Source organism: Streptomyces sp. NPDC088732 (assembly GCF_044751205.1).
Taxonomy (GTDB): domain Bacteria; phylum Actinomycetota; class Actinomycetes; order Streptomycetales; family Streptomycetaceae; genus Actinacidiphila.
In genome coordinates this window covers 115,031-157,182 of record NZ_JBIVLI010000024.1, presented here as the reverse complement: position 1 = coordinate 157,182, position 42,152 = coordinate 115,031, and the positions used below count along the sequence as shown (strand labels likewise).

Below are 42,152 nucleotides of genomic sequence, written 5' to 3'. Positions count from 1 at the left end.
CGTCTGCCATGGCCCGTAGCGTTCGGGCAGGTCACGCCAGGAGACTCCGGTACGGATCTTGTAGACCATGCCGTTGACGACCTGCCGGTCCGCCACGCGAGGTCGTCCCGTGGCGGCCCGCGGTATCAACGGAGCGAGCAACTCCCACTCCCGGTCGGTGAGTTCATGGCGACGTATCACCCCACCATGATCCACCACCCGATGATCTTTGAAGACGGACCCTAGATCCGGGAGCGGACGGGGGCGGACGGCCTTTCGTGCCACATCGGCCTCACATCAGGACATCGGCGCCGCCGGCCGGAGTTCGGCGGTCGCGCATGCCGGCAGCCGGTGCGCCCGAGGGCGCACCGGCCGGGTGTCCGCGGAGCGGGCGTGGGCCGCCGTTCGCTCAGGCGCCGACCGCCGCGCGTCCGGCGACGTGGATGCGCGTCTGCTGGGTGACGCGGCGGCCGAGGTGCCCGGCGGTGGCGATGTCCGCCTTGTGGACCTCATCGGGGCCGTGGTCGGTGTGGGTCTGGGCGCCCGCACCGAGGTAGAAGCCGAGCCGGTTCAGGTCGTCCTCGGAGGCGGTGGAGCTGTTCCAGCCCGGGTGCAGGCCGAGGTTGACCCAGGTCATGCCGTGCTGGGCGGCGAGGACGGTGAAGTACTGGAGCGTGTGGAGCTTGTCACCGCTCTTCGCGCCGGAGTTGCTGAATCCGGCGGCGAGCTTGTCCTTCCAGGAGTGGACGAACCAGCGCTTGGACGTGGCCTCGGCGAACTGGTGGAAGGCGCCGGAGGCCGTGCCCATGTAGGTCGGTGAGCCGAAGACGATGGCGTCGGAGGCGTCGAGCAGTGCCCACTGCTCGTCGGTGATCTCGTCGACCTTGATCAGGTGGGCGACGCCTCCCGCCTCGACCACACCGTCGCGTACGGCCTCGGCCAGGACGGTGGTGTGGCCGTAGCCGGAGTGGTAGGCGATCGCTACGACGGGGCTGGTCATGGACTTCTCCTCCAGGCAGTGGGTCCGGCCGGCCCCCTGCGGGAGCCGGGAGGCCGACGACCGTCCGGCGTGGGGCCCGGGCAGTCGGCCTTGCACTTCCTCGACCAGGGAGCCTCCGATGTTGTGACACCGAGGGGGTGTCTATGACATAGGGCACCTCCGTTGCCACCGCCGCCGGCCGCCCCGACACCGTGGGTGTCATTGCTCCCCGCGCGCCCCAGGAGCGGCGTCCGCGACGGTGCGGGGTGCGCGCTCCCGTTGTCGCTGCCGGAGGCGGGGTCGCGCCGGCCCGTCGGCCCGACGTCAACCGGAGGACGCGCCTGGCCGGCCGCGAACGGATGGTTCACCGGGCCCGCGTACGCCCACGGGTGCCTCGCACAACTCGGCCCGCAATCCCGGGAATCCCGTGCACCGCGATGAACCGGCGGGGTGGCGCCACCGTAGAAACCGTCGTGTGCGGCAGGCACACGCAATGTGCCGACGGCGGGCACACCAAGGGCCCCATCCGCACACGTTCGGGGTCGCTGCGGTACAACACCCGCCATTTCGGCAAACGAATGGGTACCATCCGGCAACAACACCGGAATGAGGAGAGCGGGCTGACATGTCCAAAGAATCCAATGAGCCGGGCATCACCACGATCCAGGACCGGGCGGCGGCGCGCGCCGCGCGCATCGCGGCCGACCTGGACAGCAACGCCCGCGAACAGGAGAGCGTTCGCGCTCAGATCAGCGAGTTGCAGGAGCACCTGACCAAACTGGGCCGTGAGCACGAGCTGCTGACGCAGTTGCGGGGCACCGAGCCCACCGGGGGCGGCGCGGCATCCCGGCGGCAGGAGGTGGCCGCGCCGGTGGAGGAGGCACCCGCGTCACCCGCGGACGCCGTGACACCGAAGCCGGCGAAGGCCGCGAAATCGGCGAGGACCTCGAAGGCACCGAAGGCGCCGGCCACGGCGAAGGCGGCCGAAGCGACAGCGACCGCCGCCACGGGCGAGCCCGTCGCCGCGGTGGAACCGGTCGCCGCGCCCGCGGTCCCCGGCCCCCGCGGAGGCCGCAAGAAGGCACCCGTCCGGACCGCCACGCGTCAGCGCAGGAAGAACGCGGCCGGAACGCGCAAGCCGGAATCCGGGCCGACTTTGGTCAGCCTCCTCGAGGAGATCCTGTCCGCGAGCCAGGAGCCCCGCATGGTCAGCGAGATCGTCAATGTCCTGGCCGACCGGCACCCCGATCGCGCGGCCAAGACCCAGGTGGTCAGGAACACGCTGGAGGCGCTCGTGGCGAAGGGCGTCGCCGAACGCACCCGGCAGCAGGGCTCGGTGTTCTACACCCCCGTGCCCACGGCCGGGAGCGACGGCACGGCGGCGGCGAAGGCGGACCAGGCGGCCGAGCCCGCCACGGCGACCGCCTGAGAACGGCGTGGGGGCGGGGCAGGACCCCGGAGCGGCGACTCCGGGGTCCTCGGCCCGGCTGCCAGGCGATCAGGCGGTGGCGACGGGGGCACTGAAGTAGTGCCCCTTGTCGAGGTCTTCGAGGAGACCGGGGTGGACCGGCTGCCAGCCCACCAGTTCACGGGTCAGGGCGCTGGAGACCACGATGTCGTGGCCGAGGAACCCGCTCAGCCACGCGAAGTGCTCGGCAGCGTCCTCCGGGGCCACGGAGGCCACCGGGACGTCGAGGTGACGGCCGATCACCTCGGCGACGTCACGGATCGCGACGCCCTCCTCCGCGACACCGTGCAGTACCGAGCCGGCGGGGGCCTTCTCGACCGCCAGGCGGAACAGCCGGGCGGCGTCCAGGCGGTGGACGGCCGGCCACCGGCCGACACCGTCGCCGAGGTAGCCGGAGACGCCCTTGGCGCGGGCGATGGCGACCAGGGTCGCCATGAAGCCGTTGTCGCCGTCGCCGTGGCAGGTCGGGGACAGCCGCACCACGGACGAGCGCACCCCGCGCGAGGCGAGGGCGAGAGCGGCCCGGGCGGTGGTCCCCCGGATCGACACCGCTGAACCGTCGGTCACGGGCATGTCCCGCTCGGTCGCCGGCTGCCCGGGCTTGAGGCCGACCACGCCGGAGGCGAGGACGAACGGGCGGTCGGTGCCGGCCAGCGTGTCGCCGAAGGTGTCGACGGCGCGGCGATCGGCCTCGCCGGCGTCCTGGAAGCCGCCGCTGAAGGCGATGTCGTGCTTGAAGGCGAGGTGGATCACCCCGTCCGACGCGGCGGCCGCCGCGCGCAGGACGTCGAGGTCGTCGATGGTGCCGCGGACGACCTCCGCCCCGGCGGCGGTGAGGGCGGCGGCGGAGGAGTCGGAGCGGGCGAGCCCGACGACCTGGTGCCCCGCGCCGATGAGTTCGGGAACGACCGCGGAACCGATCCAGCCGGACGCGCCGGTCACGAAGATGCGCATGGGAGAACCCCAGACTGTTGATGTCAGTTTCTGTCATCAACGCTAGCATCTGATGTCAGGCACTGTCATCACGTAGAATCCCGGCATGGGCAGATGGGAGCCGGACGGACGCGGGCGCCTGGCGAGAGCGGCGCTGGAGCTCTACAGCGAGCGCGGCTACGAGCAGACCACCGTGGCGGAGATCGCCAAGCGGGCCGGGCTCACGGAGCGGACCTTCTTCCGGCACTACGCCGACAAGCGCGAGGTGCTGTTCGACGGCTCCGGCATGCTGCAGGAACTGTTCGTGAACGCGGTCGTCGACGCCCCGGAGCCGGCGGCGCCCATCGACGCGGTGGCGGCCGGCCTCGACGCGGTCTCCGAGATGTTCGACGGCCGCCGGGAGCACTCCCGGCTGCGGCAGGCCGTCATCGTCGCGAACCCCGAGCTCCAGGAGCGCGAGCTGATCAAGCTCGCCTCGCTGGCGGCCGCCCTGGCCGAGGCCCTGCACCGGCGCGGTGTCGCGCCCTCGACCGCGAGCCTGGCCGCCGAGGCGGGGATCGCGGTCTTCAAGGTCGGCTTCGAGCGCTGGATCGCGGCCTCCGAGGAGCACGGGATGCCGCAGCTGATGCGGGAGTCGCTGGACGACCTCAAGGCCGTGACCGAGGGCCGCCGGGACTGACCGTCCCCCCACCGGCGCACCGGACCCCGGCCGCCGTACGCCTGTGATCAGCCAAGCTTCGCTCCGCGCATGACAAAGGGCTGGTGCGGGTCCGCCGCGGGACGGAGGATGATCCCCATGCCTGATTCCACTCCCTTCCACGACCTGGCGGCGTTCATCGCGCTGCCCCGGGTCTCCTCGCTGGCCCTGTCACCGGACGGAACCCGTCTGGTGACGGCGGTTCAGGAACTGTCCACCGACCGCACCCGGTTCATCAACGCGCTCTGGGAGGTCGACCCGGCGGGCGAACGTCCGGCCCGGCGGCTCACCCGGTCCGGACGCGGCGAGTCCGCCCCCGCGTTCCTGCCCGACGGCACCCTGCTCTTCCTCTCCTCCCGTCCGGCCGCCGACCCCGGCGAGGGCGCGGACGACACGCAGGAGGCGGCGCTGTGGAGCCTGCCGGCCGGCGGCGGGGAGGCATCACAGCTGCTCACCAGGCCCGGCGGGATCGACGGGTACGCGACCGCCACCGCGGCGTCCCGGATCGCCCTGGCGGCCGGGCTGCTCCCCGGCGCGGCGGATGCCGAGCAGGACGAGCGCCTGCGCGAGGCCCGCCGGAAGGCCAAGGTCTCGGCGATCCTGCACGAGTCGGTGCCGGTCCGGTACTGGGACCACGACCTGGGCCCCGCCGTCCCGCACGTGTTCACCGTCCCGGACGCCGGAACCGCGCACCCCGTCGCGGTCGACTGCGGCGCCCGCCGGGTCACCGGCTCCGGGGACGTCGTGGTCTCCCCCGACGGCTCGCTCGTCGCCTACACCGCGGCCGTCGGCACGCTCCCCGACGAGGTCCGCGACGTCGTCGTGGTCGTGGACGCCGCCACCGGCAAGCAGCTGCGGGTGCTGGAGTCCCCCGACGCGGAGTTCAGCGCCCCGGCCTTCACGCCGGACAGCCGCCGTCTGGTCTGCGTCCGCGAGCGCCGGATCACCTGGGACAGCCCCGGTGACGCCACGCTGTGGCTCACCGACGCGACCGACGACCAGGACCCGGGCCGCGATCTGCTGCCCGATTTCGAGCAGTGGCCCGGTGCCCCGGTCGTCTCCCCCGTGCCCGGCGAGGACGGTTCCCCGGTGGTGTGGTTCACCGCCGACGAGGCCGGGCACGCACCCGTCTTCCGGCTCTCCACCGGCAGCGGCGACCTGGTCGCGCTGACCGCGTCCGGCGCCTACACCGACGTGGTGGCGAGCCCGGACGGCGGCACCCTCTACGCGCTGCGCTCGGCCGTGGACAGCCCGCCCGTGCCCGTACGCCTCGACGCCGCGACGCCCGGGCAGCAGCCGGTGACGCTGCCGTCCCCCGGGCAGGTGGCGGCACTGCCCGGCACCCTCACCGAGGTGCACACCACCGCAGAGGACGGGACGGCGCTGCGCGCCTGGCTGGTGCTGCCGCACGAGGCCCGCCCCGGCACCCCGGCGCCGCTGCTGCTGTGGGTGCACGGCGGCCCGCAGACCAGCTGGAACGCCTGGCACTGGCGCTGGAGCCCCTGGGTGGCGGCGGCCGCCGGCTACGCGGTGCTGCTGCCCGACCCGGCGCTGTCCACCGGCTACGGGCAGCACATGCACGAGCGCGGCTGGGCGCACTGGGGCGGTGCCTCGTACACCGACGTGCTGGCGCTCACCGACGCCGCGTTGCAGCGGGACGACCTGGACGCGGAGCGCACCGCGATGATGGGCGGCTCCTACGGCGGGTACATGGCCAACTGGATCGCCACGCAGACCGACCGCTTCAAGGCGATCGTCACCCACGCGAGCCTGTGGAACATGTACAGCTTCGCGCAGGTCACCGACTTCCCGGCGTACTGGATGCGCCGCCAGGGCGACCCGCTGGAGACCACGGAGCGGTACGAGCGGGAGTCCCCGCACCTGCGGGCCGCGCACATCACCACGCCGATGCTGGTGATCCACGGCGACAAGGACTACCGGGTGCCGATCGGCGAGGGCCTCGCCCTGTGGAACGACCTCTCGCGGTTCGACGTCCCGGCGAAGTTCCTGTACTTCCCCGACGAGGGGCACTGGATCACCAAGCCCAACAACATCCGGCTCTGGTACGCCACCGTGCTGGGCTTCCTGGCGCACCACGTGCTGGGCGAGGAGTGGCAGCGCCCCGACCTGGTCTGACACCCCGCACCGCAGGGGCCCGGTGTCACCGGACCCCTGCGGGCCGGCCGTGTCAGTACGAAGGGTCTCGGGGCGGCCGGGGGTTGACCGCGTCGCGCCGCTCCTCCAGCCGCCGCGTCCGTTCGGTGAACCGGATGTCACGCAGGAACGCCTCGCTCTGAAGGGTCATCAGCGAGTTGAGCGCGTGCCCCTCCCGCGCGGGGTTGGCCAGGCACCGTTCGTAGAAGTGGGCGGCGCGGCCGGGATCCGCGTACGCGGTGCGGTACAGGTCGGCCACGCGGTACTGCGCGTACGGGTGGCCTGCCTGCGCGGCCGGCAGGAAGCACTCCAGCGCGTGGTCCACCGGGGCGCGGTCGAGGCGCACCAGCCGCTCCAGGTACATCTCGCCGAGTGCGAGCATCGCCTCGGGTTCGCCGAGGGCGACCGCGCGCCGGTACCACTCGGCGGCCGCGTCGAAGGACTGGGCGATGCCGGCCTCGGGGCACCCGCGGTAGGCCAGCGTCCCCAGGTAGTACGCCGCCCTGGGTGACGCGGGGCTGCGCCGCAGCCAGGGCACGGCCTCGGCCCACTCGCCCTGCACGTAGCGGACATGCCCCAGCAACTCACCGGCGTCCGCGTGGCCTTGGGCGGCCGCGGGTTCCAGGAAGAAGGCAGCGGCGGCGCGGTACTGCCCGCTGTCCCAGCAGTAGCGGCCGATCTGGTGGAACTCCTCGGCCGTGGTCGGCTCACGCCCGTCCGCGGTGAAGTTGACGCCGTTCCAGAGCACCATGCGCCGGACCCCCTCCCTGCCTCAGCACGCTACCCCGCCGGAGCGATTCGGTGACGGGTCGCGCAGACGGGATCATGGACGTATGCCGTACCTGCGAAAGACCCTTCCGCTGCTCCTCCTTCCGGCGGCGGTGGCACTGACCGCCTGCGGGGCGGAGTCCGCGAGCCCGTCCGCACTCGATGCCAGGGCCCGTGCGCTGGGCGTCGAACGGGAGATGGTGTACGTGACCGACGTACCGGGCTACACCCTCGCCACCCAGTCCGTGGGGGTGGTCGGCGACCACGGTTTCGGCGCCTCCTGGTTCTCGCCCGGCGGCAGGAGGATCGAGATGCGGGTCGACGAACGCGAGGGCGGCGGCCCCGTCGCCTGCTCCGACCCGGACAACCGGCGCGCGGCCGAGCGGGGTTCGTGCGAGCGGGACGGCATGCGCTGGTACCGCGCGACGAGGACCGGCCACGAGTACGTCTTCCAGGACGGCGGACGGGTGGTACGGCTGTCCGCGGACCGGACCCTCGTCACCCGCGGCACCCTGCGACGGGCGGCGGAGAACGCCCATCAGGCGGACCCCGGCGAACTCGCCGACGTCCTGCCGCCCACCGGCGGTCCAGGGCCGGGGCCCGTCGAACGCGGCGACCTGCCGGAGGTGGGCGACGGCGCACCGATGGACCCGTTCGCGATCACCGAGGGAACCAGCGGCTGAGCGAAACGGGCGGAACCCGACGGACGGTAGGTGCGTCCCAGGGACATCGCGGGAATACCCGCACATTCTCTGGGGGCGTCATGAGACGGTTCATATGGCTGGGTGCGGTGTGCCTGCTCACCGTGGGGTCGGTGGGCTGCGGGACGGAACCGGCGGCCGACATCGTCGGAGCGGACAGGTCCACCCCGCGCATGCGTCACGTGGCCGAGGCATGGAAGGGCTCGGAGGCGGCCCGTGTGTGGCGCACCGGTTTCTACCTCCTGGACGACACCGAGCGGCTGCCGGAGGACGCCTTCCACAACGGGGCGGACAAACTGGCTTACTCCAACGGCAACTTCCGCGTGCGCGCCGGCGCGCTGCCCGGCGCCGCCGCCCGGCACGGACGGATCCGCTGGACGAACGGCGACTCCCTTCCCGCCACGGTCATGACGGCGCGGCAGGCGTACGAGACGCTGGACCACGGCGACCGGGGCGACGGCGCGGACCCGTTGACCGTGACAAAGGCCGCCCTCGGCGAGATGACGGTGAACACCAGCCGGGGCCCGGCCAGGGTGCCCGCCTGGCTGCTCACCCTCGACGGCTACGACACCCCGGTCCGGCTGATGGCGGTCGGCTCCCCGAAGCCCCCGCGCCCCCCGGTCCCGTCCCTGTCACCGAGGACGGTCCATGACGTGCAGCCGCTGGACGAGGTCCGGAAGGTGTCCGGCGACGGCCGGACCGTCACCGTGCGGGCGAGCCACGGCGCCTGCGACGACGGTCCGACCGTCGAGGTCCTGGAGACCGGCGACAGCGTGGTGCTCGCGGGCGGCATCCGCGGTGCCGAGGACGGTCCGTGCACGATGCAACTCCTGCACGCCTCGGTCACCGTGCATCTGGACCGCCCGCTCGGCGACCGGCTGGTCCTCGACGCGTTCACCGGCAAGCCGGTCACGATGCCGGCCTGACGCTCCGAGGGCGCGCCGCGGGGCTCCGGCGCCGCGGTGCCGCCGTCAGTTCCCGCCGGACAGCCGCGCGGTGACCGTCTTGGGGCGCTGGTACTCGTGCAGGGCGAGGGTGCTCAGGTCCGTGCCGTGGCCCGAGGCGCCGCGGCCGCCGTGCGGGAGCTCGGCGGTCTGCACGAGATGGCAGTTGAGCCAGACCTCGCCCGCGTTCAGCCGGCCGGCGAGGTCGAGGCCCGTCGCCAGGTCGCGGGTCCACACACTGGCCGCCAGTGCCTGGGGCACTCCGTGCGCGAGGGCCATGGCAGCGTCCAGGTCCTCGGCCCGCTGCACGGTGAGCAGCGGGCCGAAGACCTCCTCCACCACCGCCGGATCGTCGTCGGGGAGGTCGGCGAGGATCCGGGCGGGACGCCAGAAGCCGCTCTCCTCGCCGGGCCGCGGCGCGATGCCGGCCACGCATGTCCGCCCGGCGGCGGACGCCTTGACGATGCCGTCGTAACGGGCCAGCTGATCGGGGTTGTTGAGCGGCCCGAAGTCCCGTCCCGCCAGGCAGTCCCGTGCCGCGGCGGCCAGTTGGCCCACGGCCTCCTCGTAGTTCTCGCGCAGGGTGATGACACGGGCGGGGGCGGCGCAGCTCTGCCCGGCGTTGTAGGTGCAGGCACGTACGAGCTCGGCCCAGGTGTCGGCGGGCGCGTCGGGCAGGACGAGCGCCGGGGCGTTGCCGCCGAGTTCCAGGCTGACGCGGCGTCCCGCGGCGCGCGATGCCACATCGGCCCCGGCCGCCGCGCTGCCGGTGAAGGCGACCATGTCGACATCGGCCCCGACCAGCAGCCGCCCGGTCCGCCGGTCACCCGGGACGGCGGTGAGGACGCCGGGGCCCAGTGCCTCGGCGGCGTGCTCGGCGAGGAGTTCCAGGGTGTCGGGGGTGGTCTCGGCGGGTTTGGCGACCACGGTGTTGCCGGCGGCCAGGGCGGGCGCGCACCGCCAGGCGGCCATCATCAGCGGGTAGTTCCAGGGCACGACGACGCCCACGACGCCCAGCGGTTCCCAGCGCACCCAGCTCTCGTGGCCGTCGACGAGCCGTCCGGCGGCCGGCGCGGACCGGGCGCGGACGGCGGAGGCGTAGAACCGGAAGAGGTCCGCGACCTGTTCCACCTCCCCGGCGGTCTCGGAGTCCGGTTTGCCGGTGCCGGCGGCCTCGCGGACGACGTAGGAGTCCGCGTCCGCCTCCACCAGCGCGGCCAGCCGTTCCAGCCGGCGGGAGCGTTCCCTGGGGGTGAGGCCGCGCCAGCCGGGCAGGGCGGCGCGGGCGGTGTCGACCGCGGCCCCCACCTCGCGTTCGCGGGCCAGCGGGAAGGTACCCCGGGTCCGGCCGGTACGGGGGTCGACGAGAGTGGTGTTCACCGTGCGCGTGCCTCCATCGTTGATCCGTTCACAGCCCGTACGCCCGCAGCCACAGCTCCAGGGTGAGGACCAGCCACAACTTGCCGCCCTGCCGCGGCAGCAGCGTGCCCTCGCCGCGCATCCAGGTCCGCACGGTGTCGGGCCGGAACAGGCCGCGCTGCCGGGCGGCGCGGCCGAGCAGCAGGTCACCGCCCAGCTCGCGCAGCGGCCCGCTGAGCCACTGCTGCACCGGCACCCGCATCCCGCTCTTGGGCCGGTCGACGACGGTGGCGGGCAGCAGGTCCCGTACGGCTTCCTTCAGCACCCACTTCTCCGCCGTGCCGCGGAGTTTGAGCGCGGGCGGGGTGGCGAAGGCGTGGTCCACCACCCGGCGGTCGAAGAGCGGGGCACGGCCCTGGATCCCCTGCGAGGCGGTCAGCCGCTCGACCTTGGTGAGGATGTGGTGGGCGCCCTTGGTGCGCAGGTTGCAGTGGAGCAGCTGGTTGAGCAGGTGGGTCATCCGGTCCGGGCCCGTCAGATAGGGCGCGACGAAGCGTTGCGGGGCCGGTGCGGACCCCAGGGCGGACAGGGCGTCCGCGGTCAGCAGGTCGGGGAGGTCGGTCCAGCATTTGCGGTACGAGCGCAGATAGGCCGTCGCCCGGTCCTCGTACCACGGCGACTCGTGTGCGCCCGGGGCCCCGGCGTGCATCTCCTGGACGAGCATCGGGAGGTTCTTCGGCCCGCCGAACACCGGGTCCCCGCCCTCCCCGTTGAGCACGGTCCGCAGCCCGTCCCCCGCGACGGCCTCGGCGAGCATCAGGTTCGGCACCGTCAGGGGGTCGCCGACCGGGCTGTCGAGCAGGGCGGCCGTGTCGGCGAGCCGCGCGGCGACGGCCGTGCCGGAGACCGTCAGGACCCGGTGCCGGGTCTGGCAGTGGACGGCGACCAGGCCCGAGTAGCCGAGTTCGTTGGGGAGTGCGTCGCCGAAGCTGATGGAGTAGGTGTGGACGGGCCGGCCGTGCAGCTTGGCGGCGAGCGCGGTGACGAGCGAGCTGTCGATCCCGCCGGAGAGCAGCACGCCGACGGCCTCGTCCTCAGGCAGCCGCCGTGCGGTGGCGTCTTCGAGGAGGGTGCGCAGGGTGAGTACGTGGTCGTCGGCGTGCCGCTCTCCCGGGGGCTCGTCGAGCCGCTCCTCGGGCTCCCAGTGGACGGTCTCGGTCATCGTCCCGTCGGCGCTCAGCCGCAGCACCCGGCCGGGAAGGACCTCGTGCACGCCCTCCAGCAGCGTTTCGTCGCCGGGGAGATAGGCGAAGGTGAGGAAGGAGCGTACGGCGGACAGGTTCATCCGGGTGCCGAGTGCGGGCCAGCGGCGCAGGGACCGCAGGGACGTGGAGGCCGCCCAGGCGCCCGCGGCGCGGGCGTAGAACAGGGTGCGGGCGCCGACGTGGTCGCGGATCAGCACGAGCTCCGCGCCGTCGAGGACGGCGAGCGCGAACATGCCCTCGGCCAGGGCGACGCCCCGTTCGCCGAGCCGGGCCCAGCAGCGCAGCAGCAGCTCGCCGTCACCGGTGCCGGGCGGGGCGGGCGCGCCGTCGGCGGCGAGGGCGGCGAAGAGTTCGGCGCGGTTGTGCAGGGTGACCTCGCCGGCGGCCCGCATGCCGTACGCCTCGAACGGCCCCTCGGCATGGCCGGGTTCGTCCCGTACCAGGGCCAGCCCCGGCGCGATCGCCGGGGTGCCCATCGCCGCCAGGTGCGCGTCGGCCGCGCCGGGCCGGCCGGCCGGGCCGTTGGCGTGTTCGGCTCCCGACGCGAGACAGACGCTGAAGCGCGCCATCAGTGGGTCCTTTCCTGTTGCCGCGTACCCGTGCGGGCCGAAGGGGCGGGATCGGCCGCGGGCTCAGCCGAAGTCGTCGTCGCTCCAGCCGCCGCCGTCGTCACCGCAGTTCCCGTCGCCCCAGTCGCCGCCGTCCCCTCCGCCGTCGCCCCCGCCGCTGGAGGACGAGCTCTGCGCCTGGCGGCGCAACTCCTCTTCCTCCTCCAGTGAGAGGTGCAGCGGCGGGAGCTGGGAGGCCGTGACGGCGAGTCCGGTGACACCGAGGCCCACGAGGATCGCCCCCGTCCGGCCGCCGAAGGAGGTCCGGTTGATGGTGAGGGTGTCGCCGGTTCCCCACAAGGTGCGGCCGAAGCCGATGTCCCGTCCGTAGGTCACCGTGCCGCCGGGGAGGACACGCTTGACGATCTTGTGGCCCAGCAGCTCGTCGGTCCCCTGGTTCCCGTGCTCGTCGTGCCAGTGCACCACGCCGCCCGCGCCGCGGCGACGCCATTCGTGCCGGCCGTCCTCGTAGGTGCGGTGGACGCTTCGGTCGGCCAGCAGATCGTCCGTGTAGCCGATTTCGCGTGGGCGGATCATGCGCTGCGGTCCTTCGGTCTGCGGTGTCCGGGCATGCGGTCGTCCTCGGGGCGGGTGCGGGGTCGGGGTCGGGGTCGGTTCATGCGTCGGGCCAGGTCAGGAATCCGGCGGTGCGCAGCTCGCGCAGGTCGCCCCAGACGGAGTGACGGGGCGGACGGGGGCCGCGGGTGAGCCGGAGCACGGCGCGCAGGAGCCGGGCGGGCGGGACCGCGGCGACTTCGGCGAACCGGCCCGCGGCGAGCCACTCCGCCTCCCCGGGCCGCAGTCCCGGCGGCAGCGGTCCGAGCGGCGGCACCGGGCCGGGCCTGCGCCCGGACACCAGGTGCAGCGCCTGGGCGTGCCGGGGCACCAGCCCGAGCGAGGCGACCCGTACGGGCACCGCACCCAGCCCCTCACGCACCCGGGCGGGCAGCGCGATCCCGGCGGGGCTCGCGTCGTGCAGGACGTGCACGGTGGCGCCCTCGGCGCGCTCCAGCGCCTCCACCAGCAGGGAGTCGAGCGGCAGGTCGTCCTCGGCGGTCAGGACGGGGCAACCTGCCTCCAGGTGCACATGGTTGGCCAGCAGCATCGCGGCGATGGAGCGGTCCTGGCAGACCAGCAGCCGGGGCAGTCCGTAGGCGTACAGGTCGGGCTCGCGTCCCGGTCCGCCGGTCGACCTGCCGGCGGTCGGCGCGGGCAGCAGTCCGGCCGGCTCCGTACCGCGCAGGGCCTGGGTGAACCGGGGCAGCCGCAGCGGCGGTGCCGGGCTGTGCGGGATGCGTCGCACGGGCCCGGGTGCCGGGCGCAGGACGCGGCAGGTCTCGTAGTACAGCTGCCGCTCGGTGAAGCGCAGGTTCCCGGGGGCGGCCGCGCGCCGTGCGGCGACGGTGATCGCCCGCTCCAGCAAGGGGCGGCCGAACCGGCTCGTGGACCCCGGCACGTCAGTCTCCGTCCTTCATCGGCGGCACAGAGGGGCGCGGCCAGCTGAGGAAGCCGAAGGCCGCGGCCGCGCGCGCCTCGTCGTCGGGGATGGCGCGGGCCTCGCCCACGGCCCGCACGACGGCTGATTCGAGCACCGCGGGCGGCACCGCGGCGACGGGGCTGTACCAGCCCTGGAGCAGCCAGTCGGCTTCCTCGGGGACGCGCTCCGCCAGCTGCCGCAGCCATCCCGGCCGGTCCAGCAGCACCCTCGCGGGCGGCACCTCGTGGAGGGTGACGGCCTTCTCGTTGCCCATCACCGCCCGGACCGGCAGCCCCGCGTCCACGACCACCCGCCGGGGGGTGGTCGCCCGGGCGTCGGCGAGCAGTTGGAGGCCGCGCACGCTCGCGTCGTGGAGCACCACCACCGGCCCGGTGGCGGAGACCTCGCCGAGTTCGGCGGCGAGGTGGAGATTCAGGCGCCGCGGAATCGCGTTGGCCGTCAGGAAGCAGCGGACGGCGGGGTCGGGGCAGAGCAGTTCCACCGGCTCCGGGGCCGGGTCGGGTTCCCCACCGGCGGCCGGGTCCCCGTTCGTGGCCGGGTCGCCGGGCCCCTTCAGGAGTTCCCGGTCGTCCACGATCCCGGGCGGCAGGTTTCCGTACACGGCGGACCATCGCAGTCGCAGCAGCGACCGGAAGTCGCCCTCCGCGGGGACCACGGACGCGCCGGCGCCGCGCGGCGGACGGCGCGGTTCGCCCTTCGCGAGCACGTACAGGAGTCCGGACACGCACAGGCCCGCGAACCACAGGAGGCCGCCGAGGGGCACTCCGCGTACGGCCACGCCGAGTGCGATGAGCCCGCCGAGGAGGACGACCGCCGCCGCGCCGCCCACCCACGGCGAGCGTCCGCTCGCCGGTGCCGCCGGCCAGAAGCGGTTGGACGTGCGGGCGAGGTACCACAGCTGCGTGACGGTGACGTTGAGGCGCCCCCCGTCGGTGGCCTTCTCGACGACCCGCCGGATGCGGCTGTCGTGCATGCCGCGGCCGTGCACCTTGGGGTCGAGGGCGAACGCGCGGCCGCAGCGCGAGCACACGCCGCCCGTGCGTTCCTTGCCGAGCAGTGGGCTCCGGCAGTGGGGGCAGATCATCCGCCCTCCTCGGGCCAGGTCATGAAGCCGGCGGCGGACGCGCGCTCCCACTGCGGATCGGCTGTCGCGCCGGCCCGTTCGACGGCCCGGGAGACGGCGGCCAGCAGTTTGGCGGGCGGCACTCCGACGAGCGGGAACCCCCAGCCCCGACGCAGCCACTTCAGCTGGCGGGGGCTGAACCTCCCGCTCTTCTCGAGCGCCCGCACGATGTGCGGCGCGGGCGCTTTGCCCCGCACCGGCACCGCGCGCTTGACACCGTGCACGGCGTCGAGCGGCAGGCCGATGTCGATCACCAGGCGGTCCGGCAGCACGGTGCGGACGAGGTCGGGGAGCACGAGCCCGTGCGCGTCGGCGTCGTGGAGCACCAGCACAGGACGAGGGCCGGGTGAGCGCGGCAGTGTCTCCGGGTCGATGGCGAGGGTGAGCCCGTAACGGGAGGTCAGCCCCGTCGCGTCGAGGAAGACGGCGATGGCGCGGTCGGGGCAGACCAGAACGAGCCCGCGCGTCGGCGGATGGCTGGACGCGGGCGCGTGCGGCTCACGAGGGCCCGGGGCGAACGGATAGGCGGTGTCGTCGATCACACCGCGGGGCAGTGCTCCGTAGACGAACTCCCATTCCCGCAGCGGGCCGCCGCGGAAGTCCGCGCGGGCCAGCCGTGGGCGGCCCCGGCCGAAACCTCTGACGCGCAGGACCACGAAACCGGACGCCGCGAGCAGCGCCAGCACGCTGATGACGCGGTAGGAGGTCATGTTCGCCGCCGCCCCCAGGAGTCCGGCGCCGATGCCGCCGAGCGTGAGCACCACGGCGCAGCCCGTCCCGCTCTTGGTGCCCCGCAAGGCCTTGCGGGACGCGGCGTACCACAACTGCCCGGGCACGCACGGCACTGCGCCGTCCTCGGTGACCCGCTGGACGACCCGGACCACCCGGAGGTCGCTGAGCCGCATCTTGTTGGTCTTTGGGTCCAGGGCGAACCGCCGCCCGCACTTGCTGCAGATGTTGTCCGGCCGCTCCTTGCGCAGCAGCGACACGTTGCAGTGCGGGCAGATCACCGGCGGCCCTCCAGTCCCCGCGCGAGCCCGCGCAGGCGGGCGGCCAGCCGTTCTCTCCTGGTGGTGGCGCCCGGGCCGTGCGACCGCTGGGCCCGTTCGATGTCGCGCAGGGCACCGGCCAGGACCCGGTAGTCCGTGCGGGCGAGGGTGCCCGTGCGGGTGCCCGGTGGTAGCGTCGCGGTGCCGTGCGACGGGTCGGCCGCCCTGCGCTCCGCCTCGGCGGCGGTGATCGCGTAGTCCTCGTGGTCGATGCCGTAGCCGGTGTTGGCGGCGAGGATGGTCAGCGGGGTGGTGTCCCGGTTGCCGAAGGAGTGCGGCATCATCTCCGGGATCCGGATCAGCTCGCCGGGGGTGAGCAGGACTTCGCAGGTCGCGGCGCGTTCGCTGTCGTACAGGCCGCAGGCCGCGTACCCGAGGCTGAGGACGAAGTGCTCCCCGCCGTGGGCGTGCGGGGTGAAGGCGCTCCGCGGGCCGACGATGCCGAGTTTGACGGTGGCGTTGGAGGGGCGCTCGGGGGACGTGGCGGCGTCCCCGACGAGGTAGTGGGCGAACTGGCCGTCGTCGATGAACGGCAGGAGGTCCCGCCCCGGCCCGAGTTCCCGGGAGCCGTCCCGGTCGGTGAGGACGACGGCGCCGTCGGACCGCGGCCGGTACAGTCGTACCCCGCGCGGCAGTTCCCCCGATCGCCGCCGGTCGTTCGCCGTGTCCCGAATGTCTGACGTGTCGTCACGCATGCTGCCGAACAAGTGCCCCTCCCCCAGGTGCCACTCACGTCCGCATGCGCATGGTAAGCCGCCGATCCCGAAGTGACGAGGTTGCGCACGAAGCCATCGGCGGACGCAGGGGCGAACGGTGGGTGAATCGGGCCCCGTTGACAGGGGTACGGTTCACCAGGTCCCGGTAAAGGAGCCCTGCCTTCGGGAAGAGTCCTTTCCGCCGGCGGGCCCGCAAGCCCGCGACGCCGCCGGACATCGTCCGACGCACATGCCCAACGGCGGTGCTGTGCACACCTGATGACGATCCCTCAGCGCCCGCGGGAATCCCCCTGTCGAGGCGGCACTGTCGTCCGTACACTGACAAGTTAAAGCGTTCGGGCATTGCCGACGGGGGGAGCCGCCATGTCCGAGGGACCACAGGGCAATCCGTACGGCAATCCCTGGAACGACCCGCGCAACACGCCGCACAGCAATCCGTACGGGTTCGTGATCCCGCCCATGCCGTCGGCCCCGCCGCCCGCACCGCCCGTACCGCCGGACGGCCTCCGTGCCGTGGCGGTGGCCCTGCTCAACCTCAGCGGCCTCGGTCTCGGTTACGCCCTGATGCGGCGCTGGGGCCTGATGGTCGCGTGCTGGCTCGTCACCGGCGTCCTGCTCCTCGTGGCACTCCCGGCCGACCCCGACGGCGTGTCCTCGGGGGTGGTCGTCGGCTACCTGGTCGTCCTCGCGCTGGCCGCGGTCCACGGCGCCGTCGCCGGACTGCGGACCCGGCTGGCGTGGCCCACGGGGGCTCCCCTGGCCATCGCGCTCGGTCTGGTGCTGCTGGCCGTGCCCGCCGGAGGCGTCGTGCTGTACGACATGGCGCGCGACGAGGCCACCGAGCAGATGCTCCTGGACCGGCTCGACCAGGCCGACCGGCTCGTCCGCGCCGGAGAGGGCCGGCCGTTCACGGCCGCGGAGAACGGCTACCGGCAGGCCCTGCGCGCCTACCGCGACCTGCGGGCCGACCACCCGGACTCCCGGGCCGCCGGCAAGGTGCCCGACCGGCTGAAGACGTACTACGGCACGGTCGGCGCCGCCTACGCGCAGAAGGACTACTGCGGCGCGATCCCGGAGCTGACCTATCTGCGGACGGTCCCGGCCACCATCGGCAAGAAGGAACTGGGCAGCCTGGCCGAGTGGCCCGACGACCGGCTGGCCACCTCGCTCTACGAGTGCGCGTCGCAGGGTCTGGCCACGAACGCCACTGGCTGGCCCGGGCTCTTCGGCGACCTCCTCAACGACTTCCCCGACTCGGCGCAGGCGGCGAAGGTCGCGCCGGCGATCGGCTCGGCCGTCGACAAGGCCGCCAACGCCGTGCGGGGCTCCGACCCCTGCGCGGCCGTCGAGCGGTTGCGCACCCTCGGCACCCAGGTGGGGGGCGTGCGGAGCGGGCGGGCGGACACGTCGGAAGCCATCGCCCAGCAGGCCGGCCGGGCCGACAACAGCGCCGACGCCGGCGTCTACGCCTGCGGCGTCGACCAGTACAAGGACGGCGACTTCGACGAGGCGGCGCAGACGATGAACAAGTTCGTCGCCGACAACAGGTCGGACAAGCGCCGGGCGCTGGCCGGCAAGTACGCCATAGCCGCCGAGGTCGCGAGCGAAGTGCCCGCGGCCGGCAAGCACCTGCCGACGCTGGCTTCCGGCGGAAGCATCTCCGTCACGATCAAGAACGACAGCCCGCACGCCGTGACGGTCTACTACACCGGGCCGGTGACCGGGAGCCTCACCCTGGGCGCCTGCGGCAGCTGCACCACGTACTCCCTCCTGGAGCCCAGTCTCATCGGGTTCAAGCCCTGCCAGAACAGCGCCCGGCACTACCCGCAGCGGACCGTCCGGCTCCCCGTCGGCACCACGTACTTCCTGCACAAGTCCAACGCGGGCGCCGGCACGACCCCCGCGTCCGACACCGTCAAGCTCAGGTCCGGCTACATCTACACGGAGTGCGCCTACACGACCAAGGCCTTCGGCTTCTGACGGAGCCTCACCTCACGGAGAGGCGGGGAAGCCGTGCCGGTAGGCGATGGCCGCGGCTTCGGTGCGGCCGGAGGCACCGAGCTTGGCGAGGATGCTGGAGACGTGGGTGCTCGTGGTCTTCTGCGAGATGAACAGCTCCTCCGCGATGCGGCGGTTGCTGTATCCGCGGGCCACCAGCCCCAGGACCTCGGACTCCCGCGGGGTGAGTCCGAAGGCGGACAGTCCGCCGCCCGCGTCGGCAGCCTCCTCCCGCTCCGGCGCGCCGGCCGGGGGCGTCCCGCCGTCCTCGCCGGTCAACTGCCCGATGTCGGACAGGAGCAGGCCCGCGCCGAGCCGGGTGGCGATCGCGTGCGCGCGGGCCAGCCGGTCGCGCGCCTCGGCGTCCCGCCGCCGGTCGGCGAGCAGGGCGCGCCCCTCCCCGAGAAGTGCCCAGGCCGACTCGTGGACGCGCTCGGTGCGCGCGAAGGCGGCGACCGCGGCGGACCAGGGAGCCGGATCGTCGTCCCCCTCCGCATGGCACAACTCGGCCCGCAGCAACCGCGCGTAGGCGGCCGAGACCGGCAGGACGGCCTCCTGGCGGGCGGCGGCGCGGTGCAGGACGTCGAGCACTTCACGGGACGCACCACCGGGCGCGGACCGGCGCGCCGCGCCCTCGACGGCCGCCGCGGTGCAGAGCAGAGGCAGCGACCACCGGACCGGGCCGACGGTCAGTCCGGCGTCGTCGGCGCGCAGCAACTCCGCGCGGGCCTCCGCGAGACGGCCCTGCCGCGCCGCGATCTCCATCGTGCAATGGCTGAGCGCGACCAGCAGCTGCGCCTGGAGCTTCTCCGTGCCGCGCAGTTCCTCGGCGAGTGCCAGTTGCGCCGCGGCGGCGTCCACCTCCCCGCGGAGCAGCAGGTGGACCGCGCGGCGGGCCTCGAACGTCCAGCGCGGCAGACGGGCGCGGGCCAGGGCCGCCGCCTCGTCGAGTGCCGCCCCGGCCTCGTCCCAGCGGCCCAGGGAGAAGAGGCTGAACGACCGGTTGGAGTGGACCCAGGCCTCGCGGTCGGTCAGACCGAGCGACCGGCACAGGGCGATGCCGTGGTCGGCCGCCTCAAGTGCCTCCTTCGACCGGCCGACCCCCTCCAGGATCGACGGCAGGTTCTGGTTGACCCGGCCGGCGAGGGTGAGTTCGCCGAGTTCCTCGGCCCGCCGCCGGACCGCGTACAGCTCGTCGACGACGCTGCCGTCGGTGTCGGTGTCGGCGTCCAGCAGGCAGCGGGTGAGGCGGGCGTGCAGGGCCAGTTCCTCGGCGCCCGCGCGGGTCGCGTACTCCACGGCCTGCTCGGCGTCGGCCCGGCTGGCGGGCCCGGGGCGGTGCATCGCCCCCCAGTTGGCGAGGCGCACCAGCACCTCGGCCCCGACGACCGACGGCGGCAGCGCCGCGACCGCCTTCCGCGCGGTCTGCACCTCGTGCCAGCCGTCCCCGCGGCTGAGCCCTTCCACCAGACGCGAACGCTGCGTCCAGAACCACGCGAGGTACAGGGGGTGGTCCGCCTCCACCTCCGCGAGGTCGGCCAGCGCGGTGTCGACCAGGTGCAGCGCCTTCTCGAAGTCGCCGCTGTGCATGGCCGCGACGGTCGCGGTGGCGAGCAGGTGCTGATGGCACGGCCCCGGCTCCTCGCCCGGCGCCCCGTTCGGGTACGTCTCCGGGAACCGCAGCGCGGGCAGGTGCACGCGGTCCTCGTCCGGCACCCGGTCCCACAGGTGCAGGGCGCGCTCGAGCAGCAGCAACTGGTCCGCGTAGGCGCACCGGTTCCGTGCCTCCTCGGCCGCCGCGACACTCATGTGCAGCGCCTTCACCGTGTCCTCGGCCGCGTACCAGTGCTGGGCGAGGCGCCCGGTCAGTTCCTCGGCCCGCACCAGTGACGGGTCCGCCTCCAGCACCTCCCCGTACCGGCGGTTGATCAGGGCCTGCTCGCCGGGCAGCAGTGCCGCGCCGACGGCCTCGCGCACCAGCGAGTGCCGGAACCGGTAGTCCGTGCCGTTCGGTTCCGGAACGAGGATCTGCGCCAGCACCGCCGCGCGCAGCGCGTCGATCAGCGCGTCCTCGGGCAGCCCCGCCACGGCCTTCAGCAGCGGGTACCCGATCACGGCGCCGCCCTGGGCGGCCGTGCGCACGATCCGCTGGCTCTCCTCCGGCAGCGCTTCCAGCCGGGTCAGCAGGACGTCCCGCAGGTCGTCCAGACCCGTGCCGACGCGGTCGCGGTGAGCACGGGCGAGTTCCTCGACGAAGAAAGCGTTGCCGTCGGAACGGGCGAAGATGTCGTCCACGACACCGGGGTCCGGCGGCGCACCGAGGATGCCGGTGAGCTGCCCGGTGACCTCACTCCGGGTGAACCGGGACAGGCCGACGCGGCGCACCGACCGGAGCCGGTCCAGCTCCCCCAGGAGCGGGCGCAGCGGGTGCCCGCTGCACACGTCGTCGGACCGGTAGGTCCCCACGATCAGGAGCCTGCCGGTGCGCCGGGTGCGGAGGAGGAAGCCCAGCAGATCGCGGGTGGACGCGTCGGCCCAGTGCAGGTCCTCGATGACCAGCACCACCGGCCGGTCCGACGCCAGGCCCTCCAGGATGCGGGTGATCAGGGCGAACAGCCGTGTCACGTCGCCGTCCCGGTGCACGGCGGGCACCGGCACCGGATGGCCGAGGTCCGGCAGGACCCGCGCCAGCAGGGCTTCGTGGCCCGCGCTCGCCCTGCGCACCTCGTCGGGGAACCGCTGCCACAGGGTCCGCAGAATCTCCGAGAACGGCGCGAAGGGGAAGCCGTCGCCGCCGACCTCGATGCATCCGCCGACCGCCACGGCGGCCGCGCCGGGCCCGAGGGCCCGCAGCAGCTCCTCGACGAGCCGCGTCTTGCCCACCCCTGCCTCTCCGCGGACGAGCACGGCCTGGGCGTCACCGCTCTCCGCCGCACGGGCGGCCTCCACCAGTCCGGCCAGCTCGGCCTCCCGGCCCACGAAGAGGGGGCTGACGGGGGTACGTGCTGTGGTGGGGTTCATCCGGTCCATGCGGGGGTGGTGGTCGTGCCGTGCGCGCGGCAGCCGCGCGGGGCGGGAGGGGTGCTCGTGCTGCCGCTCTCACGATACCAATGGCCCGGCGGGGCTCCGGTCGCCTCCGCGCGCGGCAACGGGGCAGCCGCCGCCCCCGCCGTACGGGCGTGAGCAGCAGGGACGCCGGCTCCGCGGCGACATCCGCACGCCGGAGTGGCGCACCGTGGACATGGCGGGATCCGGACCGCGAAACTGACACGCCGTCGTCTCGCGTGCCAGGCGCGTGGCAACCGCTTCACCCGGCGACTCGTCCTGAGGGACGGGGCCGCCGCTGCCGAACGCGGCACGGGCGGAGGAAGGTACGACGGCGAAGGTGAAGGCTGTGACGCTCCAGCGGGCGGGACGACGGACTCCAGGACAACAGACTCCGGGACAACGGGGCCCGGGACAACGGGGCCCGGGACGGGGGCGCGTGGTCGCCGCGCTCGCGGTGCCGGCGGCCGGCCTGCTGCTCTTCCCCCGGGCCGTGCCCAACTCCGTGGGGCACCTGGGCAGTCTGCTGGAGACCTTCCTGCCGTGGCTCGGGCTGGGCATCGTGGTGCTGCTCGGCATGGCCCTGCTGCGCCGTTCGGCCCTCGCGCTGGTGGCCCTGCTGCTGCCGGTGGCCTCCTGGACGTACCTGTTCGGCGGGCTGCTCCTGCCCGGGGCGGAGCCCGGCGCCGACGACCTGCTCGTGGTGCAGCACAACGTCAGCGACGAGAACGCCGACCCGGCGGGCACGGCCAGGGCCCTGGCCGCCGCCGGGCCCGATCTCGTGGCGCTGGAGGAGCTGACGCCCCCGGCGCTCCCGGCGTACGAGAGCGCGCTCGCCGCCGGGTACCCGCACCACGCCGTCGTGGGCACTGTCGGGCTCTGGTCGAAGCATCCGCTCACCGGGACCCGGGCGCTCGACATAAGGCCCCGGGGGATCCCGGAGGACTGGAACCGGGGCCTGCGGACGGTGGTGGCCACCCCGCACGGCCGGGTCGCGGTGTTCGTGGCCCACCTGCCCTCGGTCCGTGTCGGCGCGGGCGGCCTCGCGTCCTCGTGGCGCGACGAGAGCGCGCGCCTGCTGGGCCGGGCCGTCGCCGCCGAGGACGTGCTGCCGCTCGTCCTGCTCGGCGACCTCAACGGCACCGTGGACGACCGCGGGCTGGCCCCGCTGACGACGCGGCTGAACGTCGCGGAACGGGGCTTCGCCTTCAGCTATCCCGCCGCGTTCCCGGTCGCCCGGATCGACCAGGTCATGGCCCGCTCCGGAACCGTCGGCCGGATCCGCACCCTGCCCGCCACCGGCAGCGACCACCTCCCGGTCGTCGCCCGCGTCGCACTGGCTCCGCCCGGCAGGGGCTGAGCGAGCGGCGGACGGTGTCAGCGCTCCGGGCCGGCCGTCCCGCGGGGGCGGGCGGCGCGCGCCTGACGGCGGCGGGGCGTGTCGAGGGGCACGGCCTTCTCGATGGGGTCCGCCGCGCGCGACCGGACGAGGAGCATGTCGTCCGAGGTCAGCTCCCTGCCGTCGGGCGCGGTGAGCGTCAGGGGCTGCGGCGGCTGACCGGTGCGGGCGTCGACGACGCGGTTCATCGGCTCGTCGTCGTCGAACAGGTGCTTCTGCCCCCACTGCCGCAGGGCCGCCAGAACGGTGTGGAAGTCCTTGCCCTTCTCGGTGAGCACGTACTCGTGGGAGTTGCCGGGCCCCGTCTCGCGGATCTCGAAGATGCCCACCGACACCAGCTTCTGCAGCCTGGCGGTCAGCACATTGGTGGCCAGCCCGATGTTCCTGCTGAAGTCCGTGAACCGTGTGACACCGTGCATGGCGTCCCGGAGGATCTGCAGCGTCCAGGTGTCACCGACCTCGAACAGCGACCGGTCGATGGGACAGGCCGAATCCCCCAGCTCTCGACGCTTCACCGGTGACTCCCCTCACGACGTGCTTGCGATTGTAGAGCAGGGGGTGTCCCGCCCGTCCCGGCAGGACACCCCGCCGCCTCACTCCGCCCGCAGGTGCGTGCGGAAGAACCGCGCCGCCGCGGCGGTGCTCGCCTCGAAGCCGCTGCCGGTGTAGGGGGCGAAGTGGCCGCCGGGCAGGAGGACCAGCTCCTTGGGCTCCAGCGCGCGCTCGTAGGCGCTCAGCGCCAGATCGGTGGGGGCGACGGCGTCGTGGGTGGCGACCACCATCATCAGCGGGGTCGGCGAGATCTGGTCGATCCAGTGACCGGGGTCGTAGGACCTGGAGCGCCGGTTGGACTGGAGCGTGACCTTGTTCTCCCAGACGCCCTCCGGCATGCCGTGCTCCAGATAGAAGCGGATGGCGTCCGCGTTGCGGTAGGACGCGGTCACCGCCGGGTCGTCGCTCACGAAGGGCCTGGTGGCCGGTGCCTCGCCGCGGGCCTGCGCCAGCTCGTCCGCGGCGAACTCCGCCTCCAGCGGGCCGACCATGTGCGGGGGCACGCGCCGCCGGCTGCTCTGCGACCCGCTGACGGTGGGCACCTGCGCGTAGACGGCCTTGAGGCGCCGGTCGGTGGCTCCGAGCACCAGGGCGTGTCCGCCCGCGTAGCTGGTGCCCCACACTCCTATGCGGTCGGCGTCGACCACGTCGAGGGTCTGCAGATGCGCGACGACCCGCCGCCAGTCCTCGATCTGCCGGTACGGATCGATGTCCTGGCGCGGCTCGCCACCGCTCTCACCGAAGCCGCGGTGGTCGTGGAGCGAGACGACGAACCCCGCTTCCGCGAGCGCGCGGGCGATCGGCTCGATCCCGTGGTACTTCGTACCCCCGAAGCCGTGCGCCATCGTGACGGCCGGATGCGGCCCGGGTTCCTCCGGCACGAACAGCCAGGCGCCGAGCACCGTCCCGTCGGGGAGGTGGATGAGCTCTTCCGTGCGCTCGACCATGCCGAGCCTCCTTTGCGCGTAACGCGATCGCCATGCGGCAGATGCCGGATTTCTCACTTGCAAAGAGCAAGTGGCGATGTCAAGGTAGACATGCCACTTGCGAAAAGCAAGCACATGGAACAGAGGAGATGTGGACCGATGAGCTGGACCTACTCGACGATCACCGCGGAACCGCGCAACGGCGTCCTCTGGGCGACGATCGGCAATCCCCCGATCAACCTGATCGACGAACGGTTCGTCGCGGACCTGATCTCGCTGCTCGACGACACCGACAAGGACGGCGACGTACGGGTCGTCGTCTTCCGGAGCGGTGACCCCGACTTCTTCATCCCGCACGTCGACCTCAAGCGCATCGCCGAGTACACGGCGGCGACGGCGACCTCCGGCGGCCCCGACGACATCAGCCTCGGAGCGCTGTACCGGCGGCTCAGCGAGGCGCGGCCCGTCACGATCGGAGTCCTCGAAGGCCGGGCACGGGGGGCCGGCGCCGAATTCCTCTACGCGTGCGACATGCGCTTCGCCTCACTGGAGCGTGCGGTGATCGGACAGCCCGAGGTCGGCGTGGGCACCTTCCCCGGCGCGGGCGCCGTCCAGCACCTCGTGCGGCTCGCGGGCCGGGGCCATGCCATGCAGATCATCCTCGGGTCCGAGGACATCGACGGGCGCGAGGCCGAACGCATCGGCGTGGTCAACAAGGCTTTGACGGACGCCGACTTGGTCCCCTACGTCGAGCGCCTCGCCGAGCGCGTCGCGTCGTTCCCCGCACCGGCCGTGCGGATCGCCAAGCGCCGGATCAACGCGGCGGGGCTCGCGCCGAAGGAGGACGTCCACGTCGACGCCGGCTTCTTCCAGACCCTGGCCCGCGACCCGGCGAGCGGGGCCCGCGTCGCGGCTCTCTTCGAGCGCGGACTGCAGGAGCGGTCCCGCACCGAACTCGAACTCGGCACGGCCCTCGGGGAACTCTGACCCCGGGGGAAGCCGGCCCAAGGCGTCCGTCGACCGCTACGACCGCCGCCCCTCGACGCACCGCGCGACATCCGCCCGATCCAGGGCAGTCCGGCTGCGCACGCGCTTCACCGACGGCAACGGGGCGCCGCCGGACCGGCTACTTCCGCGGTTCCTCCGCGCTCGGGCCCGGCGCGTTCGCCACCGCGTCGAGGGCTGCGTGCAGATACGGGACCAGCCGTTCCACGTCCGGGCTGTTGAGCGCGGTGTGGCCCAGGACAAGCCTGCTGAGCAGCACGCCCGAGCAGATGGCGATCAGCACGGCGGCGCGCCCGGTGGCGTCGTCGTCGCCGGGCAGTGCCGCGGCCAGTCGGCGCTGGTAGTTGCGTTCGATGCTCTCCCGCATGATGGCCGACGCCCGGGTGTTGGAGGCGGACCGCAGGGTGAGCAGCAGGCCGTCGGACGCGGCCTTGTCCATGCCGCTCAGCAGCGCCCGGGCCGCCTCCGCGTTGTGCTCCGGCGTCATCATCAGGGACTTCTCGTAAGCCAGGTCCACGACCTCGGCGAACAGGCCCTCCTTCGAGCCGAAGTAGCGGCTGATCAACCGCGTGTCCACGTCGGCCGCGCGGGCGATCTCGCGCACGCCCGCGCCGTCGTAGCCGCGCTCGGTGAACACCTCGCGGGCGGCGCTGAGGATCGCCGCCCGGGTCGCCGCGGCGTCCCTGCGGCGGGCGGCGGCGGGGGGCTGGTCGTCCAAGGTCATGGTGACCAGATTACGAGGTCGCCGGCCTCCTCGCGGGACCCGCGCTTCACATGTCCACGACTGTGGACTTATGATGTCCACAGTCGTGGACATACCTGTCCGCGGCACGTCCCGACACGAACGACGAAGGTTGCGCATGTCCATTCCCCAGCGCCCCCTCGGCTCCGGCGGCCTGACCGTCGGCGCCGTCGGATACGGAGCCATGAGCTTCGGCCGCCCCTACGGGCAGAGCGAGGAGCACACCACCGGCGGCACCGCGGACGCCCTGATCGGCCGCGCCGCCGAACTCGGCGTCACCCTCATCGACACCGCCGACGTCTACGCCGGCAGCGAGGAGATCATCGGCAAGGCCGTCGCCGGCCGCCGCGACCAGGTGACCCTGGCCACCAAGTTCGGCATCGTCCGCCCGCTGACCTCCGACGGACCGCCCGTCATCAACGGCCGCCCCGAGTACGTGCGCGAGCGGCTCGAACGGTCCCTGAGCAGGCTCGGCACCGACCACGTGGACCTGTACTACCAGCACCGCGTCGACCCCTCCGTCCCCATCGAGGAGACCGTCGGCGCCATGGCCGAGCTGGTGGCGGAGGGCAAGGTCCGCCACCTCGGGCTGAGCGAGGCCGCCCCCGACACGATCCGCCGCGCCCACGCCGTGCACCCGATCAGCGCGGTCCAGACCGAGTGGTCCCTGTGGTCGCGCGACATCGAGCACGAGGTCTTCCCGCTCTGCCGCGAGCTGGGCATCGGCGTCGTCCCCTACAGCCCGCTGGGCCGCGGCATGCTCACCGGCCGGATCACCTCACGCGAGGACCTGCCCGCCGACGACTACCGGCGCCGGATGCCCCGCTTCTCCCAGGACGCCTTCGACGCGAACCTCGCGGCCGTCGGGACGGTACGGGAGATCGCCGCGGCGCACGACGCCGCACCCGGCCAGGTCGCCCTCGCGTGGCTGCTCGCCAAGGCACCCGGAGTCGTCCCGATCCCCGGCACCCTGCACGTCTCCCGGCTGGAGGAGAACACCGGCGCGGCCGGGCTCGCGCTCACCGAGGAGGAGATCGCCCGCCTCGACGCGCTCCCGGTCGCCGGTGAACGCGAGAGCGAGCTGGGCCACAACTGGTCCTACGGCGTCACCCCGCCCCTGGGCTGACACGGCCGCACCGCTCGACGGTCCCGGCCGCCGCCCGGCGGCCGGGACCCGGGGCCCGGGGTCAGTGCTCCAGCGCGGGAAGGCCGGCCAGGCCGCTGTCCCCATGATGCGGTCGACGGTGGCGTCCAGGGCGCTGCCGGCGTCGATCACGGCCTCGGCGCCGCCCGGCAGCAGATCGAGCGGCCGGTACCAGGACCGCAGCACCTCCGGCGGGACATCGGCGGCGATCGGCTTGCCGGCGTGCCGGGCGAGCGTCTCCTCGAAGGGAACGTCCAGGTAGAAGCCGTGTGCCGGGCCGCGATGGTCCTCGCGCAGCCGGGCGAGCATCGGGCCGTAGTGGTCGGCGCGGAGGATGCCCTCGACGACGACGTGGTACCCGGCGTCCAGCGCGTAACGGGCCGTCAGGTCGATCAGCCCGATGTTCGCACCGCCGGGCACGTCCCGTTCCCGCAGCACGACCCGGCGGAGGTTGTCCTGCCCGACCAGGGCCAGGCCCCGGCCGAACCGTTCGCGGATGCCGGCCGCCACGCTCGACTTCCCGGAGGCGCTGTTGCCGCGCAGGATCACGAGCCGTGTCTCCTCGGTGCCCACCCTCACGGCGGTCACGCTACCGGCCGGGAAGTCCGGCCTGTCCCTCTTCCCGCGCACCGGCCCGGCGCGCCGACGCGTCCTTCACCGGGCAACTAAAGTGGGCGGATGCCACAGTCCCCACCGCAGCCGCTGACCCCGGACGAGGAGGCGCTCGTCCGGTCCCTCGCGCGGGTCATCTACGCCCTGCCGCGCGCCCTGGACACGGACCTGGTCCGTGAGCAGCGGATGCCCCTCATCGAGTACCTGACCCTGATGCATTTGTCGGAGGCCCCCGGCCGGCAGCTGCGGATGAGCGATCTCGCCGCGATCTGCGAGTTGTCGCTGAGCGGGATGACCCGCGTGGTGCAGCGGCTGGAGAAGCAGGGCATCGTGCAGCGGGTCAGGTCCGAGGAGGACGCCCGCGGCTGGAACGCCGTCCTCACCGACAGCGGTTTCGCCCGCCTGCAGGAGGCCTGGCCGACCAACCTGGCCTCCGTGCGCCGGCACTTCCTCGACCACATGGGCGGCCTGGACATCAGGACGCTCGCCGCCGCTCTGGAGAAGGTCGCCACCTGAGCGGGAGGGAGGCGCCGGCGTTGCCCGCGCCTCTCCCCCGTCGACCCGGGGCCGTCCTCAGCCGGGCGCGTCCGCGACCGCGGCGGCGCCGAGGGGTTCGTGCCACGTGGCCGCGCCGGCCCGCGGCGCCTCCCGCACGGCCCGGTTGGCCGTGGTGAGGACGGCCAGGGCGAGCAGCCACGCACCGCAGCACCAGACCAGTGGCCGGGCGCCCAGCACGGTGATCAGCACACCGCCCGCGAGTGTGCCGAGCGACAGGGCCCCCGTGGTCAGCGTCGCGGTCGCGCTGCTCGTCCGTCCCCGCAACTCGTCCGGGGTGACGATCAGTTGATGGGTCGTCATGGCCACCGTGTACACGGGGGCCACCAGCGACTCGGCGGCCGCGACGACGGCCAGCAGCGCCGGGTGGGGGGCCAGCGCGTACAGCGGGAACATCAGCGCCTCCAGCCACAGCATCACGATGGCGATCCGCCCGAGCGGGAAGCGCCGCGTGACCCGGTCCGCCACCAGTGCCCCCGCCATCGCGCCGACGGCGGCGCCGCCGAAGACGACGCCGATCCACAGTGCCGAGGCGCCCAGTTGCCGGGCAAGGGTGATGATCAGCAGGTACCCGGCGCCGTAACGCACCTTGTCGGCGGCCGACACCAGGGTGAGGAACCGGATGACGGGCCGGTGCCAGAGCCAGCCGATCCCCTCCCGGATCTCGGTGGTGAGCCGGGCCGCGGGCCGCACGTCCTGCCGGTCCTTCTGGAACCGGGCACGCATCAGGCGCAGCGAGGCCGCGGACACCGCGAAGGACACCGCGTTGACGGCGAACGGCACGGTCCGCCCGACGGCGTACAGCGCACCGGCGAGCGGGGCCCCCAGGACGCCGACCGCGCCGGCGGCGGACTGCTGGAGGCCGAGAGCGGCGGTCAGCTGCCGGGGAGCGACGACGTTGGGCAGCGCCGCGGTGCTCGCGACCTGGAAGAGCGTGCTCAGGACCCCGGTGAGCAGGGCCGTCGCGTACAGCTGGGGCATGGTCAGCCGGTCCAGCCACAGCGCGACGGCGACACCGGCCGTGAGCGCGGTCCGGCCGACTTCGCACCCGATCATGGTGGCCCTGCGGTCCCACCGGTCGGCGAGGGCGCCGGCGACCAGTCCGAACGCCAGGAAGGACAGGGTGCCGAGGCCGAGGACGAACCCGGCCTGGGAGGGCGACCCCGTGAGGGTCAGCACGATCAGGGGCAGGGCCATGAAGTGGGCCTGGTCGCCGACGGCGGAGACCAGCTGGCCGCCGAGCAGCAGTGAGAAGTCCCGGTTCCGGAGCAGGCCGGAACCACGAGGGGTTTTCATGATGGTTGCACTCCGTGACAGCTCTAGGACACAAGGGTGGCGTCGAAGCGGGTGTCCGAGCTAGGAGACACGGGGCGTGCTGGCCATGCGCGGACCGTACCGAGGACGCCGACCGGGCCGCAACCGGTTATCCCGCGAAGGCCGGACAGGGGCACGGGCGCGCCCGCCACGTGCACGGAGTCCAAGATCACACCCGCGGGCGCGGATCGCCGCACCGCGCGCGGGGCAGGCATACTCGGGCCCTGCGGGAGCATCGGCATCCGCAGTCAGCGGGAGGTGCGCGATGGTGTCGTCGTCGGGGACGGAGCCACGAAGGGTCACGATCCATGACGTCGCCCGGTCCGCCGGGGTGTCGCGGCAGACCGTGTCGCGGGCGCTGAACGACAAGGACGAGATCGACGGGCTGACCAAGCAGCGCGTGCTCGACGCCGCCCGGGAGCTCGGCTACCGGCCCAGCCGGTTCGCCCGCGGTCTGGTCCGGCAGGACACCACCACCATCGGGCTGGTGATCCCCGACCTGCTCAACCCGTTCTTCACCGAGGTCGCCGCCGCCGCGCTGGAGGCCGCACGCGCCCGCGGCTGGCACGTCGTGGTCTACGACACGGCCGACCGGCCCGAGGAGGAACTCGGCACGCTCCAGGTGATCGGTTCGCAGGTGGACGCCGTCGTCGGCTACTTCAGCGCTTCCGAGGACACCCTGGAGCGGTTCACCCGGGGCGTCCCCGTGGTGCTGATCGGCCGGCCCCACCACTCGGCGCGGTTCACCTCGATCCGGATCGACGGCGAGCAGGGCGTCCACGCGGCGGTCGCGCACCTGGTCGCCAAGGGCCACACGCGGATCGGGATGCTCGACCACGGCGGCCGCGCCGAGCCGAGCATCCGCCGCGACTGGTTCACGGCCGCCGCGCGGGCGTACGGGGTCGACGCCGGCCGGGTGGTGGGGGCCGACCAGTCGGCCGACGGCGGCGGGGCGGCGCTCAGGGCGCTGCTCGCCGCGCATCCGGACGTCACCGCGGTGTTCACCTTCAACGACATCATCGCGATCGGCGCGCTGCGCGAGGCCCGCCGGCTCGGCAGGAGCGTCCCGCGGGATTTCGCCGTGATCGGCTTCGACGGCCTTCAGCTCGGCGCGCTCGTCGAGCCCCCGCTCTCCAGTGTCGCCCTCGACACACGCCGGCTCGGCGCCCTCGCCATCGACCAGGTCGCACGGCTGCTGACCGGCGCCGAACCGCTGGGCGAGGAGGCCCTGGTCGTCCGGGCCGAGCTGCGGCTGGGCGGGTCCGCGTAACCTCCAGGACACATCTGTGACCGAATGTCTTGACACTCGCCCGCGCCGGAGCGCACACTCTCGAACAATTCAGAACGTCCCCGTGAGCGTTCACGTGAACGTTCACGGGAGCGCTCACGAGAACAGAATGCTTGGCTTGCTGATTTCCGCCACGGCGCACGGCAGTTGAACCGGCACCGTTGCGACCTGTCCCTTCCGGCCAGAAGGCATCCCGCCTGAGGTGTCAACGTCGACCCGTCTAGCGTCGTCGCTAGTCGTTCTCTGGTAAGGAAATAATGAGCAACACAGTCACGCGCATCCGCCTCGCGGCCGTCGCCGCCGTCGCCGCCACGGCCAGTGTCGCCGTACTCGCCGGGTGTTCCTCGTCGCCCGACCCCAAGGCCGATGCCGCCGCCGCCGGCTCCTGCGAGCCGGCGAAGGGCAAGGTGACCCTCCAGTACTGGAACACCGTTCCGGGCATGGACCAGGTCGTCGCCCTGTGGAACAAGAAGAACCCGGACATCCAGGTGGAGATGAAGAACATCTCCAACGACCAGTACGGCACCATCGGCAACGCCCTCAAGGCGGGCAAGGCGCCGGAGCTGGCCCAGGTCGGCTACGACGAACTGCCCTTCCTGCGCACCCAGAACGCCTTCGTCGACGTCTCCGCCTGCAAGGACGCCACGGCGGCCAAGTCGAAGTTCGTCCCGTGGACCTGGTCGCAGACCAGCTTCGGCGACACCGGTGTGTTCGCCTTCCCGCAGGACACCGGCCCGATGGCCCTCTACGTGCGCAGCGACATCTTCAAGCAGCACAACATCGCGATACCGAAGACCTGGGACGAGTACGCCGCGGACGCCGAGAAGCTGCACAAGGCGGACCCCAACCTCAGCATGACGTTCTTCGACCCGAACAACGCCGAGTGGTTCAACGGGCTCCTCTGGCAGAACAACGCCGAGATGTACTCGTACGCCGGCGACAAGTGGCACGTCACCGTCGCGTCCGACCAGAGCAAGCAGGTCGCCGACTACTGGCAGAAGCTGATCGACGAAAAGGTGGTACGCACCGACCTCGCGCACGGCTCGACGCAGATGTACGCCGCGTACCAGAAGAACCAGATCGCCACCTACGTGGGCGCCGCCTGGGGCTACAGCATGTTCCGCGACAACCTGCCCAAGCAGGCCGGCAAGTGGTCGATCGTCCCGATGCCCACCTGGGGCACGAGCGCCGCGTCCGGCGACTGGGGCGGCTCCACCGTCGCGTTCATGAAGGGCAACACGCACCTGTACGAGTCGGTCAAGTTCAACGACTGGCTGAACTCGGACCCCGAGGCCCTCGCGATGGAGAACAAGCTGGGCGGCCTCTACCCGGCGGCCACCGCCGGCGCGCAGCTCCCCGCGCTCTCGGAGGGCGTCCCGTACTACAACAACGAGAAGATCTTCGAGGTCTTCGCCGAGTCGTCCAAGAACATCGACACCAAGTTCTCCTGGGGTCCCACCCAGAAGACGGTGAACCTGGCGCTCCAGGACACGCTCGCCAAGGCCGCGGCCGGTGACGGCAAGCTCACCGACGCGCTCGACGCGGCCCAGGCCGCCGCGCTGAAGTCGATGAAGGACCAGGCGATCCCGGCTGCCGCGGGCAAGTGACCGCGGATGACTGACATCGCAACCCGCGCGACGCGCGTGGTGGCGGCCGGAAGGGGCCGCCGTCGTCTCAACGGCGGCGGCCCCCGGGCGGGCACCATCATCGCGTTCCTCACCCCGTTCTTCCTCCCGTTCGTGCTGTTCTACCTGGTGCCGGTCGGCTACGCCGTGTGGCAGAGCTTCCAGGTCGTGCGCCGCACCGGGGGCCAGTACGGCACGTCGTACACGACCTTCGGCGGCTTCGAGCAGTACGTGCAGGTCTTCCAGAACGCGGAGTTCTGGAGCAGCATCGGGCGCATCGGCCTGTTCGGCGTCGTGCAGGTGCCGGTCATGCTGTTCGTGGCCCTGATCATGGCGCTGCTGCTCGACACCCCGCTGCTGAAGCTCAAGGCGTTCTTCCGCATCACGGCGTTCATGCCGTACGCGGTGCCCGGCGTCATCGCCGCGATCATGTGGTCGTACCTGTACTCCCCGCAGCTCAGCCCGCTCGTGGACGCCCTCAAGGGCATCGGCCTCCAGCCCGACTTCCTCGGCCCGGGCGCCGTGCTGTGGTCGGCGGCGAACGTCTCCACGTGGCTGTGGACCGGCTACAACATGCTGATCATGTACTCGGCGCTGCAGGCGATCCCGCAGGAGCTGTACGAGGCCGCCAAGCTCGACGGTGCGAGCAACTGGGCCATCGCCTGGAAGATCAAGGTCCCGATCATCGCCCCGTCGATCATCCTGACCACGGTGTTCTCGATCATCGGCACGCTCCAGCTCTACGCCGAGCCGGCCGTGCTGCGCCAGATCTCCTCGAACATCTCGAGCACGTACACGCCGAACATGCTCGCCTACGCGGTGGCCTCCGGGAACAACTACCAGCAGGCTGCGGCGATCTCCGTGGTCATCGCCGTCATCACCTTCGTCTTGAGCTTCGGGTTCATGCGACTCACCTCGAGGAAGGCGGGACTGTGAGCAACCAGACCCTGACCCGCGAAAGCCGCGTCAGCCGGACCGCCGTCATGGCGCTGATGCTCCTGCTGGCGATCTACTTCCTGCTGCCGATCTACTTCCTGATCGTCGCGGCGACCAAGCCGCAGGGCGACCTCGCCTCCACCAACGGCCTGGTGTTCTCGCACTTCGACCTCTTCAGCAACCTCAAGCTGCTGTTCACCCGCAGCGACGGCATCTTCGGGCGCTGGGCGCTGAACAGCGTCATCTACGCGGTGCTGGGCGCGGCCGTCGGGACCCTGATCTCCGCGCTGTGCGGCTACGCGCTCGCCAAGTTCAGGTTCCGGGGCCGGGAGTTCCTGTTCTCCGTCATCCTCGGCGGCGTCCTGGTCCCCACCACCGCTCTCGCGCTCCCGCTGTTCCTGCTGTTCTCGGCGACCGGCCTCGTCAACACCTACCTCGCGGTGTTCCTGCCCAGCATCGTCAGCCCGTTCGGTGTCTACCTGGCCCGCATCTTCACCGCCGCCGCCGTCCCCGAGGAGATCCTGGAGTCGGCGCGCCTGGACGGCGCGGGCGAGTTCCGCACGTTCTTCTCGGTGTCGATCAGGCTCATGGCGCCGTCGCTGGTGACCATCTTCCTGTTCCAGTTCGTCGCGATCTGGAACAACTTCTTCCTGCCGATGGTGATGCTGCAGAAGGAGTCGCTCTTCCCGATCACCCTCGGCCTGTACGAGTGGAACGGCCAGACGGCCCGCGCCCCCCTGCTCCAGGAATCCGTGATCACCGGTGCGCTGGTCTCGATCGTCCCGGTGATCATCGTGTTCATCCTCCTCCAGAGGTTCTGGCGCACCGGGCTCGCCTCCGGCTCCCTGAAGTAGTTCCGCGGCACCGCTCCCCCGCCCCCGGCTCTCCCGCCACCCGCAACAGAAGGTCCCCCGCGCTATGCACAACTCCGCCGACTCCGCCGTTTTCGTTCCTCATTTCCACTGGGACCGCGAGTGGTACGAGCCGTTCCAGGTGTTCCGGCACCGGCTTGTCGCCGCCCTCGACACCGTGCTGGAGACGGCCGAGGCGAACCCGGACTTCCGGTTCACCGTCGACGGGCAGATGGCCGCGATCGAGGACTACCTGGAGATGCGGCCGGAGAACCGCGACCGGGTCAAGGCCCTGGTCGCCGACGGCCGGCTCGCCATCGGACCGTGGCTCATCCTGCTCGACGAGTTCCTGTGCTCCGGCGAGACCATCGTGCGCAACCTCCAGATGGGCTGGGCGGCGGCGGCCGAGCTGGGCGGTTCCATGCCGATCGGCTACCTGCCGGACATGTTCGGCCACGTCGCGCAGATGCCGCAGATCCTGGCGCGCGCCGGCATCGAGCACGCGGCGCTGTGGCGCGGTGTCCCCGGCTCCGTCGAGGGCCACGCCTTCCGCTGGCGTGCTCCCGACGGCTCCGAGGTGCGCACCGAGTTCCTCTTCGACGGCTACGACAACGGCCTCGACGTCCTGCTCGTGCCCGACCAGATCAGGCGCGCGCTCGGCGAGTACGCGGAGATGACGGCCGGGCGCTGGGGCAACGACCCGGTGCTCGCGATGGCCGGCACCGACCACAACGCGCCCGACCCGCAGCTGGCGGCCTGGCTGCGGCGCGCCTCCAGCGACGAGCGCGCCATCACCATCGCGACGCTCGACGAGTACATCCGCGAGCACGTGCGCGACGAGGTATCCGCCGTCGTCACCGGTGAACTGCGCAGCCACGTGCGCGGCAACATCCTGCCGGGCGTGCTCTCGGTGCGGCTCGCCCTCAAGCAGCGGATGGCCGCGGCCGAGCGCACCATCGACCACGCCGAGCGGGTGAACGCGCTGTGGTCGAAGCGGGACGACTCCCCGTTCCTGTCGCTCGCCTGGCACAAGATCATCGAGTCGTCCGCGCACGACTCCGTGGTCGGCTCCGGCACCGACGAGACCTCCGACCAGGTCGAGGCGCGTCTCGCCGAGGCCGCCCAGGCCGCGCGCGCGGTCCGGGACGCGGCCCTGGCCGAGCCCGCCGCGCGGATGCCGAGCGACGCTCACCTGGTCGCCAACCCGCTGCCGTTCCCGCGTACGGCACTGGCCGAGGTGGATGTCGTGGCCCCGCCGGAGGGCACGCGTCTCGTCGCGACCGCCGCCGACGGCTCGGCGCACCCCGTGCAGCTCATCTCCCAGGCGCCGACCGTGCTCAGCGACGAGCGCATGGACGCCACGCAGCTCGAACGCGTGCTGCGCCGCATCCACCGCCGCGAGCTCTTCGGCCGGCTGATCGACCACTACGAGCTGACCGCGGGCTCGCTCGTCTTCCACCTGGCCGAGGTCCCGACGAGCGGGCCGTTCGACCTGCTCATCCTGCGCCGGGAGGTCGCCGCGGCGGCCGCCGCGCATCCGGGCGAGTGGCGGGTGCTCACGCTGGAGGAGGCCCGGGCGACCGCGCTGGTGCCCGTCCACGTGCCCGCCTCCGGACTCGCCGGCTTCCGCGTCGCGCCGAGCGAGCTGCCCGCCCCGCAGCCGACGGCGTACGCCCCCGCCACCGCGAAGGACCGCACGCTGACGAACGGCCTGGTCCAGGTCGCGGTCGCCGCCGACGGCACGCTGGACGTGACCGGCGCCGACGGCACCGTGCTGCACGGGGTCGGCCGCCTCGTCGACGGCGGTGACCGCGGCGACAGCTACAACTACGCTCCCCCGGCGCGGGACGTGCTCGTGTCGGAGCCGGCGGACGTCACCGTCGAACTCCTCGAGGACGGCCCGCTGCGTTCGCGGATCCGGGTCACCCGCGTCTACGAGTGGCCTGCCGAGCTCTCCTCCGACCGCGACGTCCGCAGCGCCCGGACCGTGGCCACCCCGGTGGAGACCCTCGTGGAGGTGCGGGTGGGCGAGCCGTTCGTCCGCGTCTCGACGTCCTTCCTGAACCAGTCCGCGGACCACCGGCTGCGCTTCCACGTACCGCTGCCGCAGCCGGCGGCCGGCTCCGCCTCCGCCGGGCAGTTCGCGGTCACCGAGCGCGGGCTGACCTCCGAGGGCGGCTGGGGCGAGTACCCGATCCCGACCTTCCCCGCCACCGAGTTCGTGTCGGCCGGGGCCGCCAACGTCCTGCTCGACCACGTCGCCGAGTACGAACTCGTCGGCGACGGCGCCGAACTCGCCATCACCCTGCTGCGCGCGATCGGCTCGATCAGCGTCAACATCCACCCGCTGCGGGACGAGCCCGCGGCGAGCGAGATCCCGGTGCCGGGCGCGCAGGACCTCGGTGTGCGCATCGAGAACCGCTTCGCCGTGGTGCCCTCGGCGACCGGCTGGCAGGGTGCCCACGCCGTCGCGCTCGCCGCGGAGTTCCGCAACGACGTGCTGGTCACCCGCGGGACCGCGTCCGCCGGGGGCCAGTTGCCCCCCGACGCCGCGGGCCTGCGGGTCGAGGGCGCGGACGTCCTCGTCTCCGGCATCCGCCGCGTCACCGGCGACGACCGCGGCGCCGGCACGGAGGTCCGCATGGTGGCGATGACCGGCACGGGAGCGACCGCCCGGGTGACCGGCGCGTTCACCGAGGCCACCACGGTCGACCTGCTCGGCCGGCCGCTGTCCACGGCGCGGGCCGAGGGCGTACTCGAACTCCCCCTCGGTCCCTGGGAGATCCGCACGGTCGTGGTCCGGTAGGGAGACAGCAGGCGCACGCGAAGGACGACGTCACAGTGACCGACACATCCATGATCCACGGCACAGGCGAACGCCCCTGAGTTCGCCCCACCTCCCCAGAGCCGGCCTTCTCCGCACGACGCCGGGTGACCGGGGCCATCGGGCCCCGGTCGTCCGGGTCGGCGCACCCGTCCGGCGTCCGGACCCTTTTGTGAGCAAGAAAGAGTTGTGACCTCGTGCCCTCCCCCATTTCCGCGTACGTTTCGGACACCTCGCCAGGGCGTGGCGCGCTGCGCCCGGCGCGCTCGTGGCTGCACTCCGACGCCCCCTCCCGGTCGCTGAACGGGAACTGGCGCTTCCACCTGTCGCCGACGGTGCCGGCGGAAGAGGACTTCGCGGCCGAAGGCTTCGACGACAGCGGCTGGGACAGCATCCCGGTGCCCTCCCACTGGGTGCTCCAGGGCGACGGCGCCCACGGCCGGCCGATCTACACGAACGTGCAGTACCCCTTCCCGATCGACCCGCCGTACGTCCCGGACGAGAACCCCACCGGTGACTACCGCCGCCACTTCGAGGTGCCCGCCGACTGGTCGCGGGCCGAGCGCGTCGTGCTGCGCTTCGACGGTGTCGAGTCGCTCTTCAAGGTGTGGGTGAACGGCGACGAGATCGGCAGCGCCAGTGGCAGCCGCCTCGCCCACGAATTCGACGTGACCTCGTCGGTCCGCCCTGGCGGCAACGTCGTCGCCGTGCGTGTGCACCAGTGGTCGGCGGCCAGCTACGTCGAGGACCAGGACCAGTGGTGGCTGCCCGGCATCTTCCGCGACGTCACCCTCCTCGCGCGCCCGGCCGGCGGCATCGAGGACGTCTGGCTGCGCGCCGGGTTCGACGGCGGGCGCGGACGGATCGAGACGGAGATCACCGCCGAGGCGGCCGCCTTCCCCGTCACGCTCCGCGTCCCCGAACTCGGCGTCGAGAAGGTCTGGGCCTCGGCGGCCGACGTGGCCCCGTTCGCCGTCGACGGCGTGGAGCCCTGGTCGGCGGAGCTGCCGCGTCTGTACGACGTGACGGTGTCGACGGCCGCGGAGCGCATCGAGCTGCGCGCGGGCTTCCGCACCGTCGAGATCCGCGGCGACCGGTTCCTGGTCAACGGCCGCCGCGTCGTCCTCCACGGCATGAACCGCCACGAGACCCACCCCGAGCGCGGCCGCGTCTTCGACGAGGAGCACGCCCGCGAGGACCTGGCGCGCATGAAGCGGTTCAACGTGAACGCCATCCGCACCAGCCACTACCCGCCGCACCCGCGGCTGCTGGACCTCGCCGACGAACTCGGGTTCTGGGTGGTGCTGGAGTGCGACCTGGAGACGCACGGCTTCGACAAGCTCGGCTGGGTGGGCAACCCCAGCGACGACCCGGCGTGGCGCGCCGCCTACCTCGACCGCATCGAGCGCACCGTCGAGCGGGACAAGAACCACCCCAGCATCGTCATGTGGTCGCTGGGCAACGAGGCCGGCACCGGATCCAACCTCGCGGCCATGTCCGCCTGGGTCCACGCCCGCGACCCCGAGCGGCCCGTGCACTACGAGGGCGACCACGCGGGCGAGTACACCGACGTCTACTCGCGCATGTACGCCTCGGTGCCCGAGACCGAGCAGATCGGCACCGACGGCTCGCGCGCGCCGCTGCTGAACTGCACCCCCGCGCAGGGCGCCCGGCAGCGCACCAAGCCGTTCGTGCTGTGCGAGTACGCGCACGCGATGGGCAACGGCCCGGGCGCGCTCGACCAGTACGAGGAACTGGTGCACCGTCACCCGCGCCTGCACGGCGGCTTCGTGTGGGAGTGGCGCGACCACGGCATCCTCGCGAAGGCCCCGGACGGCACGCCGTACTACGCGTACGGCGGCGACTTCGGCGAGGTCGTGCACGACGGCAACTTCGTCATGGACGGCATGCTGCTCAGCGACGACGTCCCGACCCCCGGCCTGTGGGAGTACAAGGCGGTCGTGCAGCCGGTCCGCTTCACCTTCGGCGAGCTCAGCAGTGTCAGCGGTATCAACGGGTTCAACCTGGTCGACGCCGACCACGTCGCGATCACCAATCTGCGGCACTCGGCCGACACCTCCGACCTGCGCTTCCGCTGGCGCGTCGAGCACGACGGACGGCTCGTGGACGCCGGGGACCTGGCGGTGCCGGTCGTCGCGGCGGGCGAGTCGGCGCGGGTGCCGCTGCCGAAGATCGCGGTGGCCGACGACGCGGAGACCTGGCTCACCATCGACGCCGAACTGGCGGCCGGGACCGCCTGGGCGGACGAGGGACATGTGATCGCCACGGCCCAGCTGGACCGTTCGGCCCGGCGACCCGCGCCGGCCGTCCCGCCGCGCGGCGACTGGCAGCCTGGCGACGGCACCCTGACGCTCGGCATCGCCGAGTTCGAGGGCGGGTCGCTGGTGCGCCTCGCCGGGCGCGACGTCGCGGGCCCGCGGCTGGAGCTGTTCCGTGCCCCCACCGACAACGACGAGGGCACGTCCGGGGAGAACGAGGAGACCGACACCGGCGTCGCCGGGGTCTCCCACGCCGAACTGTGGCGTCGCGACGGTCTCGACCGGCTGACCTCGCGGCTGGTGTCCGTGGAGCAGGCGGACGGGGCGCTGCGCACCGTCGCCAAGGTCTCCGCGGCGGACTCCGCCCTGTCGGTGACGGTGGAGTCCGTCTGGTCGGTCGAGGGCGGCGAGCTCGAACTGCGCGTGGAGATCGAGCCCTCGCGCGGCTGGTCGACGGTGTGGCCGCGGATCGGGATCCGGTTCGACCTGCCCGACGGCACGGCCCCGGTCGACGGCGCCGAGTGGTTCGGCCTCGGGCCGCTGGAGTCCTACCCCGACAGCATGCGCGCGGCGCGCACCGGCCGGTTCTCGTCCACCATCCGCGACCTGTCCGCCGACTACGCGCGGCCCCAGGAGACGGGGCACCGCTCCCAGGTGCGGGAGCTGTCGCTGACGAGCGCGGGCGGCGAGGTACTGCGCGTCACCGCGGTCCCGGACTCGCGCGGGCGCCGCCCGGGCTTCACGCTCGGCCGCCACACCCCGCAGCAGATCGCGCGGGCCGCGCACCCCTTCGAGCTGCCGCACTCGACGACGAGTCACCTCTTCGTCGACGCGGCACAGCACGGCCTGGGCTCGCGGGCGTGCGGGCCGGACGTGTGGGCGGAGTTCGCACTCCGCCCCGAGTCCCGCACGATCCGGCTGCGCATCGCGGCGGGCTCGTGACCCGCTGGCCCAGTGACCGAATGAACGGCGAGGGGCGCCCGCGGGAAGCGGGCGCCCCTCGCCGTTCTGGCGTCAGGCCTCGACGAGTTCGCCGGCCGGAGCGGCGGCGGTGGAGGCGGCGGCACGACGGCGGGCGATCGTGCCCGAGAACCAGTAGCCGGCGATCATCAGGGCGACGACCGCGACGGTCTCTGTCGTGCCCAGCACCCAGGTGGAGGCGGTGGCCTCCTTCGGCGGGAGCCGGGGAAGGTCGTCCAGGGCCAGCGGAACCGCCGAGTGCGCGGCCGCGTCCGCCTGGAAGGCCTGGTTGCGGGCCGAGCCGTGCAGGAAGGGCGCGACGAAGAGCAGGGTCATCGCGAGCAGCGTCTCCAGGGTGATCACGACGGGGAACTCCCGTATCAGCAGCGTCCGCAGCGGGCGCTCGTCACCGGCGGCCCGCAGCGCGTCGATCCGCGGGTGCAGCCAGAACTGGTTGAAGACGCCGAGCAGCAGCAGCGTGCCGAAGATGAGGATCTTCACGCCCAGCACGCGCCCGTACATCGTGGTGAACAGCTGCGACGGGCCGTCGACGTGCTCCCAGTACAGGAACAGGCCGGACAGGGTGATCGCGGCGACACAGCCCATGGCGGCGGCCGAGAAGCGCCGGATGGCCGGGGACCAGAAGGCGCCGCGGTCGGCGGGTGCGACCGCCCCGGGGAGGGCGAGCAGTGCCAGTCCGGCCACGCCGCCCAACCAGACGGCGCCGCCGAGCAGGTGGAGCATCCACATCACGGTCTCGAAGGTGGTGCGGCCCCAGTCGTCGGGGACCTCGTCGGGGAACTTGGTGGTGCCGAGCGCGACGGCCCCCGCACCGAGGCCCGCCACGAGCAGCAGGCGGCGGGTCGCGGCAGGCACGCGCGCGCGGAGGGCCAGGGGTGCGACCAGGAGAGCGCCGGCCAGGACGAGGGTGACCTCCAGTCCCGACAACCGGCCCGCGTTGCTGCCGTCGTAGAGCGAGTTCCATGCCGCGCCGTAGTCGTACCCGCCGTCGTCCCCGGAGTGGGCGAGGCCGGTGAGCACCGCGGGCACGGCCAGGACTCCCAGGACGACCGCGGCGCGGGCGAGCCGGACGGTCACCGCGGACAGCGCGTCGGCGCCGATCCGGCCGGCCGCGGGACCCGCGGCCACCAGGGCCAGGGCCGTCACTCCGACGAACCCCATCAGGGTTACCCAGGCCGACCAGGCGACAGCGCTGTCAGCGAACGGGCCGAGCGGGGTCGACGGCGCCGGAGCCGCGGAAAAGGGCAGCTGGAAAGGCAATTGATGGGACGGCGGCATGACTGATCACCCTCGGGCATTGGCAGGAGAAATCCAGAGGCCCTTAGGTTAGGCACACCTAACTTACCCGTCAATCCGGCTGGGACACGCCCGCGGGGACGGTGGACGCGCGGGCACAGCATGGGCGCGATGGTGGCGTACGAGCCGGCCCCGCGGCTGGAGCGGACGACCGGGCAGGGTCCCGTACACCTCTTCGTCGGCGCCGCGCACGCCCCGGGCACCGGCGCCGTGCCGACCGACGCGCCGGCGGAGCGGCCGGCCGACCACATCCGGGCGCTGCTTCGGCGGTCTGCCCGCCGAAGTGCGCAATGACGAGGCATGGGTGCGCCAGTTGACGCAATCGCTCGCCGCGGACTTCGCGCTGTACCGGTCGTACCGTCCCCGCCCCGGCGGTCCGTGGCGCCTCAGCGCGGGCATCAACGGTTTCGCCGGGGACCGGGACCATATGGTGCCCGCGGGGCAGATGGCCGCCTGGGCGGACCGGACGACGTCCGGGTTCCAGCCGCGCAGCGAGCCAGGAGCCCACCTCTTCATCCGTGAAGGGTGGGCTCCCGTGG

35 protein-coding genes and 1 pseudogene (1 of these 36 cut by a window edge) are annotated in these 42,152 nt (G+C 72.9%); 18 read left to right on the top strand and 18 right to left on the bottom strand.

What is annotated here, in order from left to right; all coding sequences use genetic code 11:
* Window positions 1–180, bottom strand: a 180-nt coding sequence (locus ACIP9H_RS33340) for a transposase (protein ID WP_401583802.1), incomplete at its 3' end; no start/stop codon positions are given.
* Window positions 181–388: 208 nt separating this feature from the next.
* A complete protein-coding gene (locus tag ACIP9H_RS33335) occupies window positions 389–979 on the bottom strand; it encodes a flavodoxin family protein (RefSeq protein WP_401583402.1) in 591 nt (196 codons plus the stop codon).
* Window positions 980–1,583: 604 nt separating this feature from the next.
* Here ACIP9H_RS33335 and ACIP9H_RS33330 point away from each other — a divergent pair.
* Entirely contained in the window at window positions 1,584–2,387 is an 804-nt protein-coding gene (locus ACIP9H_RS33330; protein ID WP_401583403.1) for a hypothetical protein, read from the top strand.
* 69 nt (window positions 2,388–2,456) lie between these two features.
* On the opposite strand, the gene ACIP9H_RS33325 is transcribed toward ACIP9H_RS33330, so the two are convergent.
* The gene (locus ACIP9H_RS33325) at window positions 2,457–3,380 is read right to left on the bottom strand and encodes an SDR family oxidoreductase (RefSeq protein ID WP_401583404.1); all 924 of its coding nucleotides are present in this window, start codon (window positions 3,378–3,380) and stop codon (window positions 2,457–2,459) included.
* A gap of 85 nt (window positions 3,381–3,465) precedes the next feature.
* Here ACIP9H_RS33325 and ACIP9H_RS33320 point away from each other — a divergent pair, with 85 nt between their 5' ends.
* Window positions 3,466–4,038: a TetR/AcrR family transcriptional regulator gene (locus ACIP9H_RS33320; protein ID WP_401583406.1), complete on the top strand. Its 573-nt coding sequence runs from the start codon at window positions 3,466–3,468 to the stop codon at window positions 4,036–4,038.
* A gap of 117 nt (window positions 4,039–4,155) precedes the next feature.
* Window positions 4,156–6,192: an alpha/beta fold hydrolase gene (locus tag ACIP9H_RS33315; RefSeq protein WP_401583407.1), complete on the top strand. Its 2,037-nt coding sequence runs from the start codon at window positions 4,156–4,158 to the stop codon at window positions 6,190–6,192.
* 52 nt (window positions 6,193–6,244) lie between these two features.
* On the opposite strand, the gene ACIP9H_RS33310 is transcribed toward ACIP9H_RS33315, so the two are convergent.
* Complete coding sequence (locus ACIP9H_RS33310; RefSeq protein WP_401583408.1) at window positions 6,245–6,961, bottom strand: tetratricopeptide repeat protein; 717 nt, start codon at window positions 6,959–6,961, stop codon at window positions 6,245–6,247.
* Window positions 6,962–7,043: 82 nt separating this feature from the next.
* On the opposite strand from ACIP9H_RS33310, the gene ACIP9H_RS33305 reads away from it, so the two are divergent.
* Window positions 7,044–7,661, top strand: coding sequence for a hypothetical protein (locus ACIP9H_RS33305; RefSeq protein ID WP_401583409.1), 618 nt, complete (start codon window positions 7,044–7,046; stop codon window positions 7,659–7,661).
* 80 nt (window positions 7,662–7,741) lie between these two features.
* Window positions 7,742–8,605, top strand: a complete 864-nt coding sequence (locus ACIP9H_RS33300; protein WP_401583410.1) for a hypothetical protein — start codon at window positions 7,742–7,744, stop codon at window positions 8,603–8,605.
* Window positions 8,606–8,650: 45 nt separating this feature from the next.
* Here the strand turns inward: ACIP9H_RS33300 and ACIP9H_RS33295 are convergent, their stop codons facing one another.
* The 7 genes from ACIP9H_RS33295 to ACIP9H_RS33265 form a co-directional block, all read right to left on the bottom strand.
* Complete coding sequence (locus ACIP9H_RS33295; protein ID WP_401583412.1) at window positions 8,651–10,003, bottom strand: aldehyde dehydrogenase family protein; 1,353 nt, start codon at window positions 10,001–10,003, stop codon at window positions 8,651–8,653.
* A gap of 28 nt (window positions 10,004–10,031) precedes the next feature.
* Window positions 10,032–11,816 (bottom strand): asparagine synthetase B family protein, encoded by a 1,785-nt coding sequence (locus ACIP9H_RS33290; protein WP_401583414.1) that lies wholly within the window; start codon window positions 11,814–11,816, stop codon window positions 10,032–10,034.
* Between the two features lie 63 nt (window positions 11,817–11,879).
* Window positions 11,880–12,392: a hypothetical protein gene (locus ACIP9H_RS33285; RefSeq protein ID WP_401962549.1), complete on the bottom strand. Its 513-nt coding sequence runs from the start codon at window positions 12,390–12,392 to the stop codon at window positions 11,880–11,882.
* 79 nt (window positions 12,393–12,471) lie between these two features.
* On the bottom strand, window positions 12,472–13,311 hold the full coding sequence (locus ACIP9H_RS33280) for a hypothetical protein (protein ID WP_401583416.1): 840 nt from the start codon (window positions 13,309–13,311) through the stop codon (window positions 12,472–12,474).
* Between the two features lies 1 nt (window position 13,312).
* Window positions 13,313–14,437, bottom strand: coding sequence for a hypothetical protein (locus tag ACIP9H_RS33275; protein ID WP_401583418.1), 1,125 nt, complete (start codon window positions 14,435–14,437; stop codon window positions 13,313–13,315).
* The gene (locus ACIP9H_RS33270; RefSeq protein ID WP_401583420.1) at window positions 14,434–15,486 is read right to left on the bottom strand and encodes a hypothetical protein; all 1,053 of its coding nucleotides are present in this window, start codon (window positions 15,484–15,486) and stop codon (window positions 14,434–14,436) included. Before ACIP9H_RS33270 ends, ACIP9H_RS33275 begins: the two co-directional genes overlap by 4 nt.
* Window positions 15,483–16,220, bottom strand: coding sequence for a cupin domain-containing protein (locus ACIP9H_RS33265; RefSeq protein ID WP_401962545.1), 738 nt, complete (start codon window positions 16,218–16,220; stop codon window positions 15,483–15,485). Before ACIP9H_RS33265 ends, ACIP9H_RS33270 begins: the two co-directional genes overlap by 4 nt.
* Window positions 16,221–16,604: 384 nt before the next feature.
* On the opposite strand from ACIP9H_RS33265, the gene ACIP9H_RS33260 reads away from it, so the two are divergent.
* Entirely contained in the window at window positions 16,605–18,221 is a 1,617-nt protein-coding gene (locus tag ACIP9H_RS33260; RefSeq protein ID WP_401583424.1) for a hypothetical protein, read from the top strand.
* Window positions 18,222–18,233: 12 nt separating this feature from the next.
* On the opposite strand, the gene ACIP9H_RS33255 is transcribed toward ACIP9H_RS33260, so the two are convergent.
* Complete coding sequence (locus ACIP9H_RS33255) at window positions 18,234–21,260, bottom strand: helix-turn-helix transcriptional regulator (RefSeq protein ID WP_401583425.1); 3,027 nt, start codon at window positions 21,258–21,260, stop codon at window positions 18,234–18,236.
* A 463-nt stretch (window positions 21,261–21,723) separates the two neighbouring features.
* Here ACIP9H_RS33255 and ACIP9H_RS33250 point away from each other — a divergent pair, with 463 nt between their 5' ends.
* The gene (locus ACIP9H_RS33250; RefSeq protein ID WP_401583427.1) at window positions 21,724–22,644 is read left to right on the top strand and encodes an endonuclease/exonuclease/phosphatase family protein; all 921 of its coding nucleotides are present in this window, start codon (window positions 21,724–21,726) and stop codon (window positions 22,642–22,644) included.
* Between the two features lie 17 nt (window positions 22,645–22,661).
* Here ACIP9H_RS33250 and ACIP9H_RS33245 read toward each other — a convergent pair whose 3' ends face one another.
* Window positions 22,662–23,198 (bottom strand): winged helix-turn-helix transcriptional regulator, encoded by a 537-nt coding sequence (locus ACIP9H_RS33245; protein WP_401583428.1) that lies wholly within the window; start codon window positions 23,196–23,198, stop codon window positions 22,662–22,664.
* 78 nt (window positions 23,199–23,276) lie between these two features.
* Window positions 23,277–24,182 (bottom strand): alpha/beta hydrolase, encoded by a 906-nt coding sequence (locus ACIP9H_RS33240; protein ID WP_401583430.1) that lies wholly within the window; start codon window positions 24,180–24,182, stop codon window positions 23,277–23,279.
* Window positions 24,183–24,320: 138 nt separating this feature from the next.
* Between ACIP9H_RS33240 and ACIP9H_RS33235 the strand changes: the two genes are divergently transcribed.
* Complete coding sequence (locus ACIP9H_RS33235) at window positions 24,321–25,148, top strand: enoyl-CoA hydratase/isomerase family protein (protein WP_401583431.1); 828 nt, start codon at window positions 24,321–24,323, stop codon at window positions 25,146–25,148.
* 139 nt (window positions 25,149–25,287) lie between these two features.
* On the opposite strand, the gene ACIP9H_RS33230 is transcribed toward ACIP9H_RS33235, so the two are convergent.
* Window positions 25,288–25,890: a TetR family transcriptional regulator gene (locus ACIP9H_RS33230; protein WP_401583432.1), complete on the bottom strand. Its 603-nt coding sequence runs from the start codon at window positions 25,888–25,890 to the stop codon at window positions 25,288–25,290.
* A 136-nt stretch (window positions 25,891–26,026) separates the two neighbouring features.
* Between ACIP9H_RS33230 and ACIP9H_RS33225 the strand changes: the two genes are divergently transcribed.
* The gene (locus ACIP9H_RS33225; RefSeq protein ID WP_401583434.1) at window positions 26,027–27,034 is read left to right on the top strand and encodes an aldo/keto reductase; all 1,008 of its coding nucleotides are present in this window, start codon (window positions 26,027–26,029) and stop codon (window positions 27,032–27,034) included.
* Window positions 27,035–27,095: 61 nt separating this feature from the next.
* Here the strand turns inward: ACIP9H_RS33225 and ACIP9H_RS33220 are convergent.
* Window positions 27,096–27,640, bottom strand: a pseudogene (locus tag ACIP9H_RS33220) (kinase).
* 90 nt (window positions 27,641–27,730) lie between these two features.
* Between ACIP9H_RS33220 and ACIP9H_RS33215 the strand changes: the two are divergent.
* Window positions 27,731–28,180 carry a MarR family winged helix-turn-helix transcriptional regulator gene (locus tag ACIP9H_RS33215; RefSeq protein ID WP_401583436.1) on the top strand — a complete coding sequence of 150 codons (450 nt, stop codon included), beginning with the start codon at window positions 27,731–27,733 and terminating at the stop codon, window positions 28,178–28,180.
* A 57-nt stretch (window positions 28,181–28,237) separates the two neighbouring features.
* Here the strand turns inward: ACIP9H_RS33215 and ACIP9H_RS33210 are convergent, their stop codons facing one another.
* Window positions 28,238–29,515 (bottom strand): MFS transporter, encoded by a 1,278-nt coding sequence (locus ACIP9H_RS33210; protein ID WP_401583438.1) that lies wholly within the window; start codon window positions 29,513–29,515, stop codon window positions 28,238–28,240.
* Between the two features lie 283 nt (window positions 29,516–29,798).
* Here ACIP9H_RS33210 and ACIP9H_RS33205 point away from each other — a divergent pair, with 283 nt between their 5' ends.
* From ACIP9H_RS33205 to ACIP9H_RS33180, 6 genes are all read left to right on the top strand, one after another.
* On the top strand, window positions 29,799–30,803 hold the full coding sequence (locus ACIP9H_RS33205) for a LacI family DNA-binding transcriptional regulator (RefSeq protein WP_401583440.1): 1,005 nt from the start codon (window positions 29,799–29,801) through the stop codon (window positions 30,801–30,803).
* 275 nt (window positions 30,804–31,078) lie between these two features.
* Window positions 31,079–32,428 carry an ABC transporter substrate-binding protein gene (locus ACIP9H_RS33200; RefSeq protein ID WP_401583442.1) on the top strand — a complete coding sequence of 450 codons (1,350 nt, stop codon included), beginning with the start codon at window positions 31,079–31,081 and terminating at the stop codon, window positions 32,426–32,428.
* Window positions 32,429–32,434: 6 nt separating this feature from the next.
* Window positions 32,435–33,382, top strand: coding sequence for a carbohydrate ABC transporter permease (locus tag ACIP9H_RS33195; protein ID WP_401583444.1), 948 nt, complete (start codon window positions 32,435–32,437; stop codon window positions 33,380–33,382).
* A 47-nt stretch (window positions 33,383–33,429) separates the two neighbouring features.
* Window positions 33,430–34,236, top strand: a complete 807-nt coding sequence (locus tag ACIP9H_RS33190; RefSeq protein ID WP_401583813.1) for a carbohydrate ABC transporter permease — start codon at window positions 33,430–33,432, stop codon at window positions 34,234–34,236.
* 64 nt (window positions 34,237–34,300) lie between these two features.
* Window positions 34,301–37,039, top strand: a complete 2,739-nt coding sequence (locus tag ACIP9H_RS33185; protein ID WP_401962534.1) for an alpha-mannosidase — start codon at window positions 34,301–34,303, stop codon at window positions 37,037–37,039.
* A gap of 215 nt (window positions 37,040–37,254) precedes the next feature.
* Entirely contained in the window at window positions 37,255–40,278 is a 3,024-nt protein-coding gene (locus ACIP9H_RS33180) for a glycoside hydrolase family 2 TIM barrel-domain containing protein (RefSeq protein WP_401962532.1), read from the top strand.
* Between the two features lie 72 nt (window positions 40,279–40,350).
* Here ACIP9H_RS33180 and ACIP9H_RS33175 read toward each other — a convergent pair whose 3' ends face one another.
* A complete protein-coding gene (locus ACIP9H_RS33175) occupies window positions 40,351–41,478 on the bottom strand; it encodes a copper resistance D family protein (RefSeq protein ID WP_401583448.1) in 1,128 nt (375 codons plus the stop codon).
* Window positions 41,479–41,715: 237 nt separating this feature from the next.
* Here ACIP9H_RS33175 and ACIP9H_RS33170 point away from each other — a divergent pair, with 237 nt between their 5' ends.
* Window positions 41,716–41,907, top strand: a complete 192-nt coding sequence (locus ACIP9H_RS33170; protein WP_401583450.1) for a hypothetical protein — start codon at window positions 41,716–41,718, stop codon at window positions 41,905–41,907.
* A 10-nt stretch (window positions 41,908–41,917) separates the two neighbouring features.
* Window positions 41,918–42,152 carry the 5' portion of a thioesterase II family protein gene (locus ACIP9H_RS33165; RefSeq protein ID WP_401962528.1) on the top strand. 44 nt of this gene lie beyond the right edge of the window, so the window shows 235 of its 279 coding nt (coding positions 1–235); its start codon is at window positions 41,918–41,920; its stop codon lies off the right edge, out of view.

Bases quoted from the DNA above. Each gene is read 5' to 3' on its own strand.
- ACIP9H_RS33175 (WP_401583448.1), bottom strand. From the start codon at position 41,478: ATGGGGTTCGTCGGAGTGACGGCCCTGGCCCTGGTGGCCGCGGGTCCC.
- ACIP9H_RS33210 (WP_401583438.1), bottom strand. From the start codon at position 29,515: ATGAAAACCCCTCGTGGTTCCGGCCTGCTCCGGAACCGGGACTTCTCA.
- ACIP9H_RS33215 (WP_401583436.1), top strand. From the start codon at position 27,731: ATGCCACAGTCCCCACCGCAGCCGCTGACCCCGGACGAGGAGGCGCTC.
- ACIP9H_RS33330 (WP_401583403.1), top strand. From the start codon at position 1,584: ATGTCCAAAGAATCCAATGAGCCGGGCATCACCACGATCCAGGACCGG.
- ACIP9H_RS33230 (WP_401583432.1), bottom strand. From the start codon at position 25,890: ATGACCTTGGACGACCAGCCCCCCGCCGCCGCCCGCCGCAGGGACGCC.
- ACIP9H_RS33200 (WP_401583442.1), top strand. From the start codon at position 31,079: ATGAGCAACACAGTCACGCGCATCCGCCTCGCGGCCGTCGCCGCCGTC.
- ACIP9H_RS33320 (WP_401583406.1), top strand. From the start codon at position 3,466: ATGGGCAGATGGGAGCCGGACGGACGCGGGCGCCTGGCGAGAGCGGCG.
- ACIP9H_RS33325 (WP_401583404.1), bottom strand. From the start codon at position 3,380: ATGCGCATCTTCGTGACCGGCGCGTCCGGCTGGATCGGTTCCGCGGTC.
- ACIP9H_RS33275 (WP_401583418.1), bottom strand. From the start codon at position 14,437: ATGATCTGCCCCCACTGCCGGAGCCCACTGCTCGGCAAGGAACGCACG.
- ACIP9H_RS33170 (WP_401583450.1), top strand. From the start codon at position 41,716: ATGGGCGCGATGGTGGCGTACGAGCCGGCCCCGCGGCTGGAGCGGACG.
- ACIP9H_RS33335 (WP_401583402.1), bottom strand. From the start codon at position 979: ATGACCAGCCCCGTCGTAGCGATCGCCTACCACTCCGGCTACGGCCAC.
- ACIP9H_RS33305 (WP_401583409.1), top strand. From the start codon at position 7,044: ATGCCGTACCTGCGAAAGACCCTTCCGCTGCTCCTCCTTCCGGCGGCG.
- ACIP9H_RS33285 (WP_401962549.1), bottom strand. From the start codon at position 12,392: ATGATCCGCCCACGCGAAATCGGCTACACGGACGATCTGCTGGCCGAC.
- ACIP9H_RS33265 (WP_401962545.1), bottom strand. From the start codon at position 16,220: ATGCGTGACGACACGTCAGACATTCGGGACACGGCGAACGACCGGCGG.
- ACIP9H_RS33195 (WP_401583444.1), top strand. From the start codon at position 32,435: ATGACTGACATCGCAACCCGCGCGACGCGCGTGGTGGCGGCCGGAAGG.
- ACIP9H_RS33315 (WP_401583407.1), top strand. From the start codon at position 4,156: ATGCCTGATTCCACTCCCTTCCACGACCTGGCGGCGTTCATCGCGCTG.
- ACIP9H_RS33240 (WP_401583430.1), bottom strand. From the start codon at position 24,182: ATGGTCGAGCGCACGGAAGAGCTCATCCACCTCCCCGACGGGACGGTG.
- ACIP9H_RS33290 (WP_401583414.1), bottom strand. From the start codon at position 11,816: ATGGCGCGCTTCAGCGTCTGTCTCGCGTCGGGAGCCGAACACGCCAAC.
- ACIP9H_RS33225 (WP_401583434.1), top strand. From the start codon at position 26,027: ATGTCCATTCCCCAGCGCCCCCTCGGCTCCGGCGGCCTGACCGTCGGC.
- ACIP9H_RS33310 (WP_401583408.1), bottom strand. From the start codon at position 6,961: ATGGTGCTCTGGAACGGCGTCAACTTCACCGCGGACGGGCGTGAGCCG.
- ACIP9H_RS33235 (WP_401583431.1), top strand. From the start codon at position 24,321: ATGAGCTGGACCTACTCGACGATCACCGCGGAACCGCGCAACGGCGTC.
- ACIP9H_RS33205 (WP_401583440.1), top strand. From the start codon at position 29,799: ATGGTGTCGTCGTCGGGGACGGAGCCACGAAGGGTCACGATCCATGAC.
- ACIP9H_RS33255 (WP_401583425.1), bottom strand. From the start codon at position 21,260: ATGAACCCCACCACAGCACGTACCCCCGTCAGCCCCCTCTTCGTGGGC.
- ACIP9H_RS33300 (WP_401583410.1), top strand. From the start codon at position 7,742: ATGAGACGGTTCATATGGCTGGGTGCGGTGTGCCTGCTCACCGTGGGG.
- ACIP9H_RS33185 (WP_401962534.1), top strand. From the start codon at position 34,301: ATGCACAACTCCGCCGACTCCGCCGTTTTCGTTCCTCATTTCCACTGG.
- ACIP9H_RS33190 (WP_401583813.1), top strand. From the start codon at position 33,430: ATGGCGCTGATGCTCCTGCTGGCGATCTACTTCCTGCTGCCGATCTAC.
- ACIP9H_RS33260 (WP_401583424.1), top strand. From the start codon at position 16,605: ATGTCCGAGGGACCACAGGGCAATCCGTACGGCAATCCCTGGAACGAC.